At 69.4% G+C, this 54606-nt stretch carries 49 protein-coding genes and 1 pseudogene; 29 read left to right on the top strand and 21 right to left on the bottom strand.

Annotated elements, in window-relative coordinates:
• Positions 1–100: 100 nt before the first annotated feature.
• Positions 101–1039 (bottom strand): intradiol ring-cleavage dioxygenase, encoded by a 939-nt coding sequence (locus tag ADL12_RS31605; RefSeq protein ID WP_208614660.1) that lies wholly within the window; start codon positions 1037–1039, stop codon positions 101–103.
• Between the two features lie 237 nt (positions 1040–1276).
• On the opposite strand from ADL12_RS31605, the gene ADL12_RS31600 reads away from it, so the two are divergent.
• Positions 1277–2578: a phospholipase D-like domain-containing protein gene (locus tag ADL12_RS31600; protein ID WP_062708067.1), complete on the top strand. Its 1302-nt coding sequence runs from the start codon at positions 1277–1279 to the stop codon at positions 2576–2578.
• 67 nt (positions 2579–2645) lie between these two features.
• Positions 2646–3257: a hypothetical protein gene (locus tag ADL12_RS31595; RefSeq protein WP_062708076.1), complete on the top strand. Its 612-nt coding sequence runs from the start codon at positions 2646–2648 to the stop codon at positions 3255–3257.
• A 166-nt stretch (positions 3258–3423) separates the two neighbouring features.
• Here the strand turns inward: ADL12_RS31595 and ADL12_RS31590 are convergent, their stop codons facing one another.
• Positions 3424–3873: an ATP-binding protein gene (locus ADL12_RS31590; protein WP_062708065.1), complete on the bottom strand. Its 450-nt coding sequence runs from the start codon at positions 3871–3873 to the stop codon at positions 3424–3426.
• Positions 3874–4132: 259 nt separating this feature from the next.
• On the opposite strand from ADL12_RS31590, the gene ADL12_RS31585 reads away from it, so the two are divergent.
• The 9 genes from ADL12_RS31585 to ADL12_RS31545 all read left to right on the top strand — a co-directional run bounded on the left by ADL12_RS31585 (position 4133) and on the right by ADL12_RS31545 (position 14388).
• Complete coding sequence (locus tag ADL12_RS31585) at positions 4133–4978, top strand: hypothetical protein (protein WP_062708063.1); 846 nt, start codon at positions 4133–4135, stop codon at positions 4976–4978.
• A 207-nt stretch (positions 4979–5185) separates the two neighbouring features.
• On the top strand, positions 5186–5923 hold the full coding sequence (locus ADL12_RS31580) for a YcnI family copper-binding membrane protein (protein WP_062708060.1): 738 nt from the start codon (positions 5186–5188) through the stop codon (positions 5921–5923).
• Positions 5924–6001: 78 nt separating this feature from the next.
• Positions 6002–6655: an SCO family protein gene (locus ADL12_RS31575; RefSeq protein ID WP_062708057.1), complete on the top strand. Its 654-nt coding sequence runs from the start codon at positions 6002–6004 to the stop codon at positions 6653–6655.
• On the top strand, positions 6652–7122 hold the full coding sequence (locus ADL12_RS31570; RefSeq protein ID WP_062708054.1) for a copper chaperone PCu(A)C: 471 nt from the start codon (positions 6652–6654) through the stop codon (positions 7120–7122). Before ADL12_RS31575 ends, ADL12_RS31570 begins: the two co-directional genes overlap by 4 nt.
• A 13-nt stretch (positions 7123–7135) precedes the next feature.
• Positions 7136–9238, top strand: a complete 2103-nt coding sequence (locus tag ADL12_RS31565; protein ID WP_062708051.1) for a copper resistance CopC/CopD family protein — start codon at positions 7136–7138, stop codon at positions 9236–9238.
• Between the two features lie 8 nt (positions 9239–9246).
• On the top strand, positions 9247–10590 hold the full coding sequence (gene efeB, locus ADL12_RS31560; RefSeq protein WP_062708048.1) for an iron uptake transporter deferrochelatase/peroxidase subunit: 1344 nt from the start codon (positions 9247–9249) through the stop codon (positions 10588–10590).
• Between the two features lie 165 nt (positions 10591–10755).
• Positions 10756–11688 carry a prephenate dehydratase gene (gene pheA / locus ADL12_RS31555; protein WP_062708045.1) on the top strand — a complete coding sequence of 311 codons (933 nt, stop codon included), beginning with the start codon at positions 10756–10758 and terminating at the stop codon, positions 11686–11688.
• Positions 11689–12277: 589 nt separating this feature from the next.
• The gene (serS, locus tag ADL12_RS31550) at positions 12278–13555 is read left to right on the top strand and encodes a serine--tRNA ligase (protein ID WP_062708042.1); all 1278 of its coding nucleotides are present in this window, start codon (positions 12278–12280) and stop codon (positions 13553–13555) included.
• 29 nt (positions 13556–13584) lie between these two features.
• Entirely contained in the window at positions 13585–14388 is an 804-nt protein-coding gene (locus tag ADL12_RS31545; protein ID WP_062708073.1) for an HAD family hydrolase, read from the top strand.
• Positions 14389–14854: 466 nt separating this feature from the next.
• Here the strand turns inward: ADL12_RS31545 and ADL12_RS31540 are convergent, their stop codons facing one another.
• The 5 genes from ADL12_RS31540 to ADL12_RS31520 form a co-directional block, all read right to left on the bottom strand.
• Entirely contained in the window at positions 14855–15055 is a 201-nt protein-coding gene (locus ADL12_RS31540) for an SGM_3592 family protein (protein WP_062708039.1), read from the bottom strand.
• 114 nt (positions 15056–15169) lie between these two features.
• Entirely contained in the window at positions 15170–15889 is a 720-nt protein-coding gene (locus ADL12_RS31535; protein ID WP_062708035.1) for an ABC transporter permease, read from the bottom strand.
• 11 nt (positions 15890–15900) lie between these two features.
• Complete coding sequence (locus tag ADL12_RS31530) at positions 15901–16812, bottom strand: ABC transporter ATP-binding protein (protein ID WP_062708031.1); 912 nt, start codon at positions 16810–16812, stop codon at positions 15901–15903.
• Positions 16809–17735, bottom strand: coding sequence for a hypothetical protein (locus ADL12_RS31525; protein WP_062708027.1), 927 nt, complete (start codon positions 17733–17735; stop codon positions 16809–16811). Before ADL12_RS31525 ends, ADL12_RS31530 begins: the two co-directional genes overlap by 4 nt.
• A complete protein-coding gene (locus ADL12_RS31520; RefSeq protein ID WP_062708024.1) occupies positions 17725–18714 on the bottom strand; it encodes an ABC transporter ATP-binding protein in 990 nt (329 codons plus the stop codon). Before ADL12_RS31520 ends, ADL12_RS31525 begins: the two co-directional genes overlap by 11 nt.
• Positions 18715–18969: 255 nt before the next feature.
• Between ADL12_RS31520 and ADL12_RS31515 the strand changes: the two genes are divergently transcribed.
• The 6 genes from ADL12_RS31515 to ADL12_RS31490 all read left to right on the top strand — a co-directional run bounded on the left by ADL12_RS31515 (position 18970) and on the right by ADL12_RS31490 (position 25365).
• Positions 18970–19821 (top strand): M24 family metallopeptidase, encoded by an 852-nt coding sequence (locus ADL12_RS31515; protein ID WP_062708022.1) that lies wholly within the window; start codon positions 18970–18972, stop codon positions 19819–19821.
• An 8-nt stretch (positions 19822–19829) separates the two neighbouring features.
• Entirely contained in the window at positions 19830–21587 is a 1758-nt protein-coding gene (locus tag ADL12_RS31510) for an SDR family oxidoreductase (RefSeq protein WP_062708071.1), read from the top strand.
• 64 nt (positions 21588–21651) lie between these two features.
• Positions 21652–22629: a MerR family transcriptional regulator gene (locus ADL12_RS31505; protein ID WP_062708069.1), complete on the top strand. Its 978-nt coding sequence runs from the start codon at positions 21652–21654 to the stop codon at positions 22627–22629.
• A 122-nt stretch (positions 22630–22751) separates the two neighbouring features.
• Positions 22752–23300, top strand: a complete 549-nt coding sequence (locus ADL12_RS31500; RefSeq protein WP_062708018.1) for an RNA 2'-phosphotransferase — start codon at positions 22752–22754, stop codon at positions 23298–23300.
• A gap of 159 nt (positions 23301–23459) precedes the next feature.
• On the top strand, positions 23460–24362 hold the full coding sequence (locus ADL12_RS31495; protein ID WP_062708014.1) for an LLM class flavin-dependent oxidoreductase: 903 nt from the start codon (positions 23460–23462) through the stop codon (positions 24360–24362).
• Between the two features lie 112 nt (positions 24363–24474).
• A complete protein-coding gene (locus tag ADL12_RS31490) occupies positions 24475–25365 on the top strand; it encodes a Cof-type HAD-IIB family hydrolase (RefSeq protein WP_208614659.1) in 891 nt (296 codons plus the stop codon).
• Positions 25366–25389: 24 nt separating this feature from the next.
• Here the strand turns inward: ADL12_RS31490 and ADL12_RS31485 are convergent, their stop codons facing one another.
• From ADL12_RS31485 to ADL12_RS31470, 4 genes are all read right to left on the bottom strand, one after another.
• Positions 25390–26472, bottom strand: coding sequence for a peptidoglycan DD-metalloendopeptidase family protein (locus tag ADL12_RS31485; protein ID WP_062708008.1), 1083 nt, complete (start codon positions 26470–26472; stop codon positions 25390–25392).
• A gap of 159 nt (positions 26473–26631) precedes the next feature.
• Positions 26632–30168: a thiol reductant ABC exporter subunit CydD gene (gene cydD / locus ADL12_RS31480; protein ID WP_062708006.1), complete on the bottom strand. Its 3537-nt coding sequence runs from the start codon at positions 30166–30168 to the stop codon at positions 26632–26634.
• Between the two features lie 63 nt (positions 30169–30231).
• On the bottom strand, positions 30232–31251 hold the full coding sequence (gene cydB, locus ADL12_RS31475) for a cytochrome d ubiquinol oxidase subunit II (protein WP_062708003.1): 1020 nt from the start codon (positions 31249–31251) through the stop codon (positions 30232–30234).
• 20 nt (positions 31252–31271) lie between these two features.
• On the bottom strand, positions 31272–32780 hold the full coding sequence (locus ADL12_RS31470; protein ID WP_062708000.1) for a cytochrome ubiquinol oxidase subunit I: 1509 nt from the start codon (positions 32778–32780) through the stop codon (positions 31272–31274).
• Between the two features lie 146 nt (positions 32781–32926).
• Between ADL12_RS31470 and ADL12_RS31465 the strand changes: the two genes are divergently transcribed.
• Complete coding sequence (locus tag ADL12_RS31465) at positions 32927–33319, top strand: cyclophilin-like fold protein (protein WP_062707997.1); 393 nt, start codon at positions 32927–32929, stop codon at positions 33317–33319.
• A 15-nt stretch (positions 33320–33334) separates the two neighbouring features.
• Here the strand turns inward: ADL12_RS31465 and hisC are convergent, their stop codons facing one another.
• Positions 33335–34414, bottom strand: a complete 1080-nt coding sequence (gene hisC / locus ADL12_RS31460; RefSeq protein ID WP_062707994.1) for a histidinol-phosphate transaminase — start codon at positions 34412–34414, stop codon at positions 33335–33337.
• A gap of 432 nt (positions 34415–34846) precedes the next feature.
• Here hisC and ADL12_RS31455 point away from each other — a divergent pair, with 432 nt between their 5' ends.
• The 3 genes from ADL12_RS31455 (at position 34847) to ADL12_RS31445 (ending at position 38341) form a co-directional block, all read left to right on the top strand.
• Positions 34847–35959: a LacI family DNA-binding transcriptional regulator gene (locus ADL12_RS31455; RefSeq protein ID WP_079052380.1), complete on the top strand. Its 1113-nt coding sequence runs from the start codon at positions 34847–34849 to the stop codon at positions 35957–35959.
• A 243-nt stretch (positions 35960–36202) separates the two neighbouring features.
• On the top strand, positions 36203–37279 hold the full coding sequence (locus tag ADL12_RS31450) for a metallophosphoesterase (protein WP_062707992.1): 1077 nt from the start codon (positions 36203–36205) through the stop codon (positions 37277–37279).
• Positions 37280–37471: 192 nt separating this feature from the next.
• Entirely contained in the window at positions 37472–38341 is an 870-nt protein-coding gene (locus ADL12_RS31445; RefSeq protein ID WP_062707988.1) for a hypothetical protein, read from the top strand.
• A 153-nt stretch (positions 38342–38494) separates the two neighbouring features.
• Here ADL12_RS31445 and thiC read toward each other — a convergent pair whose 3' ends face one another.
• Complete coding sequence (gene thiC / locus ADL12_RS31440; protein WP_062707984.1) at positions 38495–40279, bottom strand: phosphomethylpyrimidine synthase ThiC; 1785 nt, start codon at positions 40277–40279, stop codon at positions 38495–38497.
• Positions 40280–40766: 487 nt separating this feature from the next.
• Here thiC and ADL12_RS31435 point away from each other — a divergent pair, with 487 nt between their 5' ends.
• Positions 40767–42323, top strand: a complete 1557-nt coding sequence (locus tag ADL12_RS31435) for a YibE/F family protein (RefSeq protein WP_062707981.1) — start codon at positions 40767–40769, stop codon at positions 42321–42323.
• A gap of 142 nt (positions 42324–42465) precedes the next feature.
• Here ADL12_RS31435 and ADL12_RS31430 read toward each other — a convergent pair whose 3' ends face one another.
• From ADL12_RS31430 to ADL12_RS31415, 4 genes are all read right to left on the bottom strand, one after another.
• Entirely contained in the window at positions 42466–42903 is a 438-nt protein-coding gene (locus ADL12_RS31430; RefSeq protein WP_062707976.1) for an SsgA family sporulation/cell division regulator, read from the bottom strand.
• A 96-nt stretch (positions 42904–42999) separates the two neighbouring features.
• On the bottom strand, positions 43000–43734 hold the full coding sequence (locus tag ADL12_RS31425) for an IclR family transcriptional regulator (protein WP_341846385.1): 735 nt from the start codon (positions 43732–43734) through the stop codon (positions 43000–43002).
• A gap of 347 nt (positions 43735–44081) precedes the next feature.
• Positions 44082–44294, bottom strand: coding sequence for a DUF5326 family protein (locus ADL12_RS31420; protein ID WP_062707970.1), 213 nt, complete (start codon positions 44292–44294; stop codon positions 44082–44084).
• 161 nt (positions 44295–44455) lie between these two features.
• A complete protein-coding gene (locus ADL12_RS31415) occupies positions 44456–44773 on the bottom strand; it encodes a cupin domain-containing protein (protein ID WP_019755167.1) in 318 nt (105 codons plus the stop codon).
• 60 nt (positions 44774–44833) lie between these two features.
• On the opposite strand from ADL12_RS31415, the gene ADL12_RS31410 reads away from it, so the two are divergent.
• The 5 genes from ADL12_RS31410 (at position 44834) to ADL12_RS31390 (ending at position 48569) form a co-directional block, all read left to right on the top strand.
• A complete protein-coding gene (locus tag ADL12_RS31410) occupies positions 44834–45211 on the top strand; it encodes a phage holin family protein (RefSeq protein ID WP_062707967.1) in 378 nt (125 codons plus the stop codon).
• Between the two features lie 7 nt (positions 45212–45218).
• Complete coding sequence (locus ADL12_RS31405; protein WP_062707964.1) at positions 45219–45710, top strand: low molecular weight protein-tyrosine-phosphatase; 492 nt, start codon at positions 45219–45221, stop codon at positions 45708–45710.
• Complete coding sequence (locus tag ADL12_RS31400; protein ID WP_062707961.1) at positions 45707–46861, top strand: cystathionine gamma-lyase; 1155 nt, start codon at positions 45707–45709, stop codon at positions 46859–46861. The genes ADL12_RS31405 and ADL12_RS31400 overlap by 4 nt, the downstream gene beginning before the upstream one ends.
• Positions 46862–47092: 231 nt before the next feature.
• Complete coding sequence (locus ADL12_RS31395; protein WP_062707958.1) at positions 47093–47998, top strand: LysR family transcriptional regulator; 906 nt, start codon at positions 47093–47095, stop codon at positions 47996–47998.
• 88 nt (positions 47999–48086) lie between these two features.
• On the top strand, positions 48087–48569 hold the full coding sequence (locus tag ADL12_RS31390) for an NUDIX domain-containing protein (RefSeq protein WP_062707956.1): 483 nt from the start codon (positions 48087–48089) through the stop codon (positions 48567–48569).
• A 34-nt stretch (positions 48570–48603) separates the two neighbouring features.
• Here ADL12_RS31390 and ADL12_RS53205 read toward each other — a convergent pair whose 3' ends face one another.
• Positions 48604–50418: a globin domain-containing protein gene (locus ADL12_RS53205; protein WP_167364447.1), complete on the bottom strand. Its 1815-nt coding sequence runs from the start codon at positions 50416–50418 to the stop codon at positions 48604–48606.
• Between the two features lie 414 nt (positions 50419–50832).
• The gene (locus ADL12_RS31380; protein WP_062707952.1) at positions 50833–51465 is read right to left on the bottom strand and encodes an HAD family hydrolase; all 633 of its coding nucleotides are present in this window, start codon (positions 51463–51465) and stop codon (positions 50833–50835) included.
• 217 nt (positions 51466–51682) lie between these two features.
• Between ADL12_RS31380 and ADL12_RS31375 the strand changes: the two genes are divergently transcribed.
• Entirely contained in the window at positions 51683–52549 is an 867-nt protein-coding gene (locus tag ADL12_RS31375; RefSeq protein WP_062707950.1) for a GNAT family N-acetyltransferase, read from the top strand.
• Between the two features lie 93 nt (positions 52550–52642).
• Here the strand turns inward: ADL12_RS31375 and ADL12_RS31370 are convergent, their stop codons facing one another.
• Complete coding sequence (locus ADL12_RS31370; protein WP_062707947.1) at positions 52643–53065, bottom strand: GlcG/HbpS family heme-binding protein; 423 nt, start codon at positions 53063–53065, stop codon at positions 52643–52645.
• A gap of 88 nt (positions 53066–53153) precedes the next feature.
• Positions 53154–54365 carry an MFS transporter gene (locus tag ADL12_RS31365; RefSeq protein WP_062707944.1) on the bottom strand — a complete coding sequence of 404 codons (1212 nt, stop codon included), beginning with the start codon at positions 54363–54365 and terminating at the stop codon, positions 53154–53156.
• Between the two features lie 141 nt (positions 54366–54506).
• On the opposite strand from ADL12_RS31365, the pseudogene ADL12_RS31360 reads away from it, so the two are divergent.
• Positions 54507–54606, top strand: a pseudogene (locus ADL12_RS31360) (MarR family transcriptional regulator); the annotation flags it as partial.

Below are 54606 nucleotides of genomic sequence, written 5' to 3'. Positions count from 1 at the left end.
CGGATGGCTTGGCTTTCGCCACCCGGCCAACACTCAACCTACCAACGCCCACTGACAGCCGCTGACGAATACCGAAACTCCCGGCAGCAGCTTTCAACCCCTACGAGGACGCCGAGGCCGACGGGGCGTCGCTGGGCGGGGTGCCGGTGGGCGCGTCGCTCGGCGGCGTACCGCCCTCGCCGCCACCGTCGCCGCTGCCCGCGCCGGTGTTCTCGGCGTCGGGGTCGATGCCGAGGGTGAGGAAGCCCCTGTAGCCCTTGGACGGGTCGGCCTTCTTGACCGGCTTGAGGGTCAGCAGGCCGCTGGAGGCGCCGCCGCCGTCGTAGACCATGTCGTTGTCGAGGGTGGTGTAGCTGCCGGAGTGCTTCGAGTAGGGCTCCAGCGTGAAGATCTGCTGGGCGATGTCGTCGGCGAAGAACAGCTGGCCGGTGTAGTTGACCTTGCCGCCCTCGTAGGTGCCGTCCTCCTTCTGGCCGCCCGTGTGCACCTTGAGGTGGATGTGGCAGGTGCGCGGGGTGTACCAGCCCGGGAAGATCGTCTCGAACTTGACGACCCCGTTGGCGTTGGCGATCTGGTAGCCGCGCAGGTAGGTGTTGTCGTTCGCGGTCGAGCCGTCCTCGCTCTCGGCGGGCGCGGAGCCGCCGGGGTTGGCGGTGGTGTAGCCGGAGTAGTAGCCCCAGGCGTCGCAGTGCCAGATCTCCACGGCCGCGCCGGGGACCGGGGTGCAGCCGTCGGTGGCGTCGACGACGGTGAGGCGCAGCGTCAGTGGGACGCCGCTCTTGCCCTCGGTGATGTCCTTTCTGACGAGGGCGTTGTCGAGGTAGTACGGGCCCTCGGTGACGCTCGACATCAGCGTCATGCAGGTACCGGAGCTCTCCGAGGCCGTCGTGGTGGCCGTGGCCGCCGCGTCGGTGGTGGTCGTGTCGGCGAACGCCGCCTGGTAACCGGTGACGGCGAGCCCGCCCGCCACGACCGTCCCTCCGGTCACCGCTATCGCGCGGCGCCGGGTGATCGACTTGTCCTTGTGGTTTCCCGTCATGACCAGGAAATTAGGGAGACCGCCCGGCAGGAGCTTGGGGTGGCGCTGTGCGCAGGCTGTGAGTCCTGAGGAAGCTGAAGTTCGCAGCCCTCACCGGCCGTTGGTGGGCTGGCCGGCCCGTCACCCGTAGAGCTCAGCAATTACCCCGAATGCGCATCTTCCGGTGGGTTTGTCGCCCGCCTGGGCAAAGAGAACTGGTCACTTCCGCGATCTTCCCTGCCCAGGAGAGCGAAGACGATGACCCGTTCGTCTGTACGCCGGAGCCCGGCGCGGTTGCTCCGTTCGGTGCTGCCCGCCGTCGCCACCGTCCTGACTGTGGTGTGCGCGCTCCTCCTCGGCGGTGCGACACCGGCCGCCGCGCTGACGAAGCCGGTCGTCAACGGGCCCGTGTTCAACGACCCGCTGGGCACGGCGGCTCAGCGGAAGGCGATCTTCACTCAGCTCGTCCGGCTGATCGACGCGACGCCCGCCGGGGCGCAGATCCGCGGCTCGATGCACGAGTTCGTCGACCAGGAGGTCGCGAACGCCCTGATCGCCGCCCATGGGCGGGGCGTCGACGTCAGACTCATCCTCGACGACTCGACCTATGTGGGCCCTGACGGCGCCGAGTTCGCCAACCCGGCCTACCGGTCCCTCAGGGCCGTACTCGGAACCAACACCGCCGCCCGCTCCTGGGTCGTCGTCTGCGACGACAGGTTCGAGGACGCCGACGGGGTGGACGACGTCCAGCGCGGCTGCCTGGCCGTGGCCCCGCCCCAACCGGCCTACAACCACAACAAGTTCTTCCTCTTCTCGAGGATCGGGCCCTTCGACGACGGCACCAGCTACTCGAGGGTCGTCTTCCAGACCTCCTCGAACCTCTCCGACTGGTACAAGGTGGAGTCCTTCAACGACGCCATCACCTTCACGGACAGCACGGTCTACAACGGCTATGCCTCGTACCACGAGCAGCTCCGCCAAGGGCGCACCCTCGCACGCGGCAACAACAACGCCTACTTCTCCACACCGACCGGCTCGGCCTACCGCGGCTACTTCTTCCCCCGGGGTGACGTGTCGTACAACAACCCCGCCACGGACACCGTCGTCAACGTGCTGAACGAGGTCGGCTGCGCCTACACCGGCGCGGACGGGCTGCCGCACCAGACCGACATCCGCATCGTGATGCACAGCTTCTTCCGCTCCCGCCTCCAGGTCGCCGACAAACTGGCCCAGCTGCGCGGCCGGGGCTGCTGGATCGACATCGTCTACGGCGACAGCGACTCCGTGATCACCAGCCGCCTGAACGCCGCCGGCATCCAGCACCGCAGGTGTCGCATTCCCAACGGCCCCGGAATCGACGTCCGCCCGCACAACAAGCAGATCCTGCTCGACGGCGACTACAACGGCGACATCACCCCGCGCGTCTACACGGGCAGCGCCAACCTGACCGGGTCGTCACTGCGCTCGGCCGACGAAGCGATCGTGCGGATCGCGAGCGCGTCGTACCACTCGAGGTATCTGAGCACGTTCTACAAGATCCGCTCGGCCTGCGGTGGCTGAGCCCTGCGGGGCCCTGCATCAGCGATTCCTCATATGGATCCGCTGGGCCCGCGACAAGATCGGGAAGATGTCAGCTGTGAATGAGTCAGCCCGTACAGGGACAGCTCTGGTATTCGCCCAATACCACCACTTCCAGATCGTGGACCCGCAGGGGCCCCTCGCCGACGACCTCGACAGCACCTTCACCGGGCTGGTCTCAGCCTCCGGCGGAGCCGTCGAGGTGAGAACCGGGATCCACACCGGCAACGTCCAGGTCACTGTCGAGATGCACTCGCAGCGCCCCGACGTGGCTGCGGACTGGGAGGAGATCGCTGAGATCTCGTGCCCCTCCCGTTCCGGGGAAGTGCTGGTGACTCATTTCATGGACGACCCCGCGGATCTGCCCTCTCTGGCGTCCCAAGGGCCAGGCCCGTACCGGCTGCGCGTCCATGCGTGCGGCAGGGACCGGGCCGTCGACCAGACGTCCGTGGAGGACGTCGTGGAGTCCTACCTGATCCAAAGCTGGCCCGCCGCACACCAGGATGCTCTCCTGGTGAAGGCGACCGACGCTTACGGGGCTCAGGTACGCGCCCGGCCGGCCGATGACACCATCGTCATCGACCACGAGGACTGCCTTGACACCCAGACCGGCCGGGAGCGCGACATCCTGCGCCGGGCCGAACGCGGCGACTACTCCTGATCCACCACCTTCCCAACTGCGATGTCTCTGGGGGACGTCGCGCTGGTCTCCTCGGGTGGCTGAATTCATCCCGGGGCAGTGCCGGCAGCCATGCGGAGCCCTTCCGCTTGATCGTCACGGGTGACGGGAGCCCTGATCCCCCGCTCCCGAGCCCTCACCACCGGCACTACACCGCCACCAGAGGGGCGTCTTCCCTCCATTTGAGGATCTTGTCGAAGCTCACCACCGCCCCGCCCCGGCCCGGCTTGTTGCCGATCTGGACGTGGTCGGCGAGTTGCTCGATGAGGCAGAGCCCTCGGCCGTGCTCGGCGTCGGTGGCCGCCGGGCGTGGGGCGCGGTGCGGGGCGATGAAGCCGGGGCCCGAGTCGGTGACCTCGATGTGGCACTTCTCGCCGTCGAGGTAGGCCGTGACGCGGTAGGCCTGGGGGGAGCCGTCAGGAGCGGTGTCGCCGCCGTGCTCGACGGCGTTCGCGCAAGCCTCGCTGAGGGCGACAGAGAGGTCGTACGACACATCGGGGTCGACACCCGCGGTCTCCATGGTGCCGATCAGCAACCGCCGGGCGAGCGGCACGCTCGCGGCTTCCCGCCGCAGATGGAGTGACCACCAGATGCTCATGCTCCAGCCTCCTGGCCGCGGCTCGACATACCGTTACGTATTGCCGCGAGTGCCCCGCTGTAAGCACTTCATTGACGTGATGCCGCCCATATGGTCGATGCGCCTACGCAGGAATCGGTGTATGTGGGGGCGGCCCACACCAGAAGGTGATCTTCCGGGCGTACGACTCCTATCTCCTCGTACGCCCTCAACCACCCGTACGTCATCTTGCGGACCTGCCGTATGGCGGCGATAAGGCCAGTGCGATGATGAGCCCGCCATGACTGCCCCCCACCCGCGCACGGCGCGCTCCGGAAGTGATCTCCGGATACTGCGGGCCGCGGTGTTCTCCGCGGTCTGCGTCGTGCTGGCCGCGTTCGGGCACGTGCTGGGCTCCTGCGCCAGGATCCCGTTGTGGACGCTGGGCGCGGGGTTCCTCGGTGTTGTTCTGGTCACGGTGCCGTTCGCGGGACGTGAGCGTTCGCTGCCCGGGATCGCGGGGCTGCTCGCGGCCGGCCAGACCGTGCTGCACACGCTGTTCGGGCTCGGGCAGCACGGGGCGAGTGCCGGGGCGGCCACCACGGCCTCCTCCGCCTCCATGTCCGACGCCGCGCTCGTGGAACAGGCGGCGCGGCTCCTCTGCGGAACCGCCGCGGCGGCCATCAGCCCGGCCCGGGCGGAGCGGATCCTCACCGAGGCGCGGATCGGCCCGGCCACCGGGGCGCATGCCTCACATCCGTCGATGGACGCCCTGTCCACCGTCACGGACTCCGCCACCGACTCCACCGCTTCGCTGCTGCCGTCCCTGCCCATGGTGCTGGCCCACGTTCTCGCGGCGGTCGTCGCGGGGTGGCTGCTGCGGCGCGGGGACATGGCCCTGCTGCGGATCGTCGAGATGTCCGCCCTGTCGGCGCACTCGGTCGCCGAGGGGGCGTCCGTACGATCCCTGCGCGGGGCGCTCGCGCTGGTGCGCGCCCTGCGTGTCGGACTGCCGGGCGCGCCCGAGGCGGGCCCGCGCATCCAGTGCGCCGGATGGTTCGGCCCGTCCGAGCCCCGCGCCCTCGCACTCCAGCACACGGTGGTCAGGCGCGGCCCGCCCGACACCGCATTCGTCCTCGCCGCCTGACACGACGCGACCGTCACTCCACTGACGTGGGGATGAGGAGCCGCCGTCGTGCGGCACGCGCGCGTGCCCGAGTTTCCGATCGAGGGACAGCTTCGTTCTGCCTTTCCCGCTGCTTCCCGCCTGATCGGGCACCCCTGCGCACGCGTACTCCTCTTCACCACCAGAATCCCGAATCTCACTCACAGTGGAGTGCTCCGAATGCCTCGAATGAAGGCCTCTCGCATCGCCGCCGCAAGCGCCCTCGCCGGCACGGCCGTGCTCGCCCTGTCCGCCCCCGCCTTCGCCCACGTCAGCGTCCAGCCGGAGGGCACCGCCGCCAAGGGCGGTTACGCGGTCGTCGACTTCAAGGTGCCGAACGAGCGCGACAACGCCTCGACCACCAAGCTCGAGGTCAACTTCCCGACCGACCACCCGCTGGCCTCGGCGATGCCGGAGGCGATCAACGGCTGGGACATCAAGGTCACCAAGTCCAAGCTGGACAAGCCGATCGAGATGCACGGCGAGAAGATCTCCGAGGCGGTCTCCAAGATCACCTGGACGGCCACCGGCGACGGCATCAAGGCGGGCTTCTTCCAGAAGTTCCCGGTCGCCGTCGGCCAGCTCCCCGAGGACGCCGACGAACTGGTCTTCAAGGCGATCCAGACGTACTCCAACAAGGAGGTCGTGCGCTGGATCGAGGTACCGCAGGACGGCCAGGAGGAGCCGGAGAACCCGGCCCCGGTGCTCGAACTGTCCGCCGCCGAGGACGGCCACCACGGCTCGTCGTCGTCCGAGAAGGCCGCCGACTCCGACGACGCCGAGGCCGCCTCCGCGAAGACCGCCGCCGCCGAGCCCGCCGACAGCAGCGACACCACCGCCCGCGTTCTGGGCGTGGTCGGCATCGTCGTCGGCGCGCTGGGCGTGGCGTACGGCGTGCTCGCCGGCCGTCGGCGCACCGACGCCTGACGCCCCTTCGGTTCGCGGCGCGCGCCGGGGCACACACCCCGGTGCGCGCCGGAGCTCTCACAACTGGGACATTTTTCTATGCGCAAGAAGACTTTCGCCGCGGCCGCACTGCTCGCCGCCGCCACCCTGACCCTCTCCGCCTGCGGCAGCGGTGAGGACAGCGCCCAGCCCGTCACCGTGGTCTCCGAGGAGGCCGGCTCGGACAAGGCCGCCATCGTCCTCGACAAGCCGTTCGAGAAGCCCGACCTGGTCCTCACCGACACGAACGGCAAGAAGTACGACCTCCGCAAGGAGACCGAGGGCAGGCCGACGCTGATCTACTTCGGCTACACCAACTGCCCCGACGTCTGCCCGCTGACGATGAACAACGTCGCCGTCGCCAAGAAGCAGCTGTCCAAGGCGCAGCAGGACGAGCTGCGCGTCGTGTTCGTCACCACCGACCCGGAGCGCGACACCGCGTCCGCGCTCGGCAAGTGGCTCAAGGGCATTGACCCGCAGGTCGTCGGCCTGACCGGCGACTTCGACACCATCCAGGCCGGCGCCCGCACCCTCGGCATCACCATCGAGCCGCCGCACAAGGACAAGAACGGCAAGGTGGTCTCCACCCACGGCACCCAGGTCGTCGCGTTCTCACCGAAGACCGACGCCGGGTACGTCCTCTACACCGAGGACGCCACCGTCGACGACTACACCAAGGACCTCCCCAAGCTCATCAAGGGGGAGAAGCCGTGAGGCGTCTCGTCGCCCCCGTCGCGGTCCTGACCGGGACCCTGTTCCTCGCGGGCTGCGGTTCCGGGGACACCCGGGCCGACTCCCAGGCCGGCTCCGGGGCCGAAGTGTCCGTCAGCGGCGCCTACATGCCGCAGCCGGTGTCGGACTCCATGGCGGCCGGCTTCCTGACGGTCACCAACAAGGGCGGTACGAAGGACGAGTTGACCTCCGTCACCAGCGACGTCGGCGAGGTCACCGCCCACGAGACCGTCGGATCGTCGATGCAGGAGGTCAAGGACCTCGACGTCCCCGCGCACGGTCAACTCGTGTTCAAGAGCGGCGGCAGCCATCTGATGTTCGAGAAGCTGAAGCGCAAGCCGCAGCAGGGCGAGAAGGTGACCGTGCAGCTCCACTTCGCCGAGTCCGGCACGGTCACGGTCGAGATGCCGGTGAAGTCGGCGACGTACAACCCGAAGACCGGACACTGAGGGAGAGATCGCCTTGACCCAGACCATCGCCCCCCGCGTCCGGATCCTGGTGCTGCTGCTCCTGGCCGCCACCGGCCTGCTCCTCGCCGGTGCCGGGCCGGTCTCCGCGCATGCCGCGCTGACCGGCAGCGACCCCCGGCAGGGGGCGGTGGTCGACGAGGCCCCGACGCAGGTCTCGCTGACCTTCTCCGAGAAGGTCGCCCTGTCCGACGACTCCCTGCGCGTGCTCGACCCCAAGGGCAAGCGGATCGACCGCGGCGACCCGGCCAACCCCAGCGGCACCACGTACGCCGTGAAACTCCACAGCGGCCTGCCCGACGGCACGTACACCGTCACCTACCAGGTGGTGTCCGAGGACAGCCATCCCGTCGCCGGCGCCTACACCTTCTCCATCGGCGCACCCTCCCAGACCACCGTCTCCGTCTCCGACCAGACGGCAGGCGGCGGAATCGTCGGCGCGCTCTACGGGTTCGGGCGGTACGTGTCGTACGCCGGCTTCACCGTCATGGTCGGCGCCGCCGCCTTCGTACTCGCCTGCTGGCAGCGCGGGGCGGGCGTGCGGGTGCTCCAGCGGCTCGTCGTCTCCGGCTGGCTGGCCCTGACCGCCGCCACGCTCGGTCTGCTGCTCGTGCGCGGCTCGTACACCAGCACCGGGAAGATCGGCGACATCTTCGACCTGGACCTGCTCGGGCAGGTGCTGCAGACCAAGACGGGTGCGGCGCTGGTGTCCCGGCTGCTGCTGCTCGCCGCTGCGGCGCTGTTCGTCGCGGTGCTGTTCGGGGCGTACGACAAGCGTGAGGAAGAGGAGCAGCAGGACCTGACCTTCGGGCTCGCGATCGGCGGGACCGTCGTGGCGGCGGGGCTCGCGGCGAGCTGGGCGATGTCCGAGCACGCCTCGACCGGGCTCCAGGCCGGGATCGCGATGCCGGTCGACGTCGTCCACCTGCTGGCCGTCGCGGGGTGGCTCGGCGGGCTCACCGCACTCCTTGTCGGCCTCTACTGGGCGCCCGCGGACACGCCGGTCGAGGCCTCCGCCGTACGACGGTTCTCGCGTGTCGCCTTCGGCAGCGTGCTCGCGCTGGTCGCGACCGGGATCTACCAGTCGTGGCGACAGCTCGGGTCGTGGTCGGCGTTCACCGGGACGCGGTACGGGCAGCTTCTGCTGGTCAAGATCGGGCTCGTGGTGCTGCTGGTCGGGATCGCGTGGATCTCGCGGCGGTGGACGGCGCGGCTGGCGGAGGCCGTCGTGGTGAAGCGGCGGGAGGCAAAGGACGCGGCTGAGGGCGAGAAGGAGGCGGTCACGGGCGAGGCGGACACCGCCGCGGGGGAGGCTGTCGAGGGCCAGAGCGGGACGGGCACAGTCGAGGACGTCGAGGGCAAGGGCGAGGACGAGGACGTTGAGGGCGAGCGGGAGCACGCCACCGCCTCAGCCTCAGCCTCAGCCTCCACCCTCACTTCCTCCGCTTCCGCTTCCGGCAAGCAGGACGCCTCGGCCGCCGTATCCGGCAACAAGGGCGGCGAATCCAAGAGCAGCGATTCCCAGCGCGCCGCCCAGCTCGCCCGGCAGCAGGCTGCGATCGACACGGCACGGCAGAAGCAGCAGCGGGACGCCGACCCGAACCGGTTCGGACTGCGCCGCTCGGTGCTCGCCGAGGCGGGCGTCGCCGTCGTCCTGCTCGCCGTCACCACCATGCTGACGTCGACCGAACCGGGGCGAACGGAGGAGCAGGCCAGGGCGGCCACGTCGTCCTCTTCCGCCGACGCCTCGGCGGCCGGGGCGCTGACCCTGGACATGTCCTTCGACACCGGCGGCGAGGACGGCAAGGGCGTCGTGCGGATCGACCTCGATCCCGCGCGCGTGGGCGGCAACGAGATGCACGTCTACGCGGAGCGGCCGAACGGCCGAGCCTTCGACGTCCCCGAGGTGAAGGTCGCCTTCACCCTCGAGTCCCAGGACATCGGTCCGCTGCCCGTGGTCCCCGACCACATCGCCACCGGACACTGGTCGGCGAACGGAGTCCAGATCCCCATGGCGGGCGAATGGAAGATCGCCGTCACCGTGCGGACCTCCGACATCGACCAGACCACCGTCTCCAAGAACGCGCAGATCGGCTGAACCGCACCATGGCTGACCAGTCCATTCCGGAGGCCCGTACTCCTGGGACTCCCCAGATTCCCCAGACTCCCGAGAAGGCACTTAATGGCGAGACCGCACTTAATGGCGGCCTTCCAGAAAGCGCCTCACACAAGGACGGCATTTCGCGGCGACGGCTGCTCGGGACCGCCGGTGCCGGCGGGCTGATGCTCGGTGCGGCCGGCGGGGCCGTGGGATACGCCGCCCGGCCGGCCGAGGCGACGCCGCTCACCTCGCTGGGCGCCGATCAGGTGATGTTTCACGGGAAACATCAACCCGGCATCCTCCAGCCACTCCAGGCGCGCGGCCACGTCGTCGCCTTCGACCTGACGGCGGGCGCGGGCCGCAAGGAAGCCGCGGCATTGCTGCGCCGCTGGTCGGAGACGGCGCAGCGGCTGATGGCGGGCGAGGCGGCCAAGCAGGACGACACGGATGTGGCCCGGGACGCCGGGCCGGCGGCACTGACGATCACCTTCGGCTTCGGGCACAGCTTCTTCGCACGAACCGGCCTGGAGAAGCAGCGCCCGGTCTCCCTGGACCCGCTGCCGGACTTCTCCTCCGACCAGCTCGACAAGGCGCGCAGCAATGGCGACCTGTGGGTGCAGATCGGCGCCAACGACGCCCTGGTCGCCTTCCACGCCCTGCGCGCGATCCAGAAGGACGCCGGCCAGGCCGCCAAGGTGCGGTGGCAGATGAACGGCTTCAACCGGTCGCCGGGGGCCACCGCGCACCCGATGACGGCGCGCAACCTGATGGGCCAGATGGACGGTACGCGCAATCCGAAGCCGACGGACGCCGACTTCGACCAGCGCATCTTCGTCCCGGAGTCCAGTGCGAAGGACCCGGCCTGGATGGCAGACGGCTCCTACGCCGTCGTACGCCGCATCCGCATGCTTCTCGACGACTGGGAGCAGCTCTCGGTCAAGGAGCAGGAGGATGTCATCGGGCGCCACAAGTCCGACGGGGCGCCGCTGTCCGGGGGCACCGAGACGACCGAGATGGACCTGGAGAAGACGGACAAGGCAGGGAATCTGGTCGTCCCCCTCAACGCCCACGCCCGCATCACCCGGCCCGACCAGAACGGCGGCGCGGCCATGCTGCGGCGCCCCTTCTCGTACCACGACGGCATCGACGCGGACGGGGTGCCCGACGCGGGGCTGCTGTTCATCTGCTGGCAGGCCGACCCACTGCGCGGCTTTGTCACCGTCCAGCGCAAGCTCGACCGCGGCGACGCGCTGTCGAAGTTCATCCGGCACGAGGCGAGCGGGCTGTTCGCGGTGCCGGGCGGGGCGACGGAGGGCGAGTACGTGGGGCAGCGGTTGCTGGAGGGGTGACGCGGGGCGGCGGGGCAGGACGGAGCCGAGCAGGGGGTGAGCTGGGCCGGCCCGGGGTGCGCCGGGCTGAGCTCGCGCATTCCGTGAGCCGGCGTCCGGATCGCCCTCGGCGCGGCCGGGTGAGATGTGTCCGCCGCGTTTCGCAAGGCCCATTAGGGTGAGGGCATGCCAGCGAGCTACGCCTATCTCGGCCCCGAGGGCACCTTCACCGAAGTCGCCCTGCGCACGCTTCCCGAGGCCGCGACCCGGGAGCTGATCCCGTACGTGTCCGTACAGTCCGCGCTCGACGCGGTGCGCGTCGGCGAGGCCGAGGCCGCGTTCGTACCGATCGAGAACTCCGTCGAGGGCGGGATCACGACCACGCTCGACGAGCTGGTCGCGGGCAAGCCGTTGATGATCTACCGCGAGGTGCTGCTGTCGATCACTTTCGCGCTGCTGGTCAGGCCCGGCACCAAGCTGTCGGACATCAAGACGGTCTCCGCACACCCGGCCGCCCAGCCGCAGGTGCGCAACTGGCTCAAGAAGAACCTGCCGGACGCCCACTGGGAGTCCGCCGCCTCGAACGCGGACGCCGCGCGCCTGGTCCAGGAGGGCCAGTACGACGCCGCCTTCGCGGGCGAGTTCGCGGCCGCCCGGTACGGCCTCGAGGCCCTGGAGACCGGGATCCACGACGCGGAGAACGCCCAGACGAGGTTCGTGCTGGTGGGCCGGCCGGCCCGGCCCGCGGCACCGAGCGGCGCGGACAAGACGTCCGTCGTGCTGTGGCAGCGCGATGACCACCCCGGCGGTCTGCGCGACCTCCTGGGCGAGTTCGCCACGCGCGGCATCAACCTGATGCTGCTGCAGTCCCGGCCCACCGGCGCCGGCATCGGCAACTACTGCTTCTGCATCGACGCCGAGGGGCACATCTCCGATCGCCGGGTGGCCGAGGCACTGATGGGGCTGAAGCGGATCTGCCTGGAGGTGCGGTTCCTGGGCTCGTACCCGCGCGCGGACATGGAGCCGGGGGATGTGCGGCCGCCGCGGCTGGGGACGTCGGACGAGGCGTTCGTGTCGGCGGCGGACTGGGTGGCGCGGTGCCAGGACGGGCGGTTCTGAGCGGCGCGTGACGAGCGCTTGGGCCGGCCCGTGGCGGCCGGTTCCGATCGGCGCCCGTGCAGGTTTCACACCGGTACTACCAGCTGATTATCGTTATCCACAGGCGTTATCCACAGGTACTCTTCTCGACCTGGGGACAAGTCGACAACCAAGGGTGAGCCTGTCGACAAATAGCCCTCCGGGCCACCTCGGCGTCCACCATCGAGCAAGTCACCCTTCGTCCACTCTTTTCCTTTGGGTAATCCTTTGGGGCGACCGCTTTCCACTCGAAAGTGGGGATGGATAGGGTTTGTCCTGGGAATCTTCGACTTGCTCGACATGTTGCGGAGTGATCAATTCCGGCGTCCACAGTCCATCCACACACCCTGTGGATAACTCTTCCCCGGCTGGGGATTCCTGTGGACAACCCCGGCCCAAATCCCGTTCTCCACAAGGGAGTCGAGTCAACCGGCCGCCTCGCACCTGCCCCGTTCCAGGGAGTGAGACGCCTTTTATTGACACGCCTCGCAATTCACTCATAACGGAACGTAAGCCGTGGTTCGGAATAGCGAGTCGTGGGCTGTCACCCCGCCCCGGTAGCCTTGAGCGCGTGATTGACCTTCGCCTGCTCCGTGAGGACCCCGACCGAGTGCGCGCCTCGCAGCGCGCCCGTGGAGAGGACGTCGCGCTCGTCGACGCCCTCCTGTCTGCCGACGAGCGGCGCAGGTCGTCCGGCGTCCGCTTCGACGAACTGCGTTCCGAGCAGAAGAACCTCGGCAAGCTCATCCCCAAGGCCTCGGGCGACGAGAAGGCCGAGCTGCTGAAGAAGGCGAGCCAGCTTGCCGCCGACGTCAAGGCGGCCGACGCCGAGCAGAGCGAGGCGGACGAGGAGACCAAGCGGCTCGCGCTGCAGCTCGGCAACCTCGTGCACCCCGACGTCCCGGTCGGCGGCGAGGAGGACTTCGTCGTCCTGGAGACGCACGGCACCATCCGCGACTTCGGCGCCGAGGGCTTCGAGCCCAAGGACCACCTCGAGCTCGGCGAGGCGCTGGGCGCCATCGACGTCGAGCGCGGCGCCAAGGTGTCCGGCTCGCGCTTCTACTACCTCACCGGCGTCGGCGCCCTGCTGGAACTGGCACTGGTCAACGCGGCGATCGCCCAGGCCACCGAGGCCGGGTTCATCCCGATGCTCACCCCGGCGCTGGTCCGCCCGCGCGCCATGGAGGGCACCGGCTTCCTCGGCCAGGCCGCGGAGAACGTCTACCACCTGGAGAAGGACGACTACTACCTGGTCGGCACCTCCGAGGTCCCGCTCGCCGCGTACCACATGGACGAGATCCTCGACGCCGAGAAGCTGCCGCTGCGCTACGCGGGCTTCTCGCCGTGCTTCCGCCGCGAGGCCGGCACGTACGGCAAGGACACGCGCGGCATCTTCCGCGTGCACCAGTTCGACAAGGTCGAGATGTTCTCGTACGTCGCCCCCGAGGACGCGGAGAACGAGCACAAGCGGCTCCTGGACTGGGAGAAGCAGTGGCTCACCGGCCTCGAGCTGCCCTTCCAGGTCATCGACGTGGCCTCGGGCGACCTGGGCGCGTCGGCGTCCCGCAAGTTCGACTGCGAGGCGTGGATCCCGACCCAGGGCAAGTACCGCGAGCTGACCTCGGCCTCCAACTGCGACAGCTTCCAGGCCCGCCGACTGTCGGTGCGCCTGCGTGACGGCAAGAAGGTGCAGCCGCTGGCGACGCTCAACGGCACGCTGTGCGCCGTACCGCGCACCATCGTGGCGATCCTGGAGAACCACCAGCAGGCCGACGGCTCCGTCCGGGTCCCCGAGGTGCTGCGCCCGTACCTGGGCGGCCGGGAAGTCCTGGAGCCGGTGGCCAAGTGAGCGAGGCGGCCGGCGAGGCTTCCGGCGAGGTGTCCGAGGGCTTCCCGTACAAGCTGATCGCGACCGACCTCGACGGAACGCTTCTGCGCTCCGACGAGTCGGTCTCGCAGCGCACCCGTGACGCCCTCGCCGCGGCCACCGCGGCGGGCGCCGCGCACATCGTCGTGACGGGCCGCGCGGTCCCGTGGACGCGGCACATCCTCGACGACCTCGGCTACGAGGGCCTCGCCGTCTGCGGTCAGGGCGCCCAGGTGTACGACGCCGGCGAGCACCGCCTGCTGACGTCGGTGACCCTGGACCGCCAGCTGGCGGGCGTGGCCCTGGCCAAGATCGAGGCGGAGGTCGGCCCGCTGTTCCTGGCGGCGAGCCGCGACGGCCTGGACGGCGACGTCCTGGTGGGACCCGGCTACGCGGTCACGGGCACGCTCCCGTCGACTCCGTTCACGGACGCGTCGGATCTGTGGAGCGCCCCGCTGAACAAGATCTACATACAGCATCCGGACCTGTCGGACGACGAGCTGGCAGAGGCCGCCCGGCAGGCCGCCGGCGGATTCGTCACGGTGGCCATGGCGGGCGAGGGCATCGTCGAGCTCCTGCCCCTGGGCCTGTCCAAGGCAACGGGCCTGTCCTTGGCGGCCCGCCGCCTGGGCCTGAAGGCCGCCGACACGATCGCCTTCGGTGACATGCCGAACGACATCCCGATGTTCGCGTGGTCGGCTCGGGGCGTGGCGATGGCCAACGCTCACGAGGAGCTCAGGACGGTGGCGGACGAGGTGACGGCCTCCAACGAGGAGGACGGGATCGCGGTGGTGTTGGAGCGGTTGCTCGGCTGATCAGCGGCTGCCGGCCACGTGCGGTCGCGTCCGTGCCGCAACGGGCGGTCGTATCTGCGTAGCTGCGGGCAGTCGTGCCGCTGGGGCGGCACAGGTGGGCGCAGCGGCGCTCCGCAGCGCCGAGTTGCGCGGCCCACCCGTGCCGCCCCAGCGCAGGGCCCCTCCCCGAGGGGCGGTGACTGGGAAGGCGGCCCACGTCAGCGCAGCGCGCCGCGTGCTCGAAGCGGCCGCCCCGGGCAGCTCCCCGTGCGGTACGGACTCTACGGAGGGGTAGGGATTACTCCGGAGTCCGCCGCCGACTGCCCTGTCGGAAGCTCGACGTACTGCCGTGCATGGACATCGTCGGACTCCTCTCCCAGAACGTGGTGCCGAACTCGTCGTCCGGCGGTGTGGACACAACCACTGTGCCCGTACGGCGAGTTGGGCGCCACTGATTAAGAAGCCCCGGTGAGGCGCCGTACGCCCCTTACCGGCGGCGCCACTTGCGTCGGCGCCCCTTGCTGAAGAACCACCCGGCGGGCGGCTCGTCGGAGCGCCACGGCTGCGGCTCGGGCTTCTCGCGGCGCCAGCGGGCGGCCAGCATGCGGGCGCGGGCGGACGGTTCGGACGTCTCGGCGGACCGTATGAAGTCCTCGTCCAGGACGAGGTCGTCCCAGTCGTCTGCCATCCCCGTTCCTCTCAGCCGACCGTTCCCGTGTTCTCAGTGTGCCCGGACAGTGGTGAAGCCTCCGTCAAGAGCGGGCCCGGTCAGGGGCCCGGCTCTTTACGTCTCACGGACGGGTCACTCCTCACCGGCGAGCGTCAGCGACCGCAGCTTCTGTCCCGCGTACCAGGTCGCGAGCACGGTCACCAGCGCCAACAGCACCGTCGCCGTGGGCAGTGTGACGTCCGACGTCACCATCTCCCCGCCGGCGACCTTCTGCGCCACCGCCAGCGCCCACTGCTGGACGCTCAGCGTGCGCGCGCCCGACACCAGGGAGCCGAACAGGGCCTCCCAGACGAGCGCGTAGACGAGCCCGAAGACCACCGCGTGCCGGGACACCGTGCCGAGCAGCAGGAAGAGCGCTGCGTAGGCGATGGAGGCGACCAGGGCGGCCACCGTGTAGGCGACGGCGATCTGCTGGCCGTTGCCGTTCAGGATGAACCCGGCGATGAAGGTGGGCAGCGCCGAGAACACCATCGTCACGGCGATCGCCACGATCAGCTTGGTGAAGATGATCGTCGACCGTTTCACCGGCTTGGACAGCAGATACACCACCGAGCCGTCGTCGATCTCGGGCCCGATCGCGCCCGTGCCGGCGATGACTCCGATGATCGGCACCATGGTGGCGAGCGCCAGCCCGCCGAGCAGGTCCGACGCGGTCTGGTCGTCGGCTCCGGCGAGGCCGCGCACCACCACGGAGACCGCGATGAGGAGCATCGGCAACGCGCCCAGGATGAGGGCCCGGCGGCGGCCGAGCAGGGCCCGGTAGGTGAGCCGGGCGACTGTGGGGTCGTACATCTTTCGGCCTCCTACGCCGCGACGAGATACGAGAAGACGGACTCGAGGGACTCGTCGGACGGCGAGACCGTGAGCAGGCGGATGCCGTGGTCGCGTGCCACCCGCGGCAGCAGGGCCGTGAAGCGGCCGAAGTCGACGGCCTGGATGTGCAACGCGCCCTCGGCCAGGTCGACCTCGATCCCGGACGTCGACGGGTCGGCGATCAGCGCGGCCGCGAGGGTGCGGTCGTCGCTGGAGCGCACCAGGTAGCGGTGCGGGCGGTCGGTCATCAGGCGGCGGATCTTGCGGAAGTCACCGCTGGCCGCGTGCCGCCCTGCGACGACGACCTCGATGTGCCAGGCGAGTTGCTCGACCTCTTCGAGGATGTGGGAGGAGAACAGCACGGTGCGGCCCTCGTCTCCCATGCGTCGCAGCAGGTCCATGAGCTGCATGCGCTGGCGCGGGTCCATGCCGTTGAAGGGCTCGTCGAGCAGGAGCAGCGAGGGGGCGTGGACGAGGGCGCTCGCCATCTTCACGCGCTGGCGCATGCCCTTGGAGTACGTGGAGATCTTTCGGTCCTGTGCGTACTCCATCTCGACTGTGGCCAGGGCCTTTTGGGCGGCCTTGGCGCCCAGGCCGTGCAACTCGGCGTTGGCGACGACGAATTCGCGGCCGGTGAGGAAGTCGTACATCGCCTCGCGCTCGGGGACGATGCCGATGTGCTTGTAGATCGCCTCGTTGCGCCAGACCGGCTGTCCGTCGAGGGTGACGGTGCCGGTGGAGGGAGCCAGGAAGCCGCCCATCATGTTGATGAGGGTGGACTTTCCGGCTCCGTTGGGGCCGAGGAGGCCGGTGACGCCGGGGCCGATCGTCATGGTGATGTCGTTGACGGCGACCACGTTGCCGAACCAGCGGGAGACGTGGTCGATGGAGAGCGTGGTCACAGTCCGACCTTTCGGTAGCGGCGCATCAGCAGGCCGTAACTCGCGGCGATCAGGCCGAGGGTGACAAGGACGTACAGGGCGCCTTCGCCGCTGCTCGGGCCCACCCCGCCCGGGAACGCGGAGCTCGCGCCCAGGAAGGCGGACTGCACGCCGTCGATGAGCGTGACCGGCGAGAAGAGGCCGATCCAGGCGATGGCCCCGCTGCTGCCCCCGCCGTCCCCGAGGGACTGGGCGTCGGCGATGGCCTGGAGTGTGGACACCGCGCCGTAGGAGATGGTCAGTACGGCGATCACGGCCGCGATGCCGAAGCCGCGGCGCGGGGTGACCGACGCGATGACCAGGCCGAGGCCGGCGAAGAGCAGCGAGAGCAGTGCCACGGAGACGAGTCCCTGTGCGAATCCCTTGGTCTGGTCGGCGAAGTCGAGCTTGGCCAGCAGTGCGCCCACGTAGAGCACGAGCAGCGGTGCCGCGGTGAGGATGAACAGCGCGGAGGCCAGTGCCGCGAACTTCGCCCGTACGTAGTCGGCGGTCTCGATGGGCCGCGAGAAGTACAGCGGTACGGTCTTGAAGCGCAGGTCGCGGGAGACGGACTGGGGTGCCTGCGAGGCGACGTACAGGCTGATGACGGCCTGCATGATGATCGCGTAGCGCGTGTAGTCGACGGGCAGGTCCTTTGCCTTGGTGGCGACCGCGACGGCGACCATGATGGCCGCGGGCACGCACATCACCACGAACAGCAGCATCGGCAGCACCTTGGACTTCACCGAGCGGCCGAGGCCGTAGGCGCCGCGCAGGGACTGCGAGTAGAGGGACCGGGTGGCGTAGGAGCGGCCGAGGCGAGGGCCGTCGTAGCTGCGGTAGCCGATGTTGTGGATACGGGTCTGGTCACCCGACTGTGTCGCTGTGGGGTACTCAACCGCCATGGCCGACCGCCTCCTTCCGCTGTGCGTCGGTGCTCTGCTCGCTGCCCTGCTCGCTGTCCGTGAAGACCTCCGAGATGTGGTGCCGGCGCTGTTCCATGCGCACCAGGCCGAGGCCGAGGTCGGCGACCACGTCCCGCACCAGGTCGTAGGTCTCGTCGCCCTGCGCGGTGAGCAGCAGGATGTGACCGGCGCCCGGGAGGCCGCCGCTTCCGTCGAGGACGTCCACCCCGCGCGCGTGGAGCGCGTCGCGCACCGCGCGGGTGCCGTCCGGGTGGTCGTCGGTGTCGGTGACCTCGATGGCGAGGGTCGTGGTGGTCTGGGTGAAGGCGGTGGTGGAGCTGGAGCGCAGGAGCTTGCCGCCGTCGATGATGACGACGTGGTCGCAGGTGCGCTCCAGTTCGCCCAGGAGGTGCGAGGTGACCAGGACCGAGATGCCGAAGTCTGTGTGGATACGGCGGATGAGGCCGAGCATCTCGTCGCGGCCGACCGGGTCGAGGCCGTTGGTCGGCTCGTCCAGGAAGACCAGCTGCGGGTCGTGCACCAAGGCCTGCGCCAGCTTCACGCGCTGCTTCATGCCGGTCGAGTAGCCGCCGATGGGGCGGTAGCGCTCCTCGTACAGACCGACGTGACGCAGCGTGTCCGCGGTGCGCTCGCGCGCGGCGGTGGGCGGAAGGCCGGACATGCGCGCCATGTGGACGACGAACTCGGTGGCCGAGACGTCGGGCGGCAGACAGTCGTGCTCCGGCATGTACCCGACGCGCTCGCGGATGGCGCCGCCCTTGGTGGCGACGTCGAGGCCGAGCACCTCGGCGCGGCCCTCGGTGGCGGGGGACAGACCCAGCAGGATCTTGATCAGTGTGGACTTGCCGGCTCCATTGGCTCCGACGAGTCCGGTCACACCGGGCCCGACGTCCACGGAGAGCCGGTCAAGCGCGGTCACCCTGGGGAACCGCTTGCTCAGGCTTTCGGTCGCGATCACAGTCACGCTTCGAAGGTAGTGACGCGGACCACGCCGGTCGTCACCCCGCAGAGCTGTATTGGGGTCAGACTCCAGGACTACGGGGCCCTAGGGGTCACCCCTGAGTCGAACAACGCGACCCTGGTTTTCCACATCGGCGTGGTTTTCCACAGCCCGAGACCCTCCTATTGACGCAGACTCTAACAACTGTCACATTCGCCAGTGTCAAGTTGCAGGCGCGTACCGCAGTCAGCGTGGACAAAGTGGGGCGGTGGCATGACTACGGCAGTGACAGGCGAACTCCGTGCGGATTCCGCGGAATTACGAGGATTCAGGCAGGTCCAGCGGCTGGCGTACGAGTGCGCCGAGGCCGTGGCGGCGCGGCTGGAGCCGGGCATCACCGAGCGCGAGGCGGCGCGTATGCAGCGCGAGTGGCTGCGCGAGCGCGGGGTGCGGGACTGGTTCCACCTCCCCTTCGCCTGGTTCGGGGACCGCACGGCGTTCGTGAACTTCCGCATTCCGCTGCAGTTCTTCCCCACGAACCGCCGGCTGGAGCCCGGGATGCCATTCATCCTGGACATGGCTCCTGTGTACGACGGCTGCACGGCCGACATCGGCTACTCGGGTTCACTCGGCATCAACCCCGTACAGGACAAGCTGATGGCCGACCTGGAGGCGCATCGCGAACTGATCCTGCACGAGGTGCGCGAGCGGCGGCCGCTGCGGGAGATCTACGAGGACGTGGACCGGCTCATGGTCCGCCAGGGCTACGCCAACCGGCACCGCGCCTATCCCTTCGGCGTGATCGCGCACAAGGTCGACCGGGTCAGGCAGCGCCGCTGGTCAGCGCATGTCTTCGGGTTCGGCACCCAGTCCCTGAAGGGCCTGGCGAGCGACGCGCTGCACGGTCACCGCGATGGCTGGTCCCCGCTGTGGTCGCCGTACCGCTTCTCCGACCACCCGCCGCAGCCGGGCCTGTGGGCGGTCGAACCGCACCTGGGCTTCCGGGGCACGGGCGCGAAGTTCGAGGAGATCCTGGTCGTCACCGACTCCGCGGACCCCGAGGAGAGCGCCTTCTGGCTGGACGACGATCTGCCGCATGTGCGGCGCTGGGCGGAGGAGAAGTGACGGTGCCGGTGACTCTTCAGGGCGCGCGTGAGCGCCGGGTGCGGACCGGTGGGGTCGAACTGTGCGTCGCCGAGCTCGGTGACCCCGGGCAGCCGACGGTGATCCTCGTGCACGGCTATCCGGACAGCAAGGAGGTGTGGTCCGAGGTTGCGCCGCGGCTGGCCGAGCGCTTCCATGTCGTGCTGTACGACGTCCGGGGCCACGGCCGCTCGACGGCACCGAAGCCGCTGCGGGGCGGCTTCACGCTGGAGAAGCTGACGGACGACTTCCTGGCCGTCGCGGACGCGGTCAGCCCGGACCGGCCGGTGCATCTGGTGGGGCACGACTGGGGCTCGGTGCAGTCCTGGGAGTTCGCCACCGTCAAGCGCACCGAGGGCCGGATCGCCTCCTTCACGTCCATGTCCGGCCCGTCCCTGGACCACTTCGGACACTGGATCAACAGGCGTCTGAAGCGCCCCACCCCACGCCGGGTCGGCCAACTCCTCGGTCAGGGCGCCAAGTCCTGGTACGTGTACGCGCTGCACACGCCCGTGCTGCCCGAACTGGCCTGGCGCGGCCCCCTCGGCAAGCACTGGCCGAAGCTGCTGGAGCGCTTCGAGCAGGTGCCCGGCGCCGGCTACCCGGCCTCGTCGCTGCCGACGGACGCGGCGCACGGGGCGTGGCTGTACCGGGACAACGTACGGGCCCGGCTGCGCCGTCCACGCACGGACGCGTACGCGCACGCACCCGTGCAGCTCATCACGCCCCTCGGGGACGCCTTCCTGTCGGAGAAGCTCTACGACGAACTGGAGCAGTGGGTCCCGCAGTTGACCCGGCGCACACTTGCGGCGAAGCACTGGATCCCGCGCTCCCGCCCGGACCAACTGGCGGCCTGGATCACGGAGTTCGTGACGTCCGTGGAGGGCGGGCGGCCGGAAGCGGTGACGGCGACCGGGAAGTACGCCGATCGCTTCGGCGGGCAGCTCGTCCTGGTCACCGGTGCCGGCAGCGGCATCGGGCGGGCGACGGCGTACGCGTTCGCCGAGGCCGGCGCGCGCGTGGTGGCCGTCGACCGGGACGCCGAGGCCGCGGCCCGCACCGCCGAGATGTCCCGCCTGATCGGCGCCCCCGCAGCCTGGGCGGAGACGGTCGACGTCTCCGACGAGCAGGCCATGGAGAAGCTCGCCGAGAAGGTCGCCACCGAGTACGGCGTGGTGGACGTCCTGGTGAACAACGCCGGGATCGGACTGTCGGGCTCGTTCTTCGACACCACACCGGAGGACTGGAAGAAGGTCCTCGACGTCAACCTGTGGGGTGTCATCCACGGCTGCCGCCTGTTCGGCAAGCAGATGACCGAGCGCGGGCAGGGCGGCCACATCGTCAACACCGCCTCGGCGGCGGCGTACCAGCCCTCCAAGGCACTGCCCGCCTACAGCACCTCCAAGGCAGCCGTGCTGATGCTGAGCGAGTGCCTGCGGGCGGAACTGGCCGGCCAGGGCATCGGCGTCACCGCGATATGCCCCGGCTTCGTCAACACCAACATCACCTCGACCGCGCACTTCGCCGGGGTCGACTCCGAGGAGGAGAAGCGGCGCCAGAAGAAGTCCGCGCGGCTTTACGGGCTGCGGAACTATCCGCCGGAGAAGGTCGCCGACGCGATCCTGCGGGCGGTGGTGCGCGGTGAGGCCGTGGTTCCGGTGACGCCGGAGGCTCGCGGGGCGTATCTCATGTCGAGGTTCACACCGAGGGCGCTGCGCAGGATCGCGCGGTTGGAGCCGCCGCTATGAGTGGGGAGCCACCGCTGTGAGTGAGGTCAGCCGGACGGCCTACCAGCGCGGTGGGGTCGGCCGCCTGGCCGATCAGCGCGGTGAGGTCGGCCCCGCGGGCGGCGGGCCGGCCCCTCCCGCCTACCGGATCGAGGACCTCGCGCACCTCAGCGGTGCCACCGTCCGCACCATCCGCGCCTACCAGGACCGGGGCCTGCTCCCCCGCCCCGAGCGCCGCGGCCGGGCCAACGTCTACTCCGACGCCCACCTCGTCCGCCTGCGCCAGATCGCCGACCTCCTCGACCGCGGCTACACCCTGGCCTCCATCAAGGAACTCCTTCAGGCCTGGGACGCCGGCCGCGGCCTCGGCGGAGTGCTCGGGCTGGTCGCCGAGGTGGACGGGCCGTGGACCGACGAGGAGGCCGTACGGATCTCGCGTGCCGAGCTGGTCGAGCGCTTCGGCGGCACCCCGGACGACGCGGCGGTGGCCGATGCCGTGGACCTCGGCGTGCTGGAGCCCGTCTCCGGCGACGACGACTCCTTCCTCGTGCCGAGCCCTCAAGAGCTCGCCGTGGCAGTGGAGTTGCACGCGGCCGGCGTTCCCCTCTCCGCGATCTCGGGACACCTAAGGGAGTTGAGGGGCCAGGTCGAGCACATCGCCGCCCGCTTCCTGGAGTTCACCACCGAACACGTCTTCGCCCGCTACCTCGACGGTCCACACCGTCCGACGGACGCCGAAGCGGCCGAAGCGGCCTCTCTCGTACGACGGCTGCGCCCGCTCGCTCAGCAGTCGGTGGAAGCGGAACTCGCCCGGGCGATGCGCCTGTTGGCCGTGCGGCACCTGCGTCAGCACCTGGATCCGGGCGAGACGCCCGATCTGCGGAATCGGACGCGTTCCGTGACCGTCCCCGCCGAAACGATGGCGGCCGTGGAGAGGCTTGTTGGCCCGGAGCAGGCTTCGTCCTTCATCGCGTTGGCCGCCGAACGGGAGGTGCGGGCCCGCGCCTTGGACCGGCTTGCCGCAAGTAACTCCACATCAGCTGATCTTGACGAAACCTCTTGAATGGGTGGGTCGTTGTCCACAGAATCGCCAATTCCCCTGTGGATAACCACACTTGGTTGTGGATCAAACATCCGGAGCGAAATCATTCGCGTGATTCACACCTCTCCCGGCACGCTGGTGGCATGGACGAAAGACGCACCGTGAAGGTGTCGAAGTACCTCTCGAAACACCTGCGCCATCAGCCCGAGCGAATCGGGCTCACGCTCGACGAGGCCGGCTGGGTCGAGATCGACACCTTGATCGCCGCCGCGGCCGCGCACGGATTCCGGTTCACCCGGGAAGAGCTGGACCACGTGGTCGCCGCCAATGACAAGCAGCGCTTCGCGATCGAGGGCAGCCGGATCCGCGCCAGCCAGGGTCACAGCATCGACGTCGACCTCGGACTGCCTCCGGCGACGCCACCGCCGTGCCTCTACCACGGCACCGTGGCCCACAGCCTCGACGCGATCCGCGCCGAAGGCCTGCGGCCCATGAACAGGCACGACGTGCACCTCTCACCCGACCGCGAGACCGCCACGCGAGTCGGCGCCCGGCGTGGCCGCCCCGTGGTGCTCTGCGTGGACGCCGACGCCATGCACCGCGACGGCCATGTCTTCCACGTCAGCGCCAACGGGGTGTGGCTGACGAAGGCCGTGCCGCCGGAGTACCTGCGTTTTCCCGAGTCGGACTGACCCCCCGCCCGGCAGGATCAGTGGTATCGACCGCTCCAGGAACCATCGCATCCAGGATGCCATCGCACGGATGCCGGTGATCAGCCTCCCTCCGTGGCTGATCAGCCGCGTGCGGTGACTGTTTCACGTGAAACCCGTTCGGCCGCTTACGCTCGACACATGAGTCTGCGCCTGAGCACCGTGATCCTCCCGTACCGTCGCTGGTCCGAGGGGGGCCGCGAGGCATGGCAGCGCGCGGAGCAGCTCGGTTTCCACACCGCGTACACCTACGACCACCTGTCCTGGCGCAGCTTCCGGGACGGCCCGTGGTTCGGTGCCGTGCCGACGCTGACCGCCGCCGCGGCCGTCACCGACCGTCTGCGGCTGGGCACTCTGGTGACCTCGCCGAACTTCCGGCATCCGGTGCCCTACGCCAAGGAACTGATCTCCCTCGACGACATCTCCGACGGCCGCTTCACCTTCGGCGTCGGTGCGGGCGGCTCCGGGTTCGACGCCACCGTGCTCGGCCAGGATCCGTGGACGCCGCGCGAGCGGGCCGACCGGTTCGCCGAGTTCGTCCAGCTCCTGGACCGGCTGCTGACCGAGGACTCGGTGTCGTACGAGGGCGACTTCTATTCAGCGCACGAGGCGCGCAACATCCCCGGTTGTGTGCAGCGCCCCCGGCTGCCCTTCGCGGTTGCCGCGACCGGCCCGCGCGGGCTGCGGCTCGCAGCGCGGTACGGGCAGGCGTGGGTGACCACGGGCGACCCCAAGCTGTACGAGAACGGCACTCCTGAACAGTCGATTCAAGCCATTCGCGGACAGGCCGAGAAGCTGGCCGACGCCTGCGCCGAGATCGGCCGGGACTCCGCCGACCTCGACAAGATCCTGCTCACCGGTTTCACCCCGGACCGCGGCCGCCCACTGGAGTCCCTCGACGCGTTCGTGGACTTCGCGGGGCGCCATCAGGAACTGGGATTCACCGAGATCGTGGTCCACTGGCCGATCCCCGATTCGGACTTCGCGGCCGACGAGAAGGTCTTCGAGCAGATCGCCATGGAGGCGGCGGCGCAGCTGCGGTGAGCTGGTCGGGCGCGACAGTGCTGGTCAAGGCGGTGAGGGCGGCGTTCTCAGGGGCTGTTTCTCCTCAGCTGCCGCCTCAGATGTGCGGACTGCCGCACGGCCGTGCAGGCATATGCGGGAGAATGACCCGGTGACCTCAGCGACTCGACAGCCCCAGACCCCGGCCGCCGCCGCTGTCCGCCCGCGGCTCATCGCCACCGACCTGGACGGCACCCTTCTGCGGGACGACAAGTCGGTCTCCCCCCGTACGGTGGCCGCGCTGGCCGCCGCCGAGGAGGCAGGCATCGAGGTGTTCTTCGTTACCGGCCGGCCGGCCCGCTGGATGGACGTCGTCAGCGACCACGTCCACGGTCATGGCCTCGCGATCTGCGGCAACGGCGCCGCTGTGGTCGACCTGCACGGCGGCCCCGGCACCCACCGGTTCGTGAAGGTACGGGAGCTGGCGCGGGAGAACGCGCTGGACGCCGTACGACTGCTGCGCGAGGCGGCTCCGGGCACGGTGTACGCGGTGGAGCAGACGTACGGCTTCTACCAGGAGCCGGACTATCCCAAGCTGCACATGGAGATACCGGACCAGCTCGCGCCGGCCGAGGACCTCTTGGCCCCTGACGCCCCCGGCGCCCACGAGCCGGTCCTCAAGATCCTCGCCTACCACCACACCCTGGACCCCGACGCCTTCCTCACCCTCGCCCGCCTCGCCATCGGCGACCGCGCCAATGTCACCCGCTCCAGCCCCAGCGCCCTGCTGGAGATCAGCGGCCCCGGCGTCTCCAAAGCCAGCACGCTCGCCCTGTGCTGTGCCGAGCGCGGTATCTCGCACGAGGAGGTCGTGGCCTTCGGGGACATGCCGAACGACGTGGAAATGCTGACCTGGGCGGGCCAGTCGTACGCGATGGGCAACGCGCACCCGGACGTCATCGCCGCCGCGTCGGGGCGGACGGTCGCCAACAACGAGGACGGTGTGGCGGTCGTGATCGAACAGTTGCTGGCGGAGCGGCACTAGGCCTGCCCGACCCGCCTTTCCCCCTCACCCGAGCTGCACCCCCCGCGCCGCCAGCCATGGCACCGGATCCAACGCCGAGCCCATCTGCGCAGTGACCCGCACCTCGAAGTGCAGGTGGGGCCCGGTGGAGTTGCCGGTCGTGCCCGTCTGGCCGATCCACTGCCCGGTGTCCACGCGCTCGCCCTGGTCGACGGCGACGGAGGCGAGGTGGGCGTACTGCGTGTAGTAGCCGTCCGCGTGCCGGACGACGATCTCCATGCCGAAGGCGCCCCCGCACGACACCCTGGCCACACGTCCGTCCCCGACCGCCCGCACCGGCGTACCGATCGGCACCGCAAAGTCCTGCCCGGTGTGCCGGTTCGCCCACCGCGACCCGCCGCTGCCGAACCCGGCGGACAGCTCGTACGACTCCACCGGTGCGACCCACTCGGTCGTGAAGTCCTTCTGCTGCTGGTCGAGCCGAATGGCACCGGCGCAGGAGCCGGCGGCCACGGAGGCCTCGGCCTGTCCCTGCAACTGCCACCGCGCCGCTTCGAGCTTCTGCTCGATGCCCTTCTTCAACTCGGCCAGCTCGGCGTTGCGCTTGTCCAGGATCTGCCAGGCCGCCGCGGCCTTGGCCTCGTCCGTGGCCAGCCGGGCCTCGGCTCGACGGTTCTTCTCGATGGCGTTGTTGACGGCCAGGTTCGTCTGCGAGAAGACGTGTTGACCGCGCATCAACTGATCCGGGCTCTTGGCGAGGATCAACTGCGCGGTGAGGGGCATCCCGCCGCTGCTGCGGTACTGGGCGCGTGCGATCCGGCCCAGGTCCTCGTGCAGGACGCCGATCTGCCGCCGTTCGCGTTCGAGCAGCGTCTCGATCCGCTGTGCTTTCGCCCGCTGCACCTCGGCCTGCTGCCGCCCCGCCTCGTACCGCTGCGTCGCCAGGGCCGCATCCTCGTACAGCTGCGCCACCTGCGCACCGAGGCCCAAGTCGCCGCCGGTTCCCCCGCCGTTGCGGTCCGTGGAGTCCTTCCCGTCGCCGGAGGCGTCGGCGGGCGGGGTGACGAGCAGGGTGAGCGCGCACAGCAGCGCCGGAACGACCAGGCGATTGCGGCGAAATGAGCGCATGTCAGCGATCCTGGCCCCTGGGCGGGGTCCCGGTCCTGTTCAGGTCGTACGCCTGGGGGAACGTGTTGCTGCGGACGGGTCAGTACGGCTGTTGACGCAAGCGTCGATGAGCGGTCCCCGCCGGAGAGCAGTCACCCAAGACACGGGGCCGGTCGCGCACTACGGCGCCCCCACCAGCAAATCCGCCTCCTCCTCCCGCTCCACCATTCCCCGCAGCGGCCCGTCCACAGCGGCGAGCTCCACGAACGCCCCCCGCTGCACCACACGCCCCTCGTCCAGGACGACCACCTCGTCCACTGCCTCCAGACCGGCCAGTCGATGGGTGATGAGCAGGGTCGTACGGCCCTCGGTGGCGGCCAGCAGGTCGGCGGTGAGGGCGTCGGCGGTGGGCAGATCGAGGTGCTCGGCGGGCTCGTCGAGCACGAGGACGGGGAAGTCGGCGAGCAGGGCGCGGGCCAGCGCGAGCCGCTGCCGCTGCCCGCCCGACAGCCGCGCCCCGTGCTCGCCCACGAGCGTGTCCAGCCCGTCGGGCAGGCTGTCGGCCCAGTCGAGCAACCGGGCCCGCTCGAGGGCGTCGCGCAGTTCGGCCTCGGTGGCGCCCTTCTTGGCGAGGAGCAGGTTCTCGCGCACGGAGCTGTCGAAGAGGTGCGCGTCCTGCGCGCACAGCCCCACGAGCCGCCGTACGTCGTCGCCGTCCCATGCGTACGCGTCCACGCCGCCCAGCGTGTATGTGCCCGCCTCTGCGTCGAGGAAGCGCAGCAGCACCTGCGCCAGCGTCGTCTTGCCGGATCCGGACGGGCCGACCACGGCGATCCGGCGGCCCTCCTCCAAGGTCAGGTCGAGTCCGGCGAGCGCGTCCCGGTCCTGCCCCGCGTGGCGGGCGGTCAGGCCCCTGACGACGACCGGGAACGGCGACGCGGGCGCCTGCCGGGGCTGCTCCGGCTCCCGTACGGGCTCAGGGGCGTCCAGTACCTCGTACACACGCTCCGCGCTCTTGTGCACCCGCTGCCGGTACTGCACGGCGAGCGGCAGCCCCAGGACGGCCTCGAAGGCGGCCAGCGGGGTGAGGACGACCACGGCCATCGTGACGCCGCCCAGCCGCCCGTCGACGACCGCCTGGGCGCCCACAAGGGCCGTGGCGGCGACGGTGAGCCCGGAGATCAGCGCGGTGAGCCCGTCGCCGAGCGCGGTGGCGGTGGCGGCCCGCGAGGCGATCCGGGTGAGCGCCCCGTCAGCCCGCCGCGCTTCGGCCCTACGGCTGGGCAGGGCGCCCGCGACGGTCAGCTCCGCGGTGCCAGTGAGCAGATCCGTCACACGTGTCGCGAGCACTCCGCGGGCGGGGGCCAGCCTGCGCTCGGCACGGCGGGCTACGGCACCCGTGACGAGCGGGACACCGGCCCCGGCAGCCAGGAGCCCCATCGCGAGCACGCAACCGGCCTCAGGCAGCAGCCACGCGGTGAAGCCGACGGCCCCGGCGGACACGACGGTCGCCGCAGCCGCGGGCAACAGCCACCGCAGCCAATAGTCCTGCAGTGCGTCCACATCGGCGACGAGCCGCGACAGCAGATCGCCCCGGCGCGTGCGACTCAGCCCGGCGGGCGCCAGCCGCTCCAGCCGCCGGTACACAGCGACCCGGGTGTCGGCCAGCATGCGCAGCACCGCATCGTGCGACACCAGTCGCTCGGCGTACCGGAAGACGGCCCGCCCGATGCCGAAGGCCCGCGTCGCTGTCACGGCCACCATCAGGTGGAGCACGGGCGGCTGCTGCGAGGCCCGCGAGATGAGCCACCCGGAGGTGGCCATGAGCCCGACGGCACTGCCGAGCGCGAGGCTCCCGAGCAGCAGCGCGAGGGCGAGGCGACCGCGCCGGGGCCCCGACATGGCGCGGACACGGGCGAGGACGCCCCGTGCGCCCGTCGCGAGCGGCACGGTCTCGGCGTCGGCCGAAGCGGCCTGAGCTTCGTCCGCGGCAGTACCGCCATGTGCTTCCCGCTCGATCGAGCGGTCGGCGGCGGGCACGGGCGCATGGGGCAGTGCGCCTGCCTGCACAGGTACCGCGGCTTCCGACAGCCGCACCACCCGGTCCGCCACGCCCAGCAGCGCCGGGCGATGCACCACCAACAGCACCGTCCGCCCCACCGCCAGCCTCCGCACGGCCTCCACGACCTCGGCTTCGGTGGCCCCGTCGAGCGCGGCCGTCGGCTCATCGAGCAGCAGTACGGGCCGGTCCGCGAGGAACGCCCGGGCCAGCGCGAGCCGCTGCCGCTGCCCTGCGGACAGCCCGGCCCCGTCCTCACCCAGCACGGTGTCCACGCCCCGGGGCAGCGCCTCCACGAACTCCAGCGCCCCGGCGTCCTCCAGCGCACGTCGTACGGCAGCGTCGTCCGCGTCGGGACGGGCCAGCCGTACGTTCTCGGCGATCGTCCCGGCGTACAGATGCGGCCGCTGCGGCACCCAGGCGATGCGTGAGCGCCACTCCTGCAGATCGAGTTCGGCGAGGTCGGCTCCCCCGACCAGCACCCGCCCTTCGGCCGGCCGCACGAACCCCAACAGCACGTTCAGAAGCGTCGACTTACCCGCACCGCTCGGTCCGACGAGCGCGACCGTCTCTCCGGGCGCGACGGAGAGGGACACGTCCGACACGGCGTCGGCGGACCGTCCGGGGTAGCGGACCGAGACTCCCTCGAACGACACCGTCCCCGTCGGCACCGCCGCGGTCCCTGAGGCGGGCACCGGCGTCTCCAGCACCTCGAAGATCTCCTCGGCCGCGGCCAGCCCCTCGGCCGCCGCGTGGTACTGCGCGCCCACCTGACGCAGCGGGAGATAGGCCTCGGGGGCCAGCACGAGGATGACCAGGCCGTCATACAGATGCATCTCGCCATGGACGAGCCGCATGCCGATCGTCACGGCGACCAGTGCCACCGAGAGCGTGGAGAGCAGCTCCAGTGCGAATGAGGAGATGAAGGCGATCCGCAGGGTCCGCATGGTCGCCCTGCGGTACTCGCCGGTGATGCGCCGGATCGACTCGGCCTGTGCCTTGGCCCGCCCGAACACCTTCAGGGTCGGCAGCCCGGCGACGACGTCCAGGAAGTGGCCAGACAGCCGGGACAGCAGCCTCCACTGACGGTCCATCCGGGACTGCGTGGCCCAGCCGATCAGCATCATGAAGATCGGAATCAGCGGCAGGGTGCCGACAATGATCGCCGCCGAGACCCAGTCCTCGGTCACGATCCGCGCCAGCACGGCCACGGGCACGACCACCGCGAGCCCCAACTGCGGAAGGTAGCGCGAGAAGTAGTCGTCGAGGGCGTCGATGCCGCGCGTGGCGAGGGCAACCAGCGATCCGGTTCGCTGTCCACTCAGCCATCCGGGCCCCAGCTCAGCCGACCGCTCCAGCAGCCGCGCCCGCAGCTCAGACTTCACCGCCGAGCTCGCGCGGTGAGCGGCGAGCTCAGTGAGCCAGGCGATGACTGCGCGGCCGACCGCGACAGCGGCCAACAGCAGTAGGGGAGTGCGGAGTTCAGCGGCGGACATCCCGTGCTCGAACGCACCCACCACCGCCTCGGCGATGAGCATCGCCTGCGCAATGACCAGCACCGCACCGACGGCACCCAGACCGACGACCGCGATCAGGAAGAGGCGAGTAGTGCGGGCGTATCGGAGAAGACGCGGATCGATCGGTTTCACGTGAAACATGCCCTTCGGTCCAGGGCGGGGTGTTTCATGTGAAACATCGTGAACCACCCCGCCACAGCGGACTCAGTGCGTGGCCCCCGCGGCGGCGTCCGCAGCGATGTGCTGCGTGCCGATCCGCTTGCGGAAGACCCAGTAGGTCCAGCCCTGGTAGAGCATGACGATCGGCGTGGCGATCACCGCGCACCAGGTCATGATCTTCAGCGTGTAGGGACTCGATGAGGCGTTGGTGACCGTGAGGCTCCACTCGTCATTGAGTGAGGACGGCATGACGTTCGGGAAGAGCGTCAGGAAGAGCATCGCCACGGCGGCCACGATGGTGACGCCGGAGAAGGCGAACGACCATCCCTCGCGCCCGACCTGGTTCGCCACGAGCGCGGCGACCAGCGCGGCGACAGCCACGATCAGCGCGACCAGACTCTCGCCATCGCCGTTCTCGGCCTGCGTCCAGAGCAGGAAGATCAGCGCCAGCACGGCTGCGGCCAGACCGACCCGAAGGGCCAGCGTCCGCGCCCGCTCCCGGATCTCCCCGACGGTCTTGAGCGCGGTGAACACCGCGCCGTGGAAGGTGAACAGCGTCAGCGTCACCAGGCCGCCGAGGAGCGCGTACGGGTTGAGCAGGTCCAAAAGGTTGCCGACGTACTCATGACTCTGGTCGATCTTCACGCCCCGCACGATGTTGCCGAAGGCCACACCCCACAGGAACGCCGGGATCAGCGAGCACCAGAAGATCGCGTTCTCCCAGTTGCGCTGCCAATTCTCCTCGGGTCGCTTGGCCCGGTACTCGAAGGCGACACCCCGGACGATCAGGCTGACCAGGATGAGTAGCAGCGGCAGATAGAAGCCCGAGAAGAGCGTGGCGTACCACTCGGGGAAGGCAGCGAAGGTCGCACCGCCGGCCGAGAGCAGCCACACCTCGTTGCCGTCCCAGACGGGGCCGATGGTGTTGATCAGCACCCGACGCTCAGGCCGGTTGCGGGCCAGCAGCTTGGTGAGGACGCCGACCCCGAAGTCGAAGCCCTCCAGGAAGAAGTAGCCGATCCACAGGACGGCGATCAGGACGAACCAGACGTCGTGAAGTTCCATGACTGTGCAGCTCCCTCGGCCTAGTACGAGAAGGCCATCGGCTTGTCGGCGTCACGGGAGTCGCCGCCGATCTTCGTGGGCGGGTTCAGGTCGGCCTCGCTGAGCTCGGGCGGGCCGGCCTTGACGTACTTCGCGAGCAGCTTGACCTCGACGACGGCGAGGATGGCGTAGAGCGCGGTGAAGACGATCATCGAGGTGAGGACCTCGCCCTGGGAGACACCGGGGGAGACCGCGTCCCGGGTCTGCAGCACGCCGTAGACGACCCACGGCTGGCGGCCCATCTCGGTGAAGATCCAGCCCCAGGAGTTGGCGATCAGCGGGAAGGCCAGGGTCCAGATCGCGATGCGCCAGTACCACTTCGTCAGCTTCGGGCCGAGCGCCTTCTTCGGGAGCAGCGCCAGATGCGGCACCTCGTCGTCGGCAACCCTCAGGTGCTGCGGCAGCATGAACTTCTTGCGGGTCAGCCACAGTCCGACCAGGCCGATGGCGAACGACGCCATGCCGAAGCCGATCATCCAGCGGAAGCCCCAGTAGGCGACGGGGATGTTGGGCCGGTAGTCGCCTGGACCGTACTTCTCCTGTTCGGCCTTGTTGACGTCGTTGATGCCGGGAACGTACGAGGTGAAGTCGTCCTTGGCCAGGAAGGACAGCAGGCCCGGAATCTCGATGGCGACCTTGTTGTGGCCCTTGTCGACGTCGCCGACGGCGAAGACCGAGAAGGGCGCGGGCTCCTCGCCGTCCCACAGCGCCTCGGCCGCGGCCATCTTCATCGGCTGCTGCTCGTACATGATCTTGCCGAGGACGTCGCCGCTGATCGCGGTGAGCATGCCACCGATGACGACGGTGACCAGGCCGAGCCGCAGCGAGGTCTTCATCTCGCGGATGTGCTTCTTGCGCAGCAGGTGGAAGGCGGAGATGCCGACCATGAACGCGCCACCGGTGAGGAAGGCCGCCGAGAGGGTGTGGAAGGCCTGGGCGAGGGCGGTGTTCTGAGTCAGCACGAGCCAGAAGTCGGTGAGCTCGGCGCGCCCCTTGGCCTCATTGATCTTGTAACCGACCGGGTGCTGCATCCACGAGTTGGCCGCGAGGATGAAGTAGGCCGACAGGATCGTGCCGATGGAGACCATCCACATACAGGCCAGGTGGATCTTCTTCGGCAGCTTGTCCCAGCCGAAGATCCACAGGCCGATGAAGGTGGACTCGAAGAAGAAGGCGATCAGGGCCTCGAAGGCGAGCGGAGCGCCGAAGACGTCGCCGACGAACCGGGAGTAGTCGGACCAGTTCATGCCGAACTGGAACTCCTGCACGATGCCGGTGACCACACCCATCGCGATGTTGATCAGGAAGAGCTTGCCCCAGAACTTCGTCGCTCTGAGGTACTTCTCCTTCTCCGTGCGCACCCAGGCGGTCTGCAGTCCGGCCGTGAGGGCGGCCAGCGAGATCGTCAGGGGGACGAACAGGAAGTGGTAGACGGTGGTGATACCGAACTGCCAGCGCGCCAGAGTCTCCGGCGCCAAAGCCAGGTCCACGTCGCCGCTCCTTACCTACCGCTTGTGAAAGCGTTCACATTCACAAGCAATTATGCAGCATCCGACTTTCCGACCCTCCAAGGGGGGTCCCCTCGCCAGAACCAACCCCTTGGCGAGGCTCTTCAACATATTGTTGAATCGACGGCATGCAGACACAGCAGCCACTACGGATACGGATCTCCTGGCCCGCGGGGCACCTCACCGCGAGCCTCGACGACACTCCGACCACGCAGGCCCTCGCCAAGGCCCTGCCCCTCGTCTCCACCGCCCTTACGTGGGGCGAGGAGGTCTACTTCGACACGGGCGTCGCCGTTCCACGTGAAACCAACGCCCGGCAGGTCGTCGCCCCTGGCACGGTCACCTTCTGGACGGACGGCGACGCGCTCGCCCTCCCCTACGGACCCACGCCGATCTCGCGGGGCGACGAGTGCCGCCTCGCGAGCCCGTGCAACGTCCTCGGCCACATAGACGGCGATCCCCGCCTGCTGGCGACCGTCCGCGCCGGCGACCCCGTGCGCGTGGAGCTCGTGGACGCCTGACCTCCCTGCGGAGCCTTACAGCTCCTTACGGAACCCTTCCGCCACCTTCAGGAAGATGTCGTTCGCCTCGGCCTCCCCGACCGTCACCCGCACACCCTCGCCGGGGAACGGTCGGACCACCACGCCATGCTGCTCGCAGGCCGCCGCGAAGTCGACCGTGCGCTCCCCCAGCCGCAGCCACACGAAGTTGGCCTGGGTCTCGGGCACCGTCCAGCCCTGGGCACGCAGCCCGTCGACCACGCGGTTGCGCTCGCACACCAACGAGCCGACCCGGCCGAGCAGTTCGTCCTCGGCACGCAGCGAGGCGATGGCCGCGTCCTGCGCGAGCTGGCTCACCCCGAAGGGCACGGCCGTCTTGCGCAGCGCCGCCGCGACCGGCTCATGGGCGATCGCGAAGCCGACGCGGAGACCGGCGAGGCCGTACGCCTTGGAAAACGTCCGCAGGACACACACGTTCGGCCGCTCGCGGTAGATCTCCACGCCGTCCGGCACCTCGGGGTCGCGGATGAACTCGCGGTACGCCTCGTCGAGCACCACCAGCACATCGCTGGGCACCCGGTCGAGGAACCGCTCCAGCTCGGCCCGCTTCACGACCGTGCCCGTCGGGTTGTTGGGGTTGCAGACGAAGATGAGCCTGGTCCGGTCGGTGATGGCGGCGGCCATCGCGTCCAGGTCGTGCACATCGCCGGGAGTCAGCGGCACCTTCACGGACGTGGCACCGCTGATCTGCGTGATGATCGGGTACGCCTCGAAGGACCGCCAGGCGTAGATGACCTCGTCGCCCGGTCCGGACGTGGCCTGAAGCAGCTGCTGGGCGACGCCGACCGAGCCGGTGCCGGTGGCCAGGTGGGAGGCCGGGACGCCGAAGCGCTCGGACAGCTCGTTCATCAGCCCGGTGCACATCATGTCCGGGTAGCGGTTGAAGGACGAGGCGGCGGCCGTCACGGTCTCCATCACACCGGGCAGCGGCGGATAGGGGTTCTCGTTGGAGGACAGCTTGTAGGCCGCCGGACCACCGGCCGCGGCAGGCTTGCCGGGCTTGTAGGTGGGGATCCCCTCCAGCTCGGCGCGCAGCTTGGGGCTCGTCTCGCTCACCGCAGTCCTCCTCGCGACCACCGGCGGCCCATCACCGCCGCCGGCTCCAATACTCCTCACCTTATGAGGATTCGGCGCCGATGCGTACAGGTGCGACGGACGCCCTCGACTGCAGACCCCTTCTGTCACACCTGCATCAGGGGCATCACTGTACGAAGCTGTACGAATTGGGGGGCGCATCACACATATATCTACGCGCCGGTGGCTTGCGCCGTGGCGCGCATCCCTCGTGAAGGTGAGTTGAGACCTCTTCGAAACATCGGACACTTGGCAGGCCCATGCGTGTCGACAAGTCACGTCCTATCATTGGATCGTTCAACTACCTTGCATTCCAAGGGATTTGACGCTCAATGACCTTGCAGAAACGTGCCTGTCAACGAGTGCATATGCGTCCGCACTACCCCACCGCATGAGCCCTACTATCGGCTCGCCATGACAGCAGCAGGGAAGCACCAGGTGAGCCGCGCGGAAACCTCTCGTCGAGGCAGTCGGCCCAGCCGGGCGGGCATCAGAGACGTGGCCGCCGCCGCCGGGGTCTCCATCACTACCGTCTCCGATGCCCTCAACGGCAAGGGTCGGCTCCCCGACGCCACCCGACGCCATGTCCGCGAGGTCGCCGATCGGCTGGGCTACCGGCCCTCGGCCGCCGCCCGCACACTCCGTACCGGCAAATCAGGTCTCATCGGCCTGACCGTGACGACATACGGGGATGAACCTTTCACCTTCACCGAGTTCGCGTACTTCGCCGAGATGGCCCGAGCCGCGACCTCGGCCGCGCTCGCCCGCGGCTACGCCCTCGTGATCCTCCCCGCGACCTCGCGCCACGACGTGTGGTCGAACGTCGCCCTCGACGGCACGGTCGTCATCGACCCGTCCGACCAGGACCCGGTCGTCAGCGAACTGGTCAGGCAGGGCCTACCGGTCGTCTCCGACGGCCGCCCGGCCGGTTCGCTCCCGGTCACCGCCTGGGTCGACAACGACCACGAGGCCGCCGTACTCGGCATCCTCGACCACCTGGCCGACGCCGGCGCCCGCCGGATCGGTCTGCTGACCGGCACCACGACGGACACGTACACCCATCTGTCGACCACCGCCTACCTGCGCTGGTGCGAGCGGGTCGGCCAGGATCCGGTGTACGAGGCCTACCCGGCGCACGACCCGTGTGCGGGCGCCGTCGCCGCCGACCGGCTGCTCGCCCGCCCTGACCGCCCCGACGCCGTCTACGGCCTGTTCGACCCGAACGGCACCGACCTGCTCGCCGCCGCCCGCCGCTACGGCCTGCGCGTACCGGACGACCTGCTTCTGGTCTGTTGCAGCGAGTCCACCGTGTATGCCAACACCGAGCCACCCATCACCACGCTCTCCCTGAAGCCGCGCCGGATCGGCACGGCCGTGGTCCAGCTCCTCATCGACGCCATCGAGGGCGTCGAGTCGGACCGACCGGTCGAGCAGGTGATACCGACCGAGCTGATCGTGCGTACCTCGTCCCAGCGACGTCCGCCGCGTACGACGGTCAGCCCGCCTCGGTCGCCCGAGGAGCGGTAGAAGCAGGTCGGAGGGCGGCACACGCAGGTCGAAGAGCGGAAGAAAGCGCGGTCATCGAGGCGGCCGAAGTCCTGGCCAATCGGGGCGAAAGCCGCGGTGAACAGGAGTCCTGCTCCGATTCACCACCCCTGGGTCATCACATGGCGCGATCGGCATTCCTATGATGGGCCCACGACACCCGCGGGCCGCTGCGACCAGGCAGTCCGATGCGGTGCAGCTGCGGCGCGATGGTGGAGGGGTCTGATGACTCAGGGGGCCGGTCAGGGACCCGAGATGGAGCGTACGGCGACGTTGCGCGACTTCCGGGTGCCCGCTTACGTCCACGAGACCGGTCCGTACGCCCAGAGCACGCACCCCGGCGACGTCGCCCCGCCCCTCGACGAAGCCCATCCGGAGGGCTACACGCCCACGCAGCGCGACCTGCCCGTGATCAACCGCGGTGACACCCTTCAAGTGACCGTCGACCCCGCGGCCGTGCCGGAGCCGCAGTCGGTGGACGGTCCGGGTCCACTGTTCGTCGTCGGTGACGTGCACGGCTATCTCGACGAGTTGGTGGCCGCGCTCCAGGAGAAGGGCCTCATCGACTCGGCGGGGAACTGGTGCGCGGGCACCGCCCGGCTGTGGTTCCTCGGCGACTTCACCGACCGCGGCCCCGACGGCATCGGCGTCATCGACCTCGTGATGCGACTGTCGGCGGAGGCCGCCGCGGCCGGCGGCTACTGCAAGGCCCTGATGGGCAACCACGAGCTGCTGCTGATCGGCGCCAAGCGGTTCGGCGACACCCCCGTCAACTCCGGCGCGGGCACCGCCACCTTCCAGGCGGCCTGGCTGCTCAACGGCGGCCAGAAGACCGACATGGACCGCCTCCAGGACCACCACCTGCAGTGGATGTCCCGGCTGGACGCCATGGAAGAGGTCGACGGCCATCTGCTCGTGCACTCGGACACCACCGCCTATCTCGACTACGGCGACTCGATCGAGGCCGTCAACGACACCGTCCGCGAGACACTCACGCGCAACGACGCCGACGAAGTCTGGGACCTGTTCCGCAAGTTCACCAAGCGGTTCTCCTTCCGCGACGAGGGTGGCGCCGACCACGTTCGCTCCCTGCTCGATACGTACGGCGGCACCCGCATCGTTCACGGCCACAGCCCCATTCCGTACCTGTTGGGCGAGGTCGGCTCCGAGGAGGGCGAGGACAGCGCCGGCCCCCTGATCGAGGGACCGCACGTCTACGCCGACCGCCTCGCCATCGCGATGGACGGCGGCGTGACCATGGCCGGAAAGCTGCTGGTCCAGCAACTTCCCCTGGATATCTGAACGTTCACCGGGCAGGCGTCCCCCATGGCACAGTGACGGAGGACGGCGCAGGCCAGGGCCCAATTTTGGGAAACCCCCTGTCACCGTGTGCCGTCACCGCTCTACCATCGGCTTATCCGTAGCAGGCTCCCCTCCGTTTCTGCCCGACGGCTCGTTGGCATGCGAGCCCCAAGCCCTACGGAGCATCGGGGGATGCACATGAACAGCGTTCCGCAGCACCTGCACAGCGAGGACCGCCAAGAGTACGAGCGGATCCTCGATGAGGCGCTGCGCTCCGCACCACACCGCCCGGAACTGGCCGCTGTCGGACAGCGGCTCAACCCCGAACAGCTGCGCACCATGGCGCTCAACGCCACCGCACTCATCACGGCGGCCGCGGCGACCGAGTACCAGCACTACGTGAAGGTCCGCGAGGAACTGCGCCAGCCGGCGCCGTCCACCCCGTCGTCCGCCCGCGAGTCCGGCTCCACCGAGCCGGGCATGGGTGCGATGGGGCTCGCCACCACCATGGGAGAGGTCGCTGAGACCGCCGGCCCGGGCGTCGTCGCCGTCCTCGCCGTCCTGGCACCCGTTCTCGCCGGCACCGCCGCGGCGATCTTCCTGCTCGTCGGCTACATCCTGAAGATGTTCGACCCCGAGCCGGCGTTCGCCCAGACGATGCTGACCACCGGATGGGTGTTCGGCGCCGTGGCGGCGGCCGCGATCCTGGTCGCCGCCGTCGGACTCCTGCTCACCGCCCTGCGCAACCGGCCGGCATTCGACGGCGGCCCGTACGGCGAACTGAGCGAGGAAGTCACCCGGGCCAGGGAAGCCTGGCGCGAGGCCCTTCTGGAGCGCGGCGTCCTGCCCTTCCTGCGGGAGGCGCTCGCCGCCCCCGGCACGGCATCGGCACTGCACCGCACGCCACCGTCGACGCCGGCCGGCCGTATCCCGAACCTCGGCTACGACCGCCCGGGCTTCAGCAGCCCGGACGACGGTGGCTCCCGGGGCCCACGGCCGAGCTTCTCCAGCCCGGACTACACGAGCCCGGACTTCGGAGGGCCGGAACACCAGCCGGAGTAGCCCCTCGGCTTGCGCCCCCGCCGTAGGAGAGCCCCGCCGGGGACCCTCCTGAGCGACGGAGCCCCGGGGAGACCTCCTCGGGGAGGCGCAAGCCGAATGCCCGGGCAGCATGCCGGACACCGGGGCATGGCGCCCTGGGTCAGGACGTCGGCGTCAGTCCGCCATCGGCAGGTACACACGGTTACCCGCCGCGGCGAACTCCTTCGACTTCTGAGCCATGCCCTCCTCGATCTCCTCCCGGGAACCGCCGTGTTCGCGGCGGATGTCCTGGGAGATCTTCATCGAGCAGAACTTCGGCCCGCACATGGAGCAGAAGTGGGCCGTCTTGGCGGGCTCGGCCGGAAGGGTCTCGTCGTGGAACTCCCGTGCCGTGTCCGGGTCGAGAGCCAGGTTGAACTGGTCCTCCCACCGGAACTCGAAGCGGGCGTCGGACAGCGCGTCGTCCCACTCCTGCACACCGGGATGCCCCTTGGCGAGATCGGCCGCGTGGGCGGCGATCTTGTAGGTGATGACGCCGGTCTTGACGTCGTCACGGTTGGGCAGGCCCAGGTGCTCCTTGGGCGTGACGTAGCAGAGCATGGCCGTGCCCCACCAGGCGATCATCGCGGCACCGATGCCGGAGGTGATGTGGTCGTACGCCGGCGCGACGTCCGTGGTCAGCGGGCCGAGCGTATAGAACGGAGCTTCATCGCAGATCTCCTGCTGAAGGTCGATGTTCTCCTTGATCTTGTGCATCGGGACATGTCCCGGGCCCTCGATCATGGTCTGTACGTTGAAACGCTTCGCGATCCGGTTGAGTTCCCCGAGCGTCCTCAACTCCGCGAACTGCGCCTCGTCGTTGGCGTCCGCGATCGAGCCCGGCCTGAGGCCGTCGCCCAGCGAGTACGTGACGTCGTAGGCGGCGAGGATCTCGCAGAGCTCCTCGAAGTTCTCGTACAGGAACGACTCCTTGTGGTGCGCCAGGCACCACGCCGCCATGATGGAGCCGCCGCGGGAGACGATGCCGGTCTTGCGGTTGGCGGTGAGCGGCACATACGGCAGGCGCACGCCCGCGTGGACCGTCATGTAGTCCACGCCCTGTTCGGCCTGTTCGATGACCGTGTCCTTGTAGATCTCCCAGGTCAGTTCCTCGGCCCTGCCGTCCACCTTCTCCAGCGCCTGGTAGAGCGGCACCGTGCCGATCGGGACGGGGGAGTTGCGCAGCACCCACTCGCGAGTGGTGTGGATGTTGCGGCCGGTCGACAGGTCCATGACTGTGTCGGCGCCCCAGCGGGTCGCCCAGGTCATCTTCTCGACCTCCTCCTCGATGGAGGAGGTGACCGCGGAGTTGCCGATGTTGGCGTTGACCTTCACCAGGAACCGCTTGCCGATGATCATCGGCTCGATCTCGGGGTGGTTGACGTTGGCGGGCAGTACCGCCCGGCCCGCGGCGATCTCCTCGCGGACCACTTCCGGCGAAACGTTCTCCCGGATGGCCACGTACTCCATCTCGGGCGTGATCTCGCCGCGGCGCGCATAGGCGAGCTGCGTGACCGCCCCGCCGTCACGGCTCCGGCGCGGCTGGCGCGGCCGTCCGGGGAAGACCGCGTCGAGGTTGCGCAGGCCGCCGCGCGGGGAGGTGTGCTTGATCCCGTCGTCCTCGGGACGGACCGGACGGCCCGCATACTCCTCGGTGTCGCCGCGGCCGATGATCCAGTTCTCCCGCAGCGGGGGCAGCCCCCTGCGGACGTCGGTGTCGGCCAGTGGATCGGTGTACGGGCCCGATGTGTCGTACAGCGTGACCGACTGCCCGTTGGTGAGGTGCACCTGGCGGACCGGCACCCGCAGATCGGGGCGCGAGCCCTCGACATACGCCTTGTGCCAGCCGATGGACTTCCCGGCCTCCTCGGACTTGTCGTCCTGGACGGAGGCAGGCGTGCGCGCGTCCTTGATGGTCATGAGACCTACTCCCTACGCCGGCATTACCCGGTAACAGGTTCGGCGGTCGACGCAGCGGCTTCCGTCTGCCGACGTTTCGTGGGGAACGTCACTCTCTTCGGATGATGTTCCACGTGAAACATCGCAGGGACGGAGGTCAGCGCCCTCTCAGCCCGGTGCTCCGAGCTCCCGCGTGTACAAAGGTGGCACCACGCTAGCGCCAATTCGGGCGCGGTGAACAGAGGGCCCCGGTCGTTCTTGCGATGATCGGTCGGTGACCACGACGCATGAGCCTCCGTACCCACCGCCCGAGCCGCCCCGCGGCTCCGGCTTCGGAAACGGCCCCGGAAGCGGCCCCACGCGGAGCAACGGCCGTACTGACGGCCGGGGTTCGGGGGTTGCCGGAAGCAGATACGACGGTGGATACGGGCCTGGTTCCGGAGGCGGCCACGGCGATCACACGGCTGATTCGGGCGGCTGGCACGAACACGGGCCCGGAGCCGGTGGGATGCAGGGGCCACACGGGAGCGGGGGCGGCGGAGGGCATGGGCGCGGGCCTGGATCCAGCGACCTGCACGGTCCCGGTTCTGGTGGACTGCACGGTCAGGGTCCCGGTTTCGGCGGCTCACCGGGGCAGGGCGCCGGCCCGGGCGACGGTCACGACTCCGGTGGTGGCCATGGGCACGGGGACGGATCCGGCGGATCCCGTGGCGGCGGTAACGGCGGCGATGACGGTGGCGGGCATGCGCACTCCCACAGTCACGCCCATGGCCCCGCGGCGCCCGTCTCCCAGCACCTGCGCAAGGTCATCGCGGCGATCCTGATCCCGTTCGCCGCGGCGGTGGTGGTGGGGCTCGCGGTGCTGTGGCCGGGCGGTGCCCCGCCACACGAGCGCACGGGGGTCGGCTTCGACCGGCAGACGCAGAATGCCACGGTCACCAAGGTGGTCGAGGTCAGCTGCAAGGACGTCGGCGCCTCGGGAGTGCCCCCGACCGGGGACACCTCCACCGCCGAGGGTTCTTCCGCGGTGCAGCAGGAGAACGGCACCTGCAAGAAGGCAACGATCCGCGTCGACACGGGCAAGGACAAGGGCCGCACCTTCACGGAGATCGTGCAGCCCGACCAGTCACGGCAGTTGCAAGAGGGCCAGGACGTCGTGGTCGCTTACGAGCCCTCCGCGCCCAAGGACCTGCAGTACTCCGTCACCGACGTGAACCGCAGGATCCCGATGGCCCTGCTCGCCGGCATCTTCGCGCTCGCCGTCGTGGCGGTGGGGCGGATGCGCGGTGTCATGGCGCTGATCGCACTGGCCATCAGCTTCATGATGCTGACCTTCTTCATCCTGCCGGCGATCCTGCAGGGCTCGAACCCGCTGGTCGTGGCGGTGGTGGGGGCGAGCGCGATCATGCTGATCGCCCTCTACATGTGCCATGGCTTGTCGGCCCGCACGTCGGTGGCCGTGCTCGGCACGCTGCTCTCACTGCTGCTGATCGGCCTTCTCGGCTCGGGGTTCATCGACTGGGCAGCGCTCACCGGCAACACGGACGACAACACCGGTCTGATCCACGGGCTGTACCCCTCGATCGACATGAGCGGTCTGTTGCTCGCCGGTGTCATCATCGGTTCGCTCGGCGTCCTCGACGACGTGACGGTCACCCAGACGTCCGCGGTCTGGGAGCTGCACGAGGCCAACCCTACGATGGGCTGGCGCGGGCTGTACCGGGCGGGCATCCGAATCGGCCGCGACCACATCGCGTCCGTCGTCAACACACTGGTCCTCGCCTACGCCGGCGCCGCGCTGCCGTTGCTGCTGCTCTTCTCGATCGCGCAGAGCAGCGTCGGCACGGTCGCCAACAGTGAGTTGGTGGCGGAGGAGATCGTGCGCACGCTGGTGGGCTCCATCGGCCTGGTCGCCTCGGTGCCGGTCACCACGGCTCTCGCGGCCCTGGTGGTCTCGGCCGACCGGCCGGAGAAGGGGGCGGTGTCTGCGGGAACCCAGCCGGCCCCGGCGGGCACGCAGTCGGCTCCAGGGCGGGGCGGGCGGGGACGACGCCGGAAGCGGTGACGGACACGGCCGCCCTTCTCGCACAGGCGGCGGGCCTGCCCATCCGCCGGAACACGGCGCACGCCCGCGAAGAAGAAGCGTTCCCGCGCGCCCCGCAGCGCTCCGGCGAAGCGTTACGCCACCCCCTCGCTGCCGTAGCGCTTCAGCCCGCGCTCTGCTCTTCCGCCAGGATGCGGTCGAGAGCCTCGTCGAGGTGGGCATCGAAGTCGGCGAGCGCACCCTCCTGCCCGAGCGGCACCAGCTTGTCGGTGCGGTCGAGGAAGGCCACCAGCGGCGCCACCGAGGAGCGGAACAGCGCCTGGTCGGCACCGACCTGAAGCCGGATCAGGACGTCACCCAGCGTCTCGGAACCGGCCGGCGAGACCCGTACGTCGCCCTCCCCGCACGGTCTGCCCACCCCATCGACCAGCAGCTCGCGGCCGAAGGCCCAGGTCACTGGGGCATCACCGGGCAGGTGGAAGGTCAGCCGTACGGCATAGGGATCACAGGTCTCGTAGCGCAGCTCCACCGGGATACGGAACGAGAGCTCCTCGGACACGAGAAAGCTCATCATGACCTCTGCCTGCACGGACTCGCGCATCGCCTACCCCGTCGTTTGCCGTCGACTGTCCGGGAACGAACCCGACACTGGTGGAATCTTGCTGAAAGTACACGAGAGATCACAAGGAGTGAGTTTTCAGATACTGATAGAGATCGCCAGTGACCCGAGGAGCCGCCCGACCTCGTCCTGCAGCTGCCGGGCCGCCGACAGCAGCCGGTCGGCCTGATGGGCGGGCAGGGAAATGGCCATCGTCGCAGCCGTGGTGCCCACCGTGATCGGAATCGCCGCGCACACCGTGCCCAGCGCGTACTCCTGACGCTCGGTCACCGGCTCCATCCGACGCGTCCGTTCGAGGCGTTGCAGCAGCGTGTGGCTGTCGCGCACGGTGTACGGGGTGATGGACTGCACGGGATGGCGGTCGAGGTGATCGCGGCGGGCTTCCTCGTCGAGCTGGGACAGCAGGCACTGACCGATGGCGTGCGCGTGGCCGGTCTCACGGAAGTCGGCCCACTCCTCGACCGCGGGATTGCCCGGGGTGTCGGAGACGCACATGACCTCGATCTCGCCGTCGCGGTACTGGGCGTAGTAAACGGGGACACCGATGGCATCACGCCATTGGGCGAGTGCTTCGGCGACCGTGCTGCGACGTTTCTGCTGGGCTCCGCTGCTGCCCAGCCGAACGGCCGCCTCGCCAAGGAAGAACAGGCCCTTGTCTCGGCGTAGATAGCCCTCGTGCACGAGGGTTCGCAACAGGTGGTACGCGGTGGGCAGCGCCAGGCCCGTCTCGCGGGCGAGCTGCTTCGCGGGAGCGCCGTACTCGTGCTCGGCGACACATTCCAGCAGGCGCATCGCACGCTGGACGGATCCGATGAGCGTCGCGGACTGCGGCTGCTCGGGGGGTGTCCTCGAGGAGGCCTGTCTCGGTACCTGGGGTACGGAGGAGCCCGGCCGTCCGAGGGGTGCGTGGGGTTCTGAGGGTGCGGTGTCAACCGTGGCCAAGGGTCACTCCCAAAGGCGCGAGGGGGGAGCCCGTGCGGGGGAACACGGGAGGGGGTGCACGCCGCTCGCGGGGGTCGTCCCCGCGTCGATTTCCGGACTCTATTCGTCCGCCACCGCTCGCAGACGCCCTGCCCGGAAACTTCCCTCGCCCGAGGGAACCGGTGATTCCTGTTACCGCCTCCCTGTCCCCACGGCCCCCACCAGTCGCTGTCGGCCCCTCACCAGTCGCTGCGCGACGAGGAGCTCGACATGAACTTCCGTACGACGTAGATCAGTCCACCGACCAGTGCCACGAAGACCAGCACCTTGAAAAGCAGCCAGATGACGAACCCGACGACGCTGGCTATCAGCCCACCGAACACGACCAGGGCGATGACCGGCACCGCGATCCACTTCACCCACCACGGCAGTCCTGCGAAGATCTCACGCATCGCCCTCGTCCTTACCTCTCCGCCCGTCACAGTGCCGGGTCCGATCCTGCGAATCTGCTGATTCCCTGCACTCGATGCTAGGGCGGGCAGGTGCCCCGGCGGGGGCCTCGCAGCCCTTGTCCTCCCCTGATCGATCCCCTAGGGAACCCCGAGACCAAAGGTCAGCTCTCGGGCGGAGAGAACACCACGAGGACCCGCAGATCCTCGCTGATGTGGTGGAACTTGTGGGCGACCCCGGCCGGCACGTACACCACGCTGCCGCGCGCCACCTGTGTGGTCTCCATGCCGACGGTGATCTGGGCGCGGCCGCTCACAACGAAGTAGACCTCGTCCTGATTGTGCGGCTTCTGTGGATCATGCTCACCGGCGTTCAGCGCATACAGACCGACCGACATGTTCCGCTCGCGCAGAAACTGCAGGTAGGCGCCCTCGTTGGCGGCGCGCTCCGCCTCCAGTTCGTCCAGCCGGAATGCCTTCATCGCTCTCGTCCGCTCTTGTCGCAGTGCTCATGGCCGATCTCGTCTGCCACGATCAGACACATGAAGAATTTCGTAGTCAAGACGATCGCCAACGCGGGCGCCCTGGCGGTCGCCGTCTGGCTGATAGACAAGATCACACTCACCGGTGACAGCACGGGCAAGAAGGTCGGCACCCTGCTCGTCGTCGCACTGATCTTCGGCCTGGTGAACTTCCTGGTCAAGCCGGTCGTCAAGCTCCTGAGCCTGCCGCTGCTCATCCTGACGCTCGGTCTGTTCACTCTGGTCGTCAACGCGCTGATGCTGCTGCTGACCTCGTGGCTCGCCGACAAGCTCGACCTGAGCTTCCACGTCGAGGGCTTCTGGACCGCCGTGCTCGGCGGCCTGATCATCTCGATCGTCTCCTGGGCGCTCAACGTCGTCCTGCCCGACGGGGACTGAGCATCCGATGACCTACCGCGTCTGCTTCGTCTGTACCGGCAACATCTGCCGATCTCCGATGGCCGAGTCCGTCTTCCGCGCCCGCGTGGCGGAGGCCGGACTCGACTCACTGGTCGAGGTCGACAGTGCCGGCACCGGCGGCTGGCACGAGGGCGACCCGGCCGATCCGCGCACCGTCTCCGTCCTGGAGGAGCACGGCTACGACGGCGGCCACACGGCCCGCCAGTTCCAGCCGTCCTGGTTCGACCGCCTCGACCTCGTCATAGCTCTCGACTCCGGGCACCTCAAGGCCCTGCGTCGCCTTGCGCCCTCGCCGGAGGACGCGGCGAAGGTGCGGCTGTTGCGTTCCTACGATCCCGCCGCGGGGGACGACCTCGATGTGCCGGACCCGTACTACGGGGGCCGGGACGGCTTCGAGGAGTGCCTCGAGATGGTGGAGGCGGCAAGCACGGGCCTCCTCGCCGAGGTCCGCGAACAGGTGGAGGGACAGGCGGCATGAGCGGTACAGATCCTCAGGGACTGTCTTCCGGCGCCGGAGACGGCACGCGCGCGGTGCGGGCCGGGCTGCCCGAGCCGGTCAAGCACGAGCCGACCCTGCCGGGCCCGGTGTTCGCCGCCCACTACCACCTGCCGGGCGAGCCCACAGGTCCGTACGCCTACGGCCGCGACGAGAATCCGACCTGGACCCATCTCGAGCGGGCCATCGGCGAGCTGGAGGCACCAGGGGAGGACGGCGTCGAGACGCTGGTCTTCGCGTCGGGCATGGCCGCCACCTCCTCGGTGCTCTTCTCCCAGCTGCGCGCCGGGGACGCGGTCGTCCTGCCCGACGACGGCTACCAGGCGCTGCCCCTGGCGCGGGCGCAGCTGGAGGCGTACGGCATCGAGGTGCGCACGGCGCCGACCGGCGGGGACGCACAGCTCGACGTCCTGGACGGCGCGAAGCTGCTGTGGCTCGAGACGCCGTCGAACCCCGGCCTCGACGTGTGCGACATCCGCCGGCTCGTCGAAGCGGCACACACGCGTGGCGCGCTCGTCGCCGTCGACAACACACTCGCGACGCCGCTCGGGCAGCGGCCGCTGGAGCTCGGCGCCGACTTCTCCGTGGCCAGCGGCACCAAGCAGCTGACGGGGCATGGCGACGTACTGCTGGGATACGTCACCGGCCGCGATGCCGAGGCCATGGCCGCCGTACGGCGCTGGCGCAAGATCATCGGGGCGATTCCGGGACCCATGGAGGCCTGGCTCGCGCACCGTTCCCTCGCCACGCTCCAGCTGCGTGTGGAGCGGCAGAACGCCAATGCCCTGGCGGTCGCCGAGGCGCTGCGGGACTGGCCGGAGGAGCTCGGCGTGCGTTATCCGGGGCTGCCGGGCGACCCCTCGCACAAGATCGCCTCGCAGCAGATGCGGCGCTACGGCTGCGTGGTGTCCTTCACGCTGCCGACGCGTGCGCGTGCCGAGCGGTTTCTCGACGCCCTGCGGCTCGTCGACGACGCGACCAGCTTCGGCGGGGTGCGGTCCACGGCCGAGCGGCGCGGACGCTGGGGTGGCGACGCCGTGCCGGAGGGCTTCATTCGCATGTCGGTAGGTGCCGAGGATCCCGAGGACCTGGTGCCCGATGTGCTGCGTGCGCTGGACGAATCGGCGCAGTGATCACGTTCGCCCCTGCGTCCGCCGGTGTTCGGCTACAGAGAACGGACGGTCCGAGCCTCCCCCCTCGTGGCTCGGACCGTCCTCGGTTCCGCGCGCGAAGAACCGCGCGAACAAGGCTAGTTGACTCTCTGTCAGTGTCCAATCACAGTAGCGACAGCGACCTATCGACTTATTTATAGTTGGGCCCTGCCCTGGGGGTGGGGAGAAGGGCGGGGAAGGGGAGGGTGTGGCATGGATCTGGCCTTGTTGCGCACTTTTGTGACGGTGCACCGGGCCGGCTCCTTCACCCGTGCCGCTGCACTGCTCGGGCTGTCGCAGCCGGCCGTGACCTCGCAGATCCGCACCCTGGAACGGCAGTTGGGCCGCCCCCTGTTCCTGCGACAGGCCCGCGGAGTGACACCGACGACCATCGGCGACGAGCTCGCCCACAAGGCGGCGCCGCACCTCGACGCCCTGGTGGAGATCGCCGAGACGGGTCTCGACGACGAGTCCTCCTTACGCACCCTGCACCTCGCCGGCCCTCCTGAGTTCACGGCCGAGCGAGCGCTGCCCGCACTCACCGAGCTGACGGGCGAAGACGGCCAGGGCTTCGCACTGCGCGCGTCCTTCGGCAACGCCGAGGAGACCCTCGAAGGGCTGGCCGCCGGACATCACGATCTGGCCATCAGTACGGCCCGTCCTCGTGGCGCTCTGCTCACGGCGACTGCACTCTGCGACGAGGAGCACGTCCTGGTCGCAGCTCCCCGCTGGACCGACCGGATCGGTTCGGGGGAGCTGCGCCTCAAGGGAGCGCACGCGTTGGAGGACGTCCCGGTGGTGGAGGTGCACGAGTCTTTACCCTTCGTCTCCCGATACTGGGCATCGGTCTACGACTCCCGGCCCGCCGCCCCAGGCACCGTGATCGTCCCCGACTTGCGCGCGGTCCTCGCCTGCGCGGCAGCGGGGGCGGGGCTGGCGGTATTGCCCCGCTATCTGTGCGCGGCCGCCCTGGAGCGCGGCGAAGTCGTCGCCCTGCACGATCCGCCGGTGCCGCCACTACGCACGTACTTCCTGGTGGTCCGTACCGGCACGCTGGCGATGCCACACATCGCGCGGGCCCACGAGTGGTTGCTGCGAGCGTCTTCCGACTGGGCCTGAGCAGGGCATTCAGGTCCATCACAGCGTGAGCTCGATCGGTGACATCTCGCGATGTTTCACGTGGAACCAGCCGGGCCACATTTCTCCCATGACCGTCCGACCCGTGGTCAAGCGCACCGCACGCGCCGTTCTCCTGGACGGCGACGATCTGATCCTGATCAAGCGCACCAAGCCTGGTCTGGATCCCTACTGGCTCACTCCCGGTGGCGGAGTCGAGCCGACGGACACGACTGTCGTCGAGGCCCTGCACCGCGAGGTGTACGAGGAGCTCGGCGCCAAGATCATCGACGTCGTGCCCTGCTTCGTCGACACCGTCGAGCACATAGGCGAGGACGGCGGCGCGACCGGTGTGAAGGTGCAGCACTTCTTCGTCTGCCGCCTGGAGTCGATGGACACGTCCTTGCGGCACGGCCCCGAGGTGGACGAGCCCGTCGGCGAGTACGAGATCGTGCGGGTGCCGTTCACCCGGGTCGGGATCGCCTCCGTCCATCTCGTACCGCTGTCACTACGGCACTACCTGGACGGGAACATCGAGGGCGTCCGCGCCATGCACGCCCCCGACCTCGGGTGATACCGACGGTCGGCTCGGCTTGGGCGACGGCTCGTCAGTCCCCGGTGGCTACGAGCTCCTCCACCGAGTCATGGCGTATGCGCTCGGACGGGATACCGATGTCTCGCAGCGCGTCCACACCGCTGCGGATCATGCCAGGCGGTCCGGAGACATAGGCGTCGTACTCGGTCCAGGGCCCGTACTCGCGTATGGCGTCGGGAAGCTGGAGCAGTCCGTGCCGATCCACCACTGGGCGGACCTCCAGCCAGGGGTGGGACTGCTGGAGTCTGAGCATCGTGTCGATGTCGTACAGGTCCTGGTTGGTGCGGGCGCCGTAGAAGACCTCGACCGGTCGCCGTTCCCCGTGCTCGGCGACATCCTCGACCAGTGCCTTGATCGGCGCTATGCCGGTGCCTCCGCCCACGCAGAGCAGACCGCTGGCTGTGGTGTGGTCCACAGTCATCGAACCGGCCGGCGGGCCGAGCCGGATGATGTCCCCAGGCCGGGCGCGGTGCACCAGCGCGTTGGAGACCCAACCCGCGGGCACCGCCTTCACATGGAACGTCAGCAGGCCGTCGGAGCGCGGCGCGGAGGCGAAGGAGTAGTGCCGCCAGATCCGCGGCCACCAAGGCGTCTCCAGACTCGTGTACTGCCCGGCGAGGAAGGGATAGGGCTGGTCGGGGCGGACGGTGACGACCGCGATGTTCGAGGTCCTCAGGTCGTGCGACACGACCTCCGCGTACCACCAGGCGGGGGCGCGCAGTTCGTCCGCCGCCGCAGCGTCGATCATGACCTGCGAGATCGTCGTGTACGTCCGCACCCAGGCGGCCTCCATCTCCCCGTCCCAGACGCCGCCGGCGTACTTGCTCAGCGCGCCGATGAGGCACTCGCCGACGGCCGGGTAGTGCTCGGCCCGGGTGCCGTACTTGCGGTGGCCGCGTCCGAGGTTCTGCAGGTACTCGACAAGGACAGGCGTGTTGTCGATGTGCTCGGCCGCGGTGAGCAGGGCCTTGAGCAGCCGGTCGCGCTGGGTGTCCATCGCGGCCGGGAACAGGGCGCGCAGGTCGGGGTGGCGTACGAAGAGCAGCGCGTAGAAGTACGAGGTGACCTTGTCGGCCACGGGGGAGATCTCGGCCATCGTCCGGCGGATCAGGACGGCGTCCGGGGAGGCGGGTTGGGCCGGGGCGGGGCGCTGGGTCGGCACGCGCAGCTGGGGGGAGGGTGGGGATATGGGGCTGAGGCCTGATATCCCCTGGTGGGCAGCGGCGGCCTGGGCGGCGGCGGGGGCAGACGCCGCTTGGCTTGGGGCCGGGGCAGGAGCAGGCGGCTCTTGGGCGCTGGCCGAGGCGGGAGCAGAGACGGGCGTCGGCGGCGTGGGAGCGGGCGGTATGTGACCCGGGGTGGGTGTGCCGGGCGTCGATATCGCGACCGGTGTGTCTCGGTCCGGAGGCGTTGTGCCGTGGTTCGCGCGGTGGGCGTCGTCGGGGCCAGAGCCAGGGACCCGGGTCGGGTCAGGGGCGGCGTTCGATGCGCGGCCAGGTTCGCCGATGCCGTATCCGGGCTCGGCGGGTGCCCGTTCCGGGGCCGGGCGGGAGGCAGGGTCCGGTATTCCGGGGCCGTCGCCGACCTCCGCGGGGGTGGGCACTGCCGAGCCGACCGTCGTGGGAGGCTGTGTGCCGTCCTGGCCCGACGAGGGCGTGTCGTCGCCCGGCGCCGTCCTGCCGACCGGACGCATCGCGGCCAGCCGGCGGCCGTCGGCCGTCTCCTGTTCGCTGCCCGGAGTCGTCGCCGGCTGCTTGCGCGGCGTGAACCAGCCGCCCCCGCCGCCGGAAGTGCCGTTGTCGGCCGACGTGGTGGTCGGAGCGTCCATGGTGTGCCTCGCCTCGAACATCTTTCGGTCGGTCTGCGCACTTCCTCGGTCGGAAGGTGCCTGCTGCCCCCGCGACGGCTTACTTTTCCCCGTTCGTTGCCGCGACCAATACGGCCACATTCAACCCGTATTCACACTCAGTACGGACAAGTAGGCGAGAGTGTGACATTGGCCGCAGTACTCTCACCGCAGCATCCCACCGCGTGTGGGCGCCCCGGCCGCATACACGTGAATGCGGGTCTTCGATCTCTCCGTCCCGTTAGGCTGCATTGCCTTGCGCTCGGTCCGCGCTGGGTGTCTGCATCACAGCTCGGACACGAACCGGAGTCGACCCTACCGGCCGATGCTCCGATCACAAGTCCCCCCTTCCTCCCCCACGAATTGGGCGGGGCAGCGAACGACTAATTCCTTCGATTACCGGCTGCTGCGCACCAATTCATAGGCTTCCCACAGATCCATCCCTATGTAGGAGTGGGTCGCGAGTCCGGCCAGATGGCCGTCGGCGTTGACAGCGACGGAGACCGGGACGGCGCCGAACAGGTCCTTGTCCGACAGCGAGTCGCCGTAAGCGACGCAATCGGCTCGCGTGACCCCGAACTCCTCACAAAGCCGGTCGGCGATGAGGACCTTGGCCGCGGCGCTGAGAACCCCTGCCGGGTCGACGGGCTCGGTGAACGGCACGGCTGGAAAGCGGGAACCGTACGCCGCGTGCGCGCCCCAGCCCGTCAGCCGCTCCACGAAGAAGGAGGGCGAGAGCGATACGACCGCGCAGTAGTCCCCCTGTCCCCTGATCTCCGCCCAGACCTCACGGATTCGGGCCAGCCAAGGAGCGCCCTCGAAAGCGGCCGCTACGTGTGCCTCCGTGAGATCCGCCCAGAGTGCGTGCACCCTGGCCGCGTACTCCGGTGGCCCTATGAGCCCCGCTGAGATTTCCCGGTCGAGTGCCACGGTCTCGGCTTCCAGCCCGAGTTGCCGCGAGATCTCCACGGGTGCGGAAGTTCCGCGCAGAAGCGTGCCGTCGAGGTCGAAGAGGTGGAGTCTTGCCATGGGCCATGAGGCTAATGGGATGTGCTGTCACGCCCTTGGCCGGAGACGGCTTCGATGATCGCTCGTCTGCTGGACGCCAGTCGTTTCTCCATGTTTCACGTGAAACACCCAGCGTCTGCGGGCATGCTGTGCGCCGGCCCATGACATGGCCAAAAGCTCGTACCTGTCCCCGGAAACGGCTGGACGACCAGGGCAGTCGTCAGACAGCCTGACCTGCGTGCCGACTCCTTCCCTCGCCGCTCTGCCCATCCGCCGCCTGACGCCTCGCGATCTCACCGCCTGCGCCGACTTGTCCGAGGATCGGGGCTGGCCCCGTGAGGAACACAAGTGGGGGTTCCTCCTCACCGCCGGGAAGGGCTACGGCATCGACGACCCCGACGGCGGGCTCGTCAGCGCCTGCGTCGTCACGGAGTACGGACCGCAGGACCGCCTCGACCTGGGGGCCATCGGCATGGTCCTGGTCGCCGAGCGGCATTCCCGCCAGGGCATCGGGCGCCACCTGATGCGTCACGTCGTCTCCGCGATGGGCACGACACCGCTGACGCTGCACGCGACGCCGAACGGCCAACCGCTCTACGAGGAACTCGGCTTCAAGGTCACCGGCCGGGCGGAGATGCTGTGCGGGCACTTCACGCACGACGCCTCGGGGCCGTCGGTCGCCACACGTGCGGCCACCGCAGAGGACCTCACCGCGATCCTGCGGCTCGACGAGGAGGTGTTCGGCGCAGATCGCACGCACATCATCACGCGGCTCCCCGCATTCGCCGACCAGCTGCGCGTCGCCGAGGCGAACGGCCGGATCATCGGATTCGCGGGTGCCTGGCCGAACATGGCCACGCAGGTCGTGGGCCCCCTGATCGCCCGCGACACGGAGACCGCCAAGGCCCTCATCGCCTCCCTCGCCGCGCACACCGACCGCCTGTTGCGCACCGACATCGACGTACGCCACGAGGAGCTGCTGACCTGGGCGAAGGACCACGGTCTGGCCTCCGTCGCCTTCAACGCGGTCATGACGTACGGCATCTCGGAACTACCCGGCGACTGGACCCGACGGTTCGCTCCACTGACGGTGGCTGCGGGCTGAGGCATTGCATGGGAAACGCCGGTCCCGTCGGGGACCGGCGTTTCGTCGTCGGCGCCCGTAGTCGACCCCTTCGTTATCGCCTCTGAGGTGTCGTCAGGCCAGTGCCTCGATCGCGGCCGTCGCGACGTGGTGGTCCTGATCCGGCGCCCCGCCGCCCACACCGATCGCGCCGATCAGCCGGCCGTCCCGATGGATCGGCGCACCGCCCGCGATGAACAGCAGCGGCCGGTCGAGCGCCGTGGGCAGGGTGTGGAAGAGACCGCCAGGTTGTACGGCGTCGACGAGATCGGCGGTGGGGGCGTCGAGCTGGAGCGCCGTGTAGGCCTTGCGGGTGCTGGTCTCCCCGGAGACCAGCACGGCTCGGTCGTCCCGTCGGAAGGTGAGCAGATGGCCTCCGGCATCCAGGACCGTGACGCTGACGGTCACCCCGGCCACCTCGGCAGCCCGGTGGGCTGCGGCGACGAGGACGTCGGCGTCCTGAGTGGTCAGGGGGGCGAAGGCTGTGGCGGTGCTCATGAGGAAGCTTCTCCTTGTGGCGTGGAGCCGGTGGTGCGTCTCGAGGGGCGGTGTGCAGGGGCGGCCCTGACCCCGCACACAGGTCGGCTCAGTGGCGTACGGCGGCTCGCTGTTCGGCGGGCGCAATGCCTGTGACGATGGTGCTGGGGGATGCCCCGTCGCGGCGCTCCAGCGCGGCCGAGAGGAACGCGAGCAGCAGCGCGGCGGTCGCCAGGGCGGCGCCGACCCAGTTGGGGGACGTGTAGCCGAAGCCCGCCGCGATGACGATGCCACCGAGCCAGGCGGAGAGGGCATTGCCGAGGTTGAAGGCGCCGATGTTCACCGCCGAGGCCAGCGTCGGTGCGCCGTGGGCCTGGTCGAGGACGCGCTTCTGCAGCGGCGGAACGGTTGCGAAGCCAAGGGCGCCGATCAGCGCGATGGTGATGGCCGCGAGGACCTTGTTCTGGGCCGTCAGCGTGAAGAGCGCGAGCACGACGGCGAGGGCGCCCAGGGAGACGTACAGCATGGGCATCAGCGCGCGGTCGGCGTACTTCCCGCCGATGAGGTTGCCGCCGACCATGCCGAGCCCGAAGAGGACCAGCAGCCAGGTGACGGAGCCGTCGGCGAAGCCGGCGACATGGGTCATCATCGGCGCGATGTAGGTGATGGCCGCGAAGACGCCGCCGAAGCCGAGGACCGTCATCGCCATGGCGAGCAGGACCTGGGCGTTCTTGAATGCTGCCAGCTCGTGGCGCAGGCGTACGCCCTGGGGCTGGGGCAGGTCGGGGACGAGCTTGGCGATGCCGAGCAGGCCGACGACGCCGAGGGCGGCGACGATGCCGAAGGTGACGCGCCAGCCGGCGGCCTGCCCGACGAACGTGCCCAGCGGGACGCCGACGACATTGGCGATGGTCAGGCCGGTGAACATCATCGCGATGGCCCCGGCCTTCTTGTCCGGGGCGACCAGGTCGGCCGCGACGACCGAGCCGATGCCGAAGAAGGCGCCGTGGGCGAGCGAGGCGACCACACGGCCGATCAGCATGACGCCGAAGGTGGGGGCTAGAGCGGACAGCAGGTTGCCGGCGATGAACAGTCCCATCAGCAGCATCAGCATCCGCTTGCGGGAGACCTTGGTTCCGAGCACGGTCATCAGGGGAGCGCCGAGGACCACGCCGAGCGCGTAGCCGGTCACGAGCAGCCCTGCTGTAGGGATGGAGACCCCGAAGCCGCCCGCGACCTCGGGCAGCAGACCCATGATCACGAACTCGGTGGTTCCGATTCCGAAGGCCCCGATCGCGAGGGCAAGAAGCGCGAGAGGCATGAAGGGTTACACCTTCCCAGAAGATTGCAGGAGCGCTTTACAAGTGAAGACAATACTTGCAGACGCTTGATACTTGCAAGCGCAGACTATTGCACTCCTGCTCTACTCTGGCTTCAGCCGCTCCAGGACGGAGGAAACGCCTTGACCGCCACGGACCCCGCGCTCACCGCCCTCGCCCAGGGCTGGTGCGCCCTCTCCCTGCTGCACGGGAGGATCGAGGCGCACATCGAGCGCGCCCTGC

It is taken from the genome of Streptomyces regalis, from assembly GCF_001509475.1.
In the GTDB taxonomy this organism is placed as follows: Bacteria; Actinomycetota; Actinomycetes; order Streptomycetales; family Streptomycetaceae; genus Streptomyces; species Streptomyces regalis.
This window is presented reverse-complemented; position numbering and strand designations above follow the sequence as displayed.

What these genes read in the sequence shown, in the direction of transcription:
- ADL12_RS31605 (WP_208614660.1), bottom strand. Translation starts at nt 1,039, where the DNA reads ATGACGGGAAACCACAAGGACAAGTCGATCACCCGGCGCCGCGCGATA.
- ADL12_RS31600 (WP_062708067.1), top strand. Translation starts at nt 1,277, where the DNA reads ATGACCCGTTCGTCTGTACGCCGGAGCCCGGCGCGGTTGCTCCGTTCG.
- ADL12_RS31595 (WP_062708076.1), top strand. Translation starts at nt 2,646, where the DNA reads ATGTCAGCTGTGAATGAGTCAGCCCGTACAGGGACAGCTCTGGTATTC.
- ADL12_RS31590 (WP_062708065.1), bottom strand. Translation starts at nt 3,873, where the DNA reads ATGAGCATCTGGTGGTCACTCCATCTGCGGCGGGAAGCCGCGAGCGTG.
- ADL12_RS31585 (WP_062708063.1), top strand. Translation starts at nt 4,133, where the DNA reads ATGACTGCCCCCCACCCGCGCACGGCGCGCTCCGGAAGTGATCTCCGG.
- ADL12_RS31580 (WP_062708060.1), top strand. Translation starts at nt 5,186, where the DNA reads ATGAAGGCCTCTCGCATCGCCGCCGCAAGCGCCCTCGCCGGCACGGCC.
- ADL12_RS31575 (WP_062708057.1), top strand. Translation starts at nt 6,002, where the DNA reads ATGCGCAAGAAGACTTTCGCCGCGGCCGCACTGCTCGCCGCCGCCACC.
- efeB (WP_062708048.1), top strand. Translation starts at nt 9,247, where the DNA reads ATGGCTGACCAGTCCATTCCGGAGGCCCGTACTCCTGGGACTCCCCAG.
- pheA (WP_062708045.1), top strand. Translation starts at nt 10,756, where the DNA reads ATGCCAGCGAGCTACGCCTATCTCGGCCCCGAGGGCACCTTCACCGAA.
- ADL12_RS31540 (WP_062708039.1), bottom strand. Translation starts at nt 15,055, where the DNA reads ATGGCAGACGACTGGGACGACCTCGTCCTGGACGAGGACTTCATACGG.
- ADL12_RS31535 (WP_062708035.1), bottom strand. Translation starts at nt 15,889, where the DNA reads ATGTACGACCCCACAGTCGCCCGGCTCACCTACCGGGCCCTGCTCGGC.
- ADL12_RS31525 (WP_062708027.1), bottom strand. Translation starts at nt 17,735, where the DNA reads ATGGCGGTTGAGTACCCCACAGCGACACAGTCGGGTGACCAGACCCGT.
- ADL12_RS31515 (WP_062708022.1), top strand. Translation starts at nt 18,970, where the DNA reads ATGACTACGGCAGTGACAGGCGAACTCCGTGCGGATTCCGCGGAATTA.
- ADL12_RS31500 (WP_062708018.1), top strand. Translation starts at nt 22,752, where the DNA reads ATGGACGAAAGACGCACCGTGAAGGTGTCGAAGTACCTCTCGAAACAC.
- ADL12_RS31495 (WP_062708014.1), top strand. Translation starts at nt 23,460, where the DNA reads ATGAGTCTGCGCCTGAGCACCGTGATCCTCCCGTACCGTCGCTGGTCC.
- ADL12_RS31490 (WP_208614659.1), top strand. Translation starts at nt 24,475, where the DNA reads ATGCGGGAGAATGACCCGGTGACCTCAGCGACTCGACAGCCCCAGACC.
- ADL12_RS31485 (WP_062708008.1), bottom strand. Translation starts at nt 26,472, where the DNA reads ATGCGCTCATTTCGCCGCAATCGCCTGGTCGTTCCGGCGCTGCTGTGC.
- cydD (WP_062708006.1), bottom strand. Translation starts at nt 30,168, where the DNA reads ATGTTTCACGTGAAACCGATCGATCCGCGTCTTCTCCGATACGCCCGC.
- cydB (WP_062708003.1), bottom strand. Translation starts at nt 31,251, where the DNA reads ATGGAACTTCACGACGTCTGGTTCGTCCTGATCGCCGTCCTGTGGATC.
- ADL12_RS31465 (WP_062707997.1), top strand. Translation starts at nt 32,927, where the DNA reads ATGCAGACACAGCAGCCACTACGGATACGGATCTCCTGGCCCGCGGGG.
- ADL12_RS31455 (WP_079052380.1), top strand. Translation starts at nt 34,847, where the DNA reads ATGACAGCAGCAGGGAAGCACCAGGTGAGCCGCGCGGAAACCTCTCGT.
- ADL12_RS31450 (WP_062707992.1), top strand. Translation starts at nt 36,203, where the DNA reads ATGACTCAGGGGGCCGGTCAGGGACCCGAGATGGAGCGTACGGCGACG.
- ADL12_RS31445 (WP_062707988.1), top strand. Translation starts at nt 37,472, where the DNA reads ATGCACATGAACAGCGTTCCGCAGCACCTGCACAGCGAGGACCGCCAA.
- thiC (WP_062707984.1), bottom strand. Translation starts at nt 40,279, where the DNA reads ATGACCATCAAGGACGCGCGCACGCCTGCCTCCGTCCAGGACGACAAG.
- ADL12_RS31435 (WP_062707981.1), top strand. Translation starts at nt 40,767, where the DNA reads ATGCAGGGGCCACACGGGAGCGGGGGCGGCGGAGGGCATGGGCGCGGG.
- ADL12_RS31430 (WP_062707976.1), bottom strand. Translation starts at nt 42,903, where the DNA reads ATGCGCGAGTCCGTGCAGGCAGAGGTCATGATGAGCTTTCTCGTGTCC.
- ADL12_RS31420 (WP_062707970.1), bottom strand. Translation starts at nt 44,294, where the DNA reads ATGCGTGAGATCTTCGCAGGACTGCCGTGGTGGGTGAAGTGGATCGCG.
- ADL12_RS31415 (WP_019755167.1), bottom strand. Translation starts at nt 44,773, where the DNA reads ATGAAGGCATTCCGGCTGGACGAACTGGAGGCGGAGCGCGCCGCCAAC.
- ADL12_RS31410 (WP_062707967.1), top strand. Translation starts at nt 44,834, where the DNA reads ATGAAGAATTTCGTAGTCAAGACGATCGCCAACGCGGGCGCCCTGGCG.
- ADL12_RS31405 (WP_062707964.1), top strand. Translation starts at nt 45,219, where the DNA reads ATGACCTACCGCGTCTGCTTCGTCTGTACCGGCAACATCTGCCGATCT.
- ADL12_RS31400 (WP_062707961.1), top strand. Translation starts at nt 45,707, where the DNA reads ATGAGCGGTACAGATCCTCAGGGACTGTCTTCCGGCGCCGGAGACGGC.
- ADL12_RS31395 (WP_062707958.1), top strand. Translation starts at nt 47,093, where the DNA reads ATGGATCTGGCCTTGTTGCGCACTTTTGTGACGGTGCACCGGGCCGGC.
- ADL12_RS31390 (WP_062707956.1), top strand. Translation starts at nt 48,087, where the DNA reads ATGACCGTCCGACCCGTGGTCAAGCGCACCGCACGCGCCGTTCTCCTG.
- ADL12_RS53205 (WP_167364447.1), bottom strand. Translation starts at nt 50,418, where the DNA reads ATGGACGCTCCGACCACCACGTCGGCCGACAACGGCACTTCCGGCGGC.
- ADL12_RS31380 (WP_062707952.1), bottom strand. Translation starts at nt 51,465, where the DNA reads ATGGCAAGACTCCACCTCTTCGACCTCGACGGCACGCTTCTGCGCGGA.
- ADL12_RS31370 (WP_062707947.1), bottom strand. Translation starts at nt 53,065, where the DNA reads ATGAGCACCGCCACAGCCTTCGCCCCCCTGACCACTCAGGACGCCGAC.
- ADL12_RS31365 (WP_062707944.1), bottom strand. Translation starts at nt 54,365, where the DNA reads ATGCCTCTCGCGCTTCTTGCCCTCGCGATCGGGGCCTTCGGAATCGGA.